The 57,671-nt window shown below is 72.2% G+C and carries 51 protein-coding genes and 1 tRNA gene (1 of these 52 running past the window's edge); 36 read left to right on the top strand and 16 right to left on the bottom strand.

Annotated elements, in window-relative coordinates:
- The 5 genes from QK442_RS08100 to gatB form a co-directional block, all read left to right on the top strand.
- On the top strand, positions 1-512 hold the 3' end of the coding sequence (locus tag QK442_RS08100; protein WP_282693183.1) for a bifunctional diguanylate cyclase/phosphodiesterase. 1,576 nt of this gene lie to the left of the window's left edge; the window shows 512 of its 2,088 coding nt (coding positions 1,577-2,088); its start codon lies beyond the left edge, outside the window; the stop codon is at positions 510-512.
- A 168-nt stretch (positions 513-680) separates the two neighbouring features.
- Complete coding sequence (gene gatC, locus QK442_RS08095; RefSeq protein WP_030492502.1) at positions 681-977, top strand: Asp-tRNA(Asn)/Glu-tRNA(Gln) amidotransferase subunit GatC; 297 nt, start codon at positions 681-683, stop codon at positions 975-977.
- Between the two features lie 2 nt (positions 978-979).
- Positions 980-2,473: an Asp-tRNA(Asn)/Glu-tRNA(Gln) amidotransferase subunit GatA gene (gene gatA / locus QK442_RS08090; protein WP_282693182.1), complete on the top strand. Its 1,494-nt coding sequence runs from the start codon at positions 980-982 to the stop codon at positions 2,471-2,473.
- Entirely contained in the window at positions 2,470-2,715 is a 246-nt protein-coding gene (locus tag QK442_RS08085; protein ID WP_282693181.1) for a hypothetical protein, read from the top strand. Before gatA ends, QK442_RS08085 begins: the two co-directional genes overlap by 4 nt.
- Before the next feature lie 16 nt (positions 2,716-2,731).
- Positions 2,732-4,243: an Asp-tRNA(Asn)/Glu-tRNA(Gln) amidotransferase subunit GatB gene (gatB, locus tag QK442_RS08080; RefSeq protein WP_282693180.1), complete on the top strand. Its 1,512-nt coding sequence runs from the start codon at positions 2,732-2,734 to the stop codon at positions 4,241-4,243.
- Between the two features lie 94 nt (positions 4,244-4,337).
- On the opposite strand, the gene QK442_RS08075 is transcribed toward gatB, so the two are convergent.
- Positions 4,338-6,275 carry a serine/threonine-protein kinase gene (locus QK442_RS08075; protein ID WP_282693179.1) on the bottom strand — a complete coding sequence of 646 codons (1,938 nt, stop codon included), beginning with the start codon at positions 6,273-6,275 and terminating at the stop codon, positions 4,338-4,340.
- A gap of 185 nt (positions 6,276-6,460) precedes the next feature.
- A complete protein-coding gene (locus tag QK442_RS08070; RefSeq protein WP_282693178.1) occupies positions 6,461-6,967 on the bottom strand; it encodes a peptidase inhibitor family I36 protein in 507 nt (168 codons plus the stop codon).
- A 232-nt stretch (positions 6,968-7,199) separates the two neighbouring features.
- On the opposite strand from QK442_RS08070, the gene QK442_RS08065 reads away from it, so the two are divergent.
- A complete protein-coding gene (locus tag QK442_RS08065) occupies positions 7,200-8,195 on the top strand; it encodes a helix-turn-helix domain-containing protein (protein ID WP_282693177.1) in 996 nt (331 codons plus the stop codon).
- Positions 8,196-8,214: 19 nt separating this feature from the next.
- Here QK442_RS08065 and QK442_RS08060 read toward each other — a convergent pair whose 3' ends face one another.
- Together QK442_RS08060 and QK442_RS08055 are read right to left on the bottom strand one after the other, a co-directional pair.
- The gene (locus QK442_RS08060; RefSeq protein ID WP_282693176.1) at positions 8,215-8,475 is read right to left on the bottom strand and encodes a DUF397 domain-containing protein; all 261 of its coding nucleotides are present in this window, start codon (positions 8,473-8,475) and stop codon (positions 8,215-8,217) included.
- Positions 8,472-9,299 (bottom strand): Scr1 family TA system antitoxin-like transcriptional regulator, encoded by an 828-nt coding sequence (locus QK442_RS08055; protein ID WP_282693175.1) that lies wholly within the window; start codon positions 9,297-9,299, stop codon positions 8,472-8,474. The genes QK442_RS08060 and QK442_RS08055 overlap by 4 nt, the downstream gene beginning before the upstream one ends.
- A 113-nt stretch (positions 9,300-9,412) precedes the next feature.
- Between QK442_RS08055 and QK442_RS08050 the strand changes: the two genes are divergently transcribed.
- Positions 9,413-9,799 carry an ATP-binding protein gene (locus QK442_RS08050; protein ID WP_282693174.1) on the top strand — a complete coding sequence of 129 codons (387 nt, stop codon included), beginning with the start codon at positions 9,413-9,415 and terminating at the stop codon, positions 9,797-9,799.
- Between the two features lie 98 nt (positions 9,800-9,897).
- Here QK442_RS08050 and QK442_RS08045 read toward each other — a convergent pair.
- Positions 9,898-9,971 (bottom strand) — tRNA-Met (locus QK442_RS08045).
- Positions 9,972-10,143: 172 nt separating this feature from the next.
- Entirely contained in the window at positions 10,144-10,758 is a 615-nt protein-coding gene (locus QK442_RS08040) for a hypothetical protein (protein ID WP_282693173.1), read from the bottom strand.
- A 215-nt stretch (positions 10,759-10,973) separates the two neighbouring features.
- Here QK442_RS08040 and QK442_RS08035 point away from each other — a divergent pair, with 215 nt between their 5' ends.
- The 8 genes from QK442_RS08035 to QK442_RS08000 all read left to right on the top strand — a co-directional run bounded on the left by QK442_RS08035 (position 10,974) and on the right by QK442_RS08000 (position 21,231).
- On the top strand, positions 10,974-11,414 hold the full coding sequence (locus tag QK442_RS08035) for a hypothetical protein (RefSeq protein WP_282693172.1): 441 nt from the start codon (positions 10,974-10,976) through the stop codon (positions 11,412-11,414).
- Positions 11,415-11,444: 30 nt separating this feature from the next.
- Positions 11,445-13,712: a DUF6571 family protein gene (locus QK442_RS08030; protein WP_282693171.1), complete on the top strand. Its 2,268-nt coding sequence runs from the start codon at positions 11,445-11,447 to the stop codon at positions 13,710-13,712.
- Positions 13,713-13,714: 2 nt separating this feature from the next.
- Positions 13,715-14,296, top strand: coding sequence for a hypothetical protein (locus QK442_RS08025; RefSeq protein WP_282693170.1), 582 nt, complete (start codon positions 13,715-13,717; stop codon positions 14,294-14,296).
- A 38-nt stretch (positions 14,297-14,334) separates the two neighbouring features.
- Entirely contained in the window at positions 14,335-14,856 is a 522-nt protein-coding gene (locus QK442_RS08020; protein ID WP_282693169.1) for a hypothetical protein, read from the top strand.
- Positions 14,857-14,965: 109 nt separating this feature from the next.
- Positions 14,966-17,275: an MMPL family transporter gene (locus tag QK442_RS08015; protein WP_282693168.1), complete on the top strand. Its 2,310-nt coding sequence runs from the start codon at positions 14,966-14,968 to the stop codon at positions 17,273-17,275.
- Positions 17,253-17,810 carry a GNAT family protein gene (locus QK442_RS08010; protein ID WP_282693167.1) on the top strand — a complete coding sequence of 186 codons (558 nt, stop codon included), beginning with the start codon at positions 17,253-17,255 and terminating at the stop codon, positions 17,808-17,810. Before QK442_RS08015 ends, QK442_RS08010 begins: the two co-directional genes overlap by 23 nt.
- A 180-nt stretch (positions 17,811-17,990) precedes the next feature.
- The gene (locus tag QK442_RS08005; protein ID WP_282693166.1) at positions 17,991-18,164 is read left to right on the top strand and encodes a hypothetical protein; all 174 of its coding nucleotides are present in this window, start codon (positions 17,991-17,993) and stop codon (positions 18,162-18,164) included.
- 7 nt (positions 18,165-18,171) lie between these two features.
- On the top strand, positions 18,172-21,231 hold the full coding sequence (locus QK442_RS08000; protein WP_282693165.1) for a helix-turn-helix transcriptional regulator: 3,060 nt from the start codon (positions 18,172-18,174) through the stop codon (positions 21,229-21,231).
- Here the strand turns inward: QK442_RS08000 and QK442_RS07995 are convergent.
- The 3 genes from QK442_RS07995 to QK442_RS07985 form a co-directional block, all read right to left on the bottom strand.
- A complete protein-coding gene (locus tag QK442_RS07995) occupies positions 21,115-21,408 on the bottom strand; it encodes a DUF6191 domain-containing protein (RefSeq protein WP_282693164.1) in 294 nt (97 codons plus the stop codon). The two genes, QK442_RS08000 and QK442_RS07995, sit on opposite strands and share 117 nt — an antisense overlap.
- Positions 21,409-21,411: 3 nt before the next feature.
- Complete coding sequence (locus QK442_RS07990; protein ID WP_282693163.1) at positions 21,412-22,497, bottom strand: PQQ-dependent sugar dehydrogenase; 1,086 nt, start codon at positions 22,495-22,497, stop codon at positions 21,412-21,414.
- A 142-nt stretch (positions 22,498-22,639) separates the two neighbouring features.
- Positions 22,640-23,641 carry an aldo/keto reductase gene (locus tag QK442_RS07985; protein ID WP_282693162.1) on the bottom strand — a complete coding sequence of 334 codons (1,002 nt, stop codon included), beginning with the start codon at positions 23,639-23,641 and terminating at the stop codon, positions 22,640-22,642.
- Between the two features lie 75 nt (positions 23,642-23,716).
- On the opposite strand from QK442_RS07985, the gene QK442_RS07980 reads away from it, so the two are divergent.
- The 6 genes from QK442_RS07980 (at position 23,717) to serA (ending at position 33,772) form a co-directional block, all read left to right on the top strand.
- Entirely contained in the window at positions 23,717-24,679 is a 963-nt protein-coding gene (locus QK442_RS07980; protein ID WP_282693161.1) for a 2-hydroxyacid dehydrogenase, read from the top strand.
- Positions 24,680-25,217: 538 nt separating this feature from the next.
- Positions 25,218-28,094 (top strand): EAL domain-containing protein, encoded by a 2,877-nt coding sequence (locus QK442_RS07975; protein ID WP_282693382.1) that lies wholly within the window; start codon positions 25,218-25,220, stop codon positions 28,092-28,094.
- 255 nt (positions 28,095-28,349) lie between these two features.
- A complete protein-coding gene (locus QK442_RS07970; RefSeq protein ID WP_282693160.1) occupies positions 28,350-30,203 on the top strand; it encodes an acetolactate synthase large subunit in 1,854 nt (617 codons plus the stop codon).
- Between the two features lie 32 nt (positions 30,204-30,235).
- Positions 30,236-30,760 carry an acetolactate synthase small subunit gene (gene ilvN / locus QK442_RS07965; protein ID WP_282693159.1) on the top strand — a complete coding sequence of 175 codons (525 nt, stop codon included), beginning with the start codon at positions 30,236-30,238 and terminating at the stop codon, positions 30,758-30,760.
- A 183-nt stretch (positions 30,761-30,943) separates the two neighbouring features.
- A complete protein-coding gene (gene ilvC / locus QK442_RS07960) occupies positions 30,944-31,945 on the top strand; it encodes a ketol-acid reductoisomerase (protein ID WP_282693158.1) in 1,002 nt (333 codons plus the stop codon).
- 237 nt (positions 31,946-32,182) lie between these two features.
- A complete protein-coding gene (gene serA / locus QK442_RS07955) occupies positions 32,183-33,772 on the top strand; it encodes a phosphoglycerate dehydrogenase (protein WP_282693157.1) in 1,590 nt (529 codons plus the stop codon).
- Positions 33,773-33,848: 76 nt separating this feature from the next.
- On the opposite strand, the gene QK442_RS07950 is transcribed toward serA, so the two are convergent.
- Positions 33,849-35,207, bottom strand: a complete 1,359-nt coding sequence (locus QK442_RS07950) for a helix-turn-helix domain-containing protein (RefSeq protein WP_282693156.1) — start codon at positions 35,205-35,207, stop codon at positions 33,849-33,851.
- Between the two features lie 197 nt (positions 35,208-35,404).
- Here QK442_RS07950 and QK442_RS07945 point away from each other — a divergent pair, with 197 nt between their 5' ends.
- From QK442_RS07945 to QK442_RS07935, 3 genes are all read left to right on the top strand, one after another.
- A complete protein-coding gene (locus QK442_RS07945; RefSeq protein ID WP_282693155.1) occupies positions 35,405-36,388 on the top strand; it encodes a proline dehydrogenase family protein in 984 nt (327 codons plus the stop codon).
- A gap of 246 nt (positions 36,389-36,634) precedes the next feature.
- Positions 36,635-38,266, top strand: a complete 1,632-nt coding sequence (gene pruA, locus QK442_RS07940) for an L-glutamate gamma-semialdehyde dehydrogenase (RefSeq protein ID WP_282693154.1) — start codon at positions 36,635-36,637, stop codon at positions 38,264-38,266.
- A gap of 121 nt (positions 38,267-38,387) precedes the next feature.
- The gene (locus QK442_RS07935; protein ID WP_282693153.1) at positions 38,388-38,924 is read left to right on the top strand and encodes a GNAT family N-acetyltransferase; all 537 of its coding nucleotides are present in this window, start codon (positions 38,388-38,390) and stop codon (positions 38,922-38,924) included.
- Positions 38,925-38,931: 7 nt separating this feature from the next.
- On the opposite strand, the gene QK442_RS07930 is transcribed toward QK442_RS07935, so the two are convergent.
- The 3 genes from QK442_RS07930 to QK442_RS07920 form a co-directional block, all read right to left on the bottom strand.
- Positions 38,932-39,678, bottom strand: coding sequence for a hypothetical protein (locus QK442_RS07930; RefSeq protein ID WP_282693152.1), 747 nt, complete (start codon positions 39,676-39,678; stop codon positions 38,932-38,934).
- The gene (locus QK442_RS07925) at positions 39,675-40,016 is read right to left on the bottom strand and encodes a PadR family transcriptional regulator (protein ID WP_282693151.1); all 342 of its coding nucleotides are present in this window, start codon (positions 40,014-40,016) and stop codon (positions 39,675-39,677) included. The genes QK442_RS07930 and QK442_RS07925 overlap by 4 nt, the downstream gene beginning before the upstream one ends.
- Before the next feature lie 87 nt (positions 40,017-40,103).
- Positions 40,104-41,108: an NADP-dependent oxidoreductase gene (locus QK442_RS07920; RefSeq protein WP_282693150.1), complete on the bottom strand. Its 1,005-nt coding sequence runs from the start codon at positions 41,106-41,108 to the stop codon at positions 40,104-40,106.
- 107 nt (positions 41,109-41,215) lie between these two features.
- Here QK442_RS07920 and QK442_RS07915 point away from each other — a divergent pair, with 107 nt between their 5' ends.
- The 4 genes from QK442_RS07915 (at position 41,216) to QK442_RS07900 (ending at position 45,026) form a co-directional block, all read left to right on the top strand.
- Complete coding sequence (locus tag QK442_RS07915; RefSeq protein ID WP_282693148.1) at positions 41,216-42,127, top strand: LysR family transcriptional regulator; 912 nt, start codon at positions 41,216-41,218, stop codon at positions 42,125-42,127.
- Positions 42,128-42,380: 253 nt separating this feature from the next.
- Positions 42,381-42,512, top strand: coding sequence for a hypothetical protein (locus QK442_RS07910; RefSeq protein ID WP_282693147.1), 132 nt, complete (start codon positions 42,381-42,383; stop codon positions 42,510-42,512).
- 107 nt (positions 42,513-42,619) lie between these two features.
- Positions 42,620-43,660 (top strand): 3-isopropylmalate dehydrogenase, encoded by a 1,041-nt coding sequence (locus QK442_RS07905; RefSeq protein WP_282693146.1) that lies wholly within the window; start codon positions 42,620-42,622, stop codon positions 43,658-43,660.
- Between the two features lie 274 nt (positions 43,661-43,934).
- Positions 43,935-45,026, top strand: coding sequence for a branched-chain amino acid aminotransferase (locus tag QK442_RS07900; protein WP_282693145.1), 1,092 nt, complete (start codon positions 43,935-43,937; stop codon positions 45,024-45,026).
- A 16-nt stretch (positions 45,027-45,042) separates the two neighbouring features.
- Here the strand turns inward: QK442_RS07900 and QK442_RS07895 are convergent, their stop codons facing one another.
- Positions 45,043-46,497, bottom strand: a complete 1,455-nt coding sequence (locus QK442_RS07895; RefSeq protein ID WP_282693144.1) for a cytosine permease — start codon at positions 46,495-46,497, stop codon at positions 45,043-45,045.
- 198 nt (positions 46,498-46,695) lie between these two features.
- Between QK442_RS07895 and ureA the strand changes: the two genes are divergently transcribed.
- From ureA to QK442_RS07860, 7 genes are all read left to right on the top strand, one after another.
- Entirely contained in the window at positions 46,696-47,394 is a 699-nt protein-coding gene (gene ureA / locus QK442_RS07890; RefSeq protein WP_282693143.1) for an urease subunit gamma, read from the top strand.
- The gene (locus QK442_RS07885) at positions 47,394-49,076 is read left to right on the top strand and encodes an urease subunit alpha (RefSeq protein WP_282693142.1); all 1,683 of its coding nucleotides are present in this window, start codon (positions 47,394-47,396) and stop codon (positions 49,074-49,076) included. Before ureA ends, QK442_RS07885 begins: the two co-directional genes overlap by 1 nt.
- Before the next feature lie 11 nt (positions 49,077-49,087).
- Entirely contained in the window at positions 49,088-50,107 is a 1,020-nt protein-coding gene (locus QK442_RS07880; protein ID WP_282693141.1) for an agmatine deiminase family protein, read from the top strand.
- A 99-nt stretch (positions 50,108-50,206) separates the two neighbouring features.
- Positions 50,207-50,746 carry a TetR/AcrR family transcriptional regulator gene (locus tag QK442_RS07875; protein WP_349239637.1) on the top strand — a complete coding sequence of 180 codons (540 nt, stop codon included), beginning with the start codon at positions 50,207-50,209 and terminating at the stop codon, positions 50,744-50,746.
- A complete protein-coding gene (locus QK442_RS07870; RefSeq protein WP_282693139.1) occupies positions 50,743-50,904 on the top strand; it encodes a hypothetical protein in 162 nt (53 codons plus the stop codon). Before QK442_RS07875 ends, QK442_RS07870 begins: the two co-directional genes overlap by 4 nt.
- Positions 50,905-51,088: 184 nt before the next feature.
- Entirely contained in the window at positions 51,089-52,720 is a 1,632-nt protein-coding gene (cimA, locus tag QK442_RS07865; RefSeq protein ID WP_282693138.1) for a citramalate synthase, read from the top strand.
- Between the two features lie 62 nt (positions 52,721-52,782).
- Positions 52,783-54,135: a hypothetical protein gene (locus QK442_RS07860; RefSeq protein ID WP_282693137.1), complete on the top strand. Its 1,353-nt coding sequence runs from the start codon at positions 52,783-52,785 to the stop codon at positions 54,133-54,135.
- A 16-nt stretch (positions 54,136-54,151) separates the two neighbouring features.
- On the opposite strand, the gene dnaN is transcribed toward QK442_RS07860, so the two are convergent.
- Positions 54,152-55,255 carry a DNA polymerase III subunit beta gene (dnaN, locus tag QK442_RS07855; protein WP_282693136.1) on the bottom strand — a complete coding sequence of 368 codons (1,104 nt, stop codon included), beginning with the start codon at positions 55,253-55,255 and terminating at the stop codon, positions 54,152-54,154.
- A 138-nt stretch (positions 55,256-55,393) separates the two neighbouring features.
- Between dnaN and QK442_RS07850 the strand changes: the two genes are divergently transcribed.
- Complete coding sequence (locus tag QK442_RS07850) at positions 55,394-56,545, top strand: serine hydrolase domain-containing protein (RefSeq protein WP_282693135.1); 1,152 nt, start codon at positions 55,394-55,396, stop codon at positions 56,543-56,545.
- 133 nt (positions 56,546-56,678) lie between these two features.
- Here the strand turns inward: QK442_RS07850 and QK442_RS07845 are convergent, their stop codons facing one another.
- Entirely contained in the window at positions 56,679-57,290 is a 612-nt protein-coding gene (locus QK442_RS07845; RefSeq protein WP_282693134.1) for a YceI family protein, read from the bottom strand.
- Positions 57,291-57,671 lie beyond the last annotated feature (381 nt).

Here is a 57,671-nt window from a genome sequence, read left to right as displayed (position 1 = left end):
CCCCCGGCTTCGCCGGCGCCGTCGCCGCCCGGCTCGCCCGCCACGGCGTCCCGGCCGGCTCCCTCCAGCTGGAGATAACGGAACACGTCCTCCTGGAGGACCCCCAGCGCGCCGCCGACACCCTCAACGGCCTCACCGGACACGGCGTCAAGATGTCCCTGGACGACTTCGGCACCGGCTACTCCTCCCTCGTCCACCTGCGTCGGCTCCCGGTCAGCGAACTGAAGATCGACCGCTCCTTCGTCGCCCGGCTCGCCGTCGACACCGAGGACGCCGAGATCGTCCGCTGCACCGTCGACCTCGCCCACTCCCTCGGCCTCCTCGTCGTCGCCGAGGGCGTCGAGGACGACGAGACCTGGGAACGGCTGCGCGACCTGGGCTGCGACGCCGTCCAGGGCTGGCTGGTCTCCGCCGCCATGCCGCCCGCCGAGACCACCGCCTGGCTGCTCGCCCGCGGCGAGCACGGCTGGCGCCGGGCCGCCGAGACGGCCCCCGGACACGTCGTGCAGTGAGAGACCCGAACGAGACCCGGGCGGACCCGGTGAGACCCGGGCGGGACCCTTCCGGGTCCGCCCGGCGCGTTCTCAGGGGCATCTCCGGGGCGACCGTTTCACGGGGAGCGGCGCCGTCCCCATAGGATTGGGGCCAACACCATCAGACTCACCCCAGAGGATCGCTGCATGCCTGGCATCACGCGCGAGGAGGTCGCACACCTCGCTCGGCTGGCGCGTCTGGAACTCGCCGACGAGGAACTCGACCACTTCGCCGGTCAGCTCGACGACATCATCGGCGCGGTCGCCCGCGTCTCCGAGGTCGCCGAGCAGGACGTACCGCCGACCTCCCACCCGCTTCCGCTGACCAACGTCATGCGGGCGGACGAGGTCCGTCCCTCGCTCACCCCCGCGCAGGCGCTCTCCGGCGCCCCCGCCCAGGAACAGCAGCGTTTCAAGGTGCCGCAGATCCTGGGGGAGGACTGACCATGACGGACATCATCAAGCTCACCGCCGCCGAGATCGCCGAGAAGATCGCCTCCGGCGAGCTCACCGCGGTCGAGGTCGCCGAGGCCCACCTGGCCCGCATCGAGGCCGTCGACGAGAAGGTCCACGCCTTCCTGCACGTCGACCGCGAGGGCGCCCTCGCGCAGGCCCGCGCCGTCGACGAGAAGCGCGCCCGCGGCGAGAAGCTCGGCCCGCTCGCCGGCGTGCCGCTCGCCCTCAAGGACATCTTCACCACCCGGGGCGTGCCCACCACGGTCGGTTCGAAGATGCTCGAAGGCTGGCTCCCGCCGTACGACGCGACCCTGGTCAAGCGCCTCAAGGCCGCCGACGTGGTCATCCTCGGCAAGACCAACATGGACGAGTTCGCGATGGGCTCCTCCACCGAGAACAGCGCCTACGGCCCGACCGGCAACCCCTGGGACCTCACCCGGATCCCCGGCGGCTCCGGCGGCGGCTCCTCGGCCGCCCTCGCCGCGTACCAGGCCCCGCTGGCCATCGGCACGGACACCGGCGGCTCCATCCGCCAGCCCGCCGCCGTCACCGGCACCGTCGGCGTCAAGCCCACCTACGGCGCGGTCTCCCGCTACGGCATGGTGGCCTTCTCCTCCTCCCTCGACCAGGGCGGCCCCTGTGCCCGCACGGTCCTGGACGCGGCCCTGCTGCACGAGGCGATCGCCGGCCACGACCCGCTCGACTCCACCTCCATCGACCTGCCGGTCCCGCCCGTGGTCGAGGCCGCGCGCAACGGCTCGGTGGCCGGGATGCGCGTCGGCGTCGTCAAGCAGTTCCGCGGCGAGGGCTACCAGCCCGGCGTCATGCAGCGCTTCGACGAGTCCGTCGAGCTGCTGAAGGAGCTGGGCGCCGAGATCGTCGAGGTGGACTGCCCGAGCTTCGACCTGGCCCTCTCGGCGTACTACCTGATCGCGCCGTCCGAGTGCTCGTCCAACCTGGCCCGCTTCGACGGCCTGCGCTACGGCCTGCGCACCGGCGACGACGGCACCCGGTCCGCCGAGGACGTCACCGCCCTGACCCGCGAGGCCGGTTTCGGCCCCGAGGTGAAGCGCCGCATCATCCTCGGCACCTACGCGCTCAGCTCCGGCTACTACGACGCGTGGTTCGGCTCGGCCCAGAAGGTCCGCACCCTCATCACCCGCGAGTTCGAGAAGGCTTTCGAGCAGGTCGACGTGATCGTCTCCCCGACGACCCCGACCACCGCCTTCCCGATCGGCGAGCGCGCCGACGACCCGATGGCCATGTACCTCGCGGACCTGTGCACCATCCCGACCAACCTGGCCGGAAACGCCGCCATGTCGCTGCCCTGCGGCCTGGCGCCGGAGGACGGCCTCCCGGTCGGGCTGCAGATCATCGCCCCCGCCATGCAGGACGACCGGCTCTACAAGGTCGGCGCCGCCGTCGAGGCTGCCTTCGTGGAAAAGTGGGGCCACCCGCTGCTCGAGGAGGCTCCGTCGCTGTGAGTACCAGCGCACTGCAGAAGGCCAAGGGCTTCAAGAAGTCCAAGACCGGCACGTACCTGTCCATGGGCACCACCGCGTTCGGCGCGATCAGCGTGCTGAAGCAGGTCAAGAAGGCCCGCTCCGAGCAGGACACGCTCCAGCTCGTCGACGCCGTCGTGTCCGCCGCCGCCATCGTCACCGGCCTCGCGATCCTGTACCGCGAGCTGAAGCGCCTCGGCGACGACGACGTCCTGCTGGGCTGAGAGGGAAAGTTCCACCGTGACTGTCACTGAACTGCTGTCGTACGAGGCCGCGCTGGCCGCGTTCGATCCCGTCATGGGCCTGGAGGTCCATGTCGAGCTCGGTACGAAGACGAAGATGTTCTGCGGCTGCTCGACCGAGCTGGGCGCCGAGCCCAACGCGCAGACCTGCCCCACCTGCCTCGGTCTGCCGGGCGCGCTGCCGGTCGTCAACGCGACCGGCGTCGAGTCCGCGATCAAGATCGGCCTCGCGCTGCACTGCGAGATCGCCGAGTGGTGCCGCTTCGCCCGGAAGAACTACTTCTATCCGGACATGCCGAAGAACTTCCAGACCTCCCAGTACGACGAGCCGATCGCCTTCAACGGCTACCTGGACGTCCAGCTGGAGGACGGCGAGGTCTTCCGCGTGGAGATCGAGCGCGCCCACATGGAGGAGGACACCGGCAAGTCCACCCACATCGGTGGCGCGACCGGCCGCATCCACGGCGCCTCGCACTCGCTGCTCGACTACAACCGGGCCGGCATCCCGCTCATCGAGATCGTCACCAAGCCGATCGTCGGCGCCGGAGACCGCGCCCCCGAGGTCGCCAAGGCGTACGTGGCCGAGCTGCGCGAGCTGATCCGCGCCCTGGGCGTCTCCGAGGCGCGCATGGACAAGGGCCAGATGCGCTGCGACGTCAACCTGTCGCTGATGCCCAAGGGTTCCGCCACCTTCGGCACCCGCTCGGAGACGAAGAACGTCAACTCGCTGCGCTCGGTGGAGCGGGCGGCGCGCTTCGAGATCCAGCGCCACGCCGCGATCCTGGAGTCCGGCGGCAAGGTCGTGCAGGAGACCCGTCACTTCCACGAGGACGACGGCTCCACCACCTCCGGCCGCATCAAGGACAACGCCGAGGACTACCGCTACTTCCCGGAGCCGGACCTCGTCCCGGTCGCCCCGGCCCGCGAGTGGGTCGAGGAGCTGCGCAAGGGCCTGCCCGAGCTGCCGCGCGTGCGCCGCAACCGGCTGCGCGAGGAGTGGGGCGTCTCCGAGCTGGAGATGCAGTCCATCCTCAACGCGGGCGCGGTCGACCCGATCGTCGCCACGATCGAGGCGGGCGCGGACGCGGCCTCGGCCCGCAAGTGGTGGATGGGCGAACTGGCCCGCAACGCCAACGAGAAGGGCGTCTCCCTGGAGGAGCTGCCCATCACCCCGGCGGACGTGGCCCGGGTCTCGGCCCTGGTGGCCTCCGGCGACCTCAACGACAAGCTGGCCCGCCAGGTCATCGAGGGCGTCCTCGCCGGCGAGGGCACCCCGGACGAGGTCGTCGAGAAGCGCGGCCTGAAGGTCGTCTCCGACGACAGCGCCCTCGGCGCGGCCGTCGACGAGGCCATCGCGGCCAACGCGGCCATCGCCGACAAGATCCGCGGCGGCAAGGTCGCGGCGGCCGGCGCGCTGGTCGGCGCGGTCATGAAGGCCACCCGTGGCCAGGCCGACGCGGCGAAGGTCAAGGACCTCATCCTGGAGAAGCTGGGCGTCAGCGAGGGCTGAGCCCCGTCTCGTACGGAATCTCCTAGGGGAACGAGAGCGGCCCCGCACCGGAACAACCGTCCGGCGCGGGGCCGCTTTTGCTTCCCCGCGGGGGCTACCGCTTGAGCACCGGCGCGGCGATGACGACGTACGCCTTCTGCGAGAAGGTGCACGTGTCCTCGACGCGGATCCGCAGACGCAGAGCGCCCTTGACCGAGATGCTCTTGGTGACCGGCTTGCCGAGCGACACCGCCTGGGCGAAGGGGGCGGGCTGGTCGTCCACGGAGATGGAGATCCGCGCCTCCTCGGTCGGGGAGTCGTCGTCGATGCCCGCGGTGAACTCCAGCGTCTCCCACGCCCGGCCGAGGTTGAACTCCATGTACGACTCGTCGGAGCACCCGGCCACGAAGGCGGTGCCGTAGCTCTTCGCGTTGAGCGTGGCGGAGGAGGTCACCTGGAACCCGTCGAGGCCGTCGACCGGCGTGAGACTGGTCAGGTCCGCCTCCTTGCTGTCGGGCACGGAGCCGGGGTCGAGCGAGGCGCTGTCGCTGGGATCGGCGGTCGGTTCCTCGGTCGGCTCCTCCGTGGTGGGCTCCTCGGTGGGCGCGTCCGCGGTCGGTTCCTCCGTCGGCTCCTCGGTGGTCGCCGAGGGCGAGGACGAGGCCGAGGTGGTGACGGACGGGGCGGCCTGGTTGTTCTTGCCCTCGTCGTTCCTCTTGTCGCCCAGCATCCGGATGCCGAGCACCGCCAGGACCGTGACCAGGACGACGCCGGCGACGGCGCCGATCACGAGCCCCTTGCGCCCCTTGCGCGGCGCGGGCCGCTCCGGCCCGGTCGGCCCACCGGGCGCGCCCACGGTGGGCATGCCGGCCGTCGGAGGCCCGAAGCCCTGACCGCCGTACGCGGGGACACCGGCGGCCGGCGGACCGTACGGGCCCGGCGCGGCCGGGGCCGGGGTGGGGGCCCCGAAGCCCGCCGGGGGAGTGTCGGCGGGAGCAGGCGCCGGGGCCGGGGGAGCCGCCACCGGAGGAGCCGCCACCGGAGGAGCCGCCACCGGAGGCTTCACCGGCGGAGGCGGAACGGCCGGGGCCGGAGCCGGGGCAGGCGCGGCGGCCGGGCGGGGCGGGGCGTCCTGGGGGACGGCCGGGCGGGAGGTCGTCGTGGTGGACACCACCCCGTGCCGGACCTCCTTGACCCACGCCGACAGCGACAGCGGACGCCGGTCCGGGTCGGCCGCCGCGATGGCCCGCACCCGCTCGCGCTGCTCCTCCGGCAGCCCGGCGATCTGAGGTACGGCTCCGAGGGCGGCGGCCAGCTGCTCGGGCGTGGCCGGCGGGGACTCGCCGCTCAGCAGGAAGTAGGCGATGGCCCCGAAGGCGTACCGGTCGGTGGCCGGGGTCCGCTTGCCCTCGAAGATCTCCGGCGCCGCGTACCCGGGGGTGAACCACACCTCGGCGGTCTGGTGGTCGGCGGTCAGCTTGCTGAGGCCGAAGTCCACGAGGGTGGCCTGGCCGTGCTCGTCGACCATCACGTTGCCTGGCGAGAGGTCGCCGTGCACCACGGTCCGCCCGGACGGCGTCGCCCTGCCGGAGTGCAGCCAGTCGAGGACGTCCGCGAGCTGCTCAAGGGTCCGCATGACCTCGCGCCGCTCGGCGGGGGTGGCCAGCGTCCGCTCGGCGCGCCAGTCGCGCAGGTCGAGGCCGTCCACGTGGTTCATGACGAGGACGAGGGCCCGCCCGCTGAGGGCGCCGGACTCGCCGGCCGCGTGGATGGGCGGCCCCTGGAAGTGCTCGCGCACGCCGACGACCCCGGGGCGGCTGACGAACCGCAGCAGCTCGGCCTGCTCGTTCCACTTGCGGCTGACCCGCTCGAAGACCTCGGGCGTGATCGTCGTCCTGGAGTCGAGGACCTTGACGACGACCGGCTCGGCACCGCCCGCGAGCTCGATCTCGGCGAGGTAGAGCACCGCCTCGCCGCCACGTCCGATGGACCGGAGCAGCCGGTACCGGTCCGGCGCGGAGTCGGGCCCGATGTGATGTGATGCGCTGCTCAATACTCCCCCATGCCCCATGAATTGACTGGCATTCAGCTTGCCGTCAGGAGAGAGGCGGGGTCAAACGAGGGGACGGGAAGATGAGCGGCCCGCACGGGAGGGTGAGACTCCCGTGCGGACCTCTCGGTCGCGGACCTCTCGGACAGGAGAAGTCAGGGCTTAGCTCGGACAGGAGAAGTCAGGGCTTAGTTGGGGCAGCCGCTGGCGTTGTGGCGGCACAGCGAGCCGATGTTGTAGGTGCCGGCGAGGTTGCCCTGGCCGCCCGAGAGCGTGCTGCCGATGCGGTCCTTGTAGTTGAAGGCCTTGTAGTAGTGGTAGCGGTAGGAGGTGCGGTTGTAGACGGACTTGGTGTACGTGCCGTTGTTCATCCACGAACACTCCTCGCGGGCCCGCGGGTTGAGCGAGGAGCTCCACTGGCACCTGGATCCCGTGCCGTTGGATCCGGACCAGAAGCAGATCCAGCCGCTCGGGCAGTCGGAGTACGCCTCGGTGCCCATTTCGCCGGGCGGCGTGCTGAAGCCGATGGCCTCACCCGCGCCCAGGGACACCGCGCCCGCCTGCGCCGAGGCGACGGCCTGTGCCGGAGCGGGAGCCGCGGACGCTTCCTGTGCCTGCGCGGTCGGGGCGACCGCGAGGGCGGCGCCCATGAGGGCTGTCGCCGCGAAAGTGGTGACGGTGGATCGCAGAGTCACGTTCGTTCCCTTCGGTGGGAGTGACGGGGGACGCGCACGTCGGCGCTTCACGGACACCGACACAGGGAGTGGAAACGCTCCCATTCGTCCGGACGCCGACCGTGCCGAGCGGGCGGCGAGATGAGGACATCGCCCTCGCGCCGCGTTGAACCCGAGCATCCCCGGCGCGAGCATGGGTGAGCCAGAGCTTGTGACGCTGACTGAAAAGCCCAGGCCACAAGGGGGGAACGGAATGCTCCGCATCCACTTCACCGATGCCGACCTGATGCGCACGCGCATCGCCGCAGCACCTGATCCGCTGTGGGAGATCTGTATGAGCCTGCACCGCCTCCAGACCCGGCAAGGACGCTGGGCCCACGCCGACTGGTACCGCACCACCCGTACCCGACTGCAGGCCAAGGGGTTCGGCCGCACGGTGAGGACGTTCCTCTTACCTCTGGTCCCGCGCGCCGTCTACTTCCCCGCCTTCCTCACCCCCGCCGAAGCCGCCGAAGGGCTCGACGCGGGACTCGAAGCCGTACGGAGCACCTCCGGGCGCCGGGTACGCCACGAGGTGGGCATCCTCGACCGCACCAGCGGCGCCCCCGCCTGGGCCCGCCGCCTGCACGAGCCGGACCTGCGCGAAGAACTGGTCCGGGCCCTGCGTACGTACCACGACCTCGCCCTCGCCCCCCACGGCGACCGTATCCAGGCCCGCATCGACGCCGAACGGGCCACCCGCGCCCGCTCCGTCCTCAGCACCGGCGCCGAAGGCATCCTCCAGAACCTGGGCCCCGCCCTGCGATGGCGCCCACCGGTCCTGTGCGCGGACTATCCCGAGAACCGCGACCTGCACCTGGGCGGCCGGGGCCTCCTCCTGATTCCGTCGCACTTCTGCTGGGGAACCCCGGTGGCCTTCCACAGCGCGACCCTCGATCCCGTACTGCTCTACCCGCTCCACCACGAACCCCACCGGTCCGAACTCCCGGAGGACCTGGACTCCGGCGCACCCCTGGCAGCACTCCTCGGCCGCACCCGGGCCTGCGTCCTGCGCGCCGTCGCCGTGGGCGCCACCACGGGCGAACTGGCCCGGGCGGCAGGCGTCTCCGCCTCCTCCGCGAGCCAGCACGCCGCGGCCCTGCGGCGCGCCGGCCTCCTCACCACCCACCGGCACGCCACATCGGTCTTGCACACCCTCACCCCGCTCGGGGCCACACTCCTGCGCGCCAACCCCCCGACGTCCGGCTGACCACGCCGGTACGCCCCTGCTACCGGGGCCCGTCCTCCACGCCGGCCTGCGTCACGAAGGCGCTCCAGGCGGCGGGGGAGACGGTGAAGACGGGGCTGGTCCCGCCGAGCTTGGAGTCCCGGACGTGCACGGCGGCGGGGTGGGCGGCCACCTCGACGCAGTTGCCGCCCTCGTCGCCGCTGTAGCTGGACTTGCGCCAGTCGTAGGCGACTTCGAGGCAGTTCCCGCCCTCGTCGCTGCTGTAGCTGGACTTGAACCACGAAAGTGCTGCTGCGCTCATGTCACTCCTGCCAGGTGTTCCAGCAGACCCATGGTCTCCTCGGGCGTCAGGGCCTGTGACCGCAGCATTCCATACTTGGCCTGGAGGATGCCGACCTCGTCGGGGTCGTCGATGAGGAAGCTCACGCGCTGCCCCTCGATGTAGGCGACGTGTTCGTGGTCAGGTGTTTCGATGAGCACCATGGGCCCGTTGAGTCCCGCGTGCTTCGTCCGCGACTTCGGGATGATCTGGAGGGCGAGGAAGGGGAGTTCGGCCATCTCGCGCAGATGGAGGATCTGCCCCCGCAGCACCTCGTGTCCCCCGATGGGCTGTTCCAGGATGGCTTCGTTCAGCAGGAAGGACATCATCGGAGGCCACGGCTTCTGCTCGAAGATCCGCTGGCGGTCGATCCGGTCGAGCATCCGGTCCTCGGCCTCCTGCGGGGTGAGCGGCGGATACAGGCAGTCGAAGACGGCGCGGGCGTACTCGGGGGTCTGGAGCAGCCCAGGCACCACCGCGTTCTCGTACGAGCACAGACTGAGCGCCTGCGCCTCCAGATCGATGAACTCCTGTACGAACGCCGGGTACCGCTCCTTCTTCGGTGCCTTCCCGACCGCCACCGCCAGCGCGCCGCCGGTGTTCAGGATCCCGTCCAGCTCACCCGCGAGTCCAAGGCGCAGCGCCCGCCGCCCCTGCTCGATCGACCCGAGCGTCTCCAGGCCCACGCACGCCTGCGCGGCCAACTGGGGCTGTGTCATGCCCGCTTGCTTCCGGTAAAGCGCCACCAGGGCGCCGACCACTTCCCATGAGGGGACCTTCTTCCTGGAGTTCGTGGTGCGTGCCATGAGCGGTGCCTTCCCCCTGCCGTACGTACTCGACGCGTTTCGGAGCCGTACAAAGAATTTGTACGGCTCCGGCCCCTGGGGCGCGTGGGACGCGAGGCGCCACCGTGATCGCCATGAACGACCAACTCCCGCTGTTCCGCGAGGCTTTCTACCGCCGCGAACGCCGTTCCGTCCCGCTCGCCCGCGACTTCACCCGCAAGGCGCTGGCCGACTGGGGGCTGGACGCCCGCACGGACGACGTACTGGTGTGCGTCAGCGAGCTCGCCACCAACGCCCTCCGCCACGGCGTCCCGCCCGGCCGCGGCTACCGCCTCCACCTCTACCTGGAGCGCCCCGGCCCCCTCCGTATCGAGGTCCACGACAGCGGCGACGGCACCCCCGCCCTTCGCGCCCCCTCCGACGAGTCCGGCAGGGGCCTCCACCTCGTCGCCGCGCTCGCGGACCGCTGGGGCGTGGGCCCACGGGACCCCGGCAAGGTCGTCTGGTGCGAGTTCCGGTGAACGAAGCGGGCGTGTCTTCTCGGCTGCGGGCGGTCACGAGAAGTTCGCCGTCGCTGACTGGTTCGCGGGTCGGGGCGACGCGGGTGAAGAGAACAGGATGGGGCCGGCCGGATTCGAACCGGCGTCCTCCCACATGAGGTGAAGGCGCGACCACCACTGCGCTACGAGCCCCATCCCGCCAGGGATCATACGAGCCCGAGCACTCCGCCGCTGCGAATATGCGAAGGGCGACGGGTCACCCGGCGTGAACCAGGCGTGCTGTCGGTGTACGACCGAAGCTCCTCGCGTATGTCACGGATACACGGCTTCAGCCATGTCGCGACAAGCAGCGTGGCAGAGGGTGGTCAGTCGACCGTCCAGCCGTGTTCCCTGTGTGCGGCATCGGCTTCCTCTTCGTCAAGCCAGGCGAGACCGTACCGTCGGCCCCGTAGCCGAAAGATCCCCGCTGCCCAGTCGGCGAGCTCCTCGTCGAGTTCCTGGGCGGAGACGATCCCCTCGTCGAAGTCGGGCAGTTGCTGTGCGGGGCCGACAAGAGACAGAGCCCACTCGGGAAGTTCCCGCGGGTTCCCCCACCGCCTTCGCCAGGAGGGGCCTTCCCTCCACCACCAGGTGACGACCCGGGTGACGAGCACGCCGATCTGTTCATCCTCGTCCAAGAGACGGGCGGCAGCACGGCGGTACGGGTCAAGCCGGGCATCGGGCGATGGCTCCGGCCGCTTATGTCTGAGCACGGCTTGATTCTTGCTGCCGCACTCCAGGACGGTCCGGCCTGGGGGCGCTTGACGGCCTCCACCGTGCCGGTACTCCCTTCCGGCCTCTGGCACCCGGCCTCTGGCACCCGGCCTCTGGCACCCGGCCTCCGAGTGCTCGCCGACGAAGCCCTCGCCCGCATCGCCGACGGCGAGGTCGGGGCGGTGAGGAGGCACCCGTGCGGGTGAACTCTCGCCGTCCAGGCTCAAGGGCCAGTTGTGGGAGGGGGGTTGGGCCGGGCGGTAGGGCTCGCCGCTGTGCGTTCACAAGTGTGCACCCTCCCTTCAGGGAAGGGAGGGCAAGCCCCGCGTGAACGGCTTTGGCTGGATGATGGCGTGATGTGATCACATTGCTGCTGTGAAGCGGTCGGCTTCCGGCCTCTAGAATGACGGGCCATTCATGGGCTGTACGGGGAGGGAGCCTGATGTCCTGGAGCGAGTGGGACCAGATCAAGGCCGACGCCGCTCAGCGGCAGTCGGCTCAGATGCGGCTGAACGGACTTGACGGAAATCCCGGAGCTTCCGGAGCTTCCGGCGGGTCGGGGGATCTGGTGGTGAACAAGGACGACCTCGGGGCGATCGGCCACGAGGCGTACCTGCTGCACGGCCGGCTCTCCCGAGACGGTGACCACGCCCGCCCGTCGACCTTCTCGGCGTCGATCGCCCTCACGAACGGCAACTTCACCAGCGGCTCGGAGCTGCTGAAGGTGCACGACCGGTGGAACAAGCAGCTGCGGACGCTCCTGGACGCCTGCGCCCGGATCTCCAACCACCTCGACTACAGCAAGTCCACCCATGCCAAGGACGACGCGGACATCAGGGGCGCCCTGCTCTCCGTGTCCAAGATCAACGAATACTTCAAGTAGGACTGAGGACGAGGACGTGGGGGAAGCGCCGTGCTGACATTCGACGACGTCGTCAACGCACCCGTCGACAAGCTGAAGCAGGCCGTGGACGACTGGGCCGAGATGGCGACCAAGCTGAAGACGCTCGCCACCGACGCCCGCGACGGCATGAAGGCCAAGACGGACAAGGCCCAGTGGCAGGGCGTCAACTCCGACGTCACCCGGCCCTTCATCACCAAGACGGCCAAGGAGTTCGAGGACGCCGAGGCGGAGGCGCGGGGCATCAAGCTGCTCCTCGCCGACGCGCACACGTCGTTCAAGATCGCCAGGGACGCGCTCATCAGGATCAGGGACGAGGAGGGCCCGGCCGCGGGCGTGCATGTCGACGCCAAGGGCAAGGTCAGGCCACGGTACGACCTGGAGAGCGACACGGAGGCACGCAACGACCCGGACTACCCGGAAGCCCTGCGGAGGCAGAAGGAGGCCGTGGCCTCCTGGCAACGCAAGATCGACCGGATCGTCGAGGACTGCGCCGACGCCGACGACTCGCTGAGGCGTGCGCTCGCGGCGAACGTGAAGGACGACCATAACTTCAGCGCCCCCAAGTACAAGAGCCTCGACGCCGAGCAGGTGGACCGGGCGGCGGAGCTGCTGAAGAAGGTCACGGGCGAAGGCGGTACGGCGCGCAACGTGGACGCGCTGAGGGAACTCGAAGACCTCATGGACGACAACCGCGACGACCCCGAGTTCGCGACGGCCTTCTTCCGTAAGGTGGGCGCCGAAGGGACCCTGGACGCCTACGCGGAGATGGCTCTGAATTCGACCTCCCTCGGCCCGGCCGGCCAGGGCCGGGTGGACATGGTCCGCAACATCCAGAGCGACATGAGCGCCATGCTCGGCCTCGCCACCCAGTCGTCGACGCCGAACCACCTCGACATCACGTGGACCAAGGAACTCCTGAAAGCCGGCCGCAAGCCGCTCGACATCCAGGGCGTCGGCTTCTCGCAGATCTACGGCTACCAGGCCCTGAGCGGACTCCTCCGGGAGGGGACGTACGACAAGGACTTCCTGGTGTCCGTCGGCCGGGACATGGTCGCCATGGACAGGGAGAACCCGGGCCGCTGGTCCGAGGCCCTGCCTATGAACATGGACCAGCGCATCAACCTCGGCGAGACCGGCGGCAAGGGATTCAACCCCCTCACCGGCCTCATGGAGGCGATGGCCAACCACCCCGAGGCGTCCGTGGCGTTCTTCGACGATCCGCTCCGCGAGGACACCAACGGGGACGGCATCGTGACCATCGAGGACGACGCGATCAAGGGCGACGGCGCGCGGAGCATCGTCGACTACATGCTCGACAAGAAGCCCACGGACGACTGGTACGACACGGTCGCCTACGGAGAGCAGAGCCCCGGCCAGGCGGCCATGGGCAACGCCCTGGAGGCGGCGGTCACGGGCCGCGTGCCGGGCGACGAGGACGCCCCGTCGGTGTCGCACACCAAGGACATGGCCGGAGTGATGGAGAAGGTCGTCGCGAAGATCGGGGAGTCACCGGAGCTTGTCGTCGGTGACGGCCCGCTCAGCGGCATCGCTCCGAACTTCGGCAACATGGCCGCCGAGTACATGCCGGACCTCCAGGCCACCGCCGAGAACGGCGGGGATCGGATCCAGCCCTTCGGTGAGAGGGCGGAGTTCGAGAAGGGCAATATGGCCCAGTTCCTCGGCGCGGTCGGCCAGGACCCCGACGCGTACGGCGCGATCACCAACGCCCAGCAGGCGTTCACCACGGCGCTCGTGTCCGACGTCTTCCAGAACCCGGAGAAGTACGCCGACATGGGCGAGGCCGTGAGGAACGCCGTCCATCCGGGCGGGGAGATTGCGGGCATGATGAGCGAGGCGAGGGCCCAGGCGACTGTCGATGCCGCAGCCCGTGAGGACAAGGAATACAACGAGGGCGTCGCGGAGAACGCGAAGTGGGCGAACCGCATGATCGACCTTGTGGGGGGCAAGTACGTCGAGATGCTGCCTGTGGGCGGCGACATCGTCGACTGGATCAAGGAAGACGTCACCGAGTCGATCGTGGAGAACGCGGAGCACGACACGTCGACAGACGCCCGTCGTGAAGCCGCGTCGGGCTATACGAAATCCGAGGGCTTCGCCAAGGAATCCGCTGTGGCCGCCGTGGAACGGGCTGGGAAGGCAGCCGGGCTCACGGAACAACAGATCAATGACTACAGAGGTTCCGCCTCGACCGAGACGGCAACGGCACACTCTATCGGTCGTGATTTCGCCGTACCTCGAACCCCCAAGGAGAAGTGATCGTGCGCCGCTTCACCCGTACTGTCGCATCGGTGTCGACAGCCGTGGCCACGGCAGGTCTTCTGGCGAGCTGCGCAGCGAGCGAGGAGAAAGCCTTCCCGGAACTGCCCGAGCGCGTCTGCTGGGACGGAGCGTTCGCCGGCAGCGAAGTGACCCCCCTCCTGCCACCCGGTGCCAAGGTGGAATTCTCACGCATGGCCGGCCGGCGCTTCGCCCTGACCAAGGAACTCGACTCCGCGACCTGCACCCTCTACATCGACGGGCAGACGAGGTTCCAGGCCGTTGCCGATCTCCGGAAGTTCGAGGATGCCGTCGATTGGACATCATGGGACTCGTCAGATCCCAAGCCGCTCGACGTGGGGGAGAAGGGCATCATCTGGGACACAGGTGCTGCCGCATACTTCATCTGTGAACCCGCCAAGGATTCCAATTCGCCGGGGAAGTACATTGAGCTGGAACTCTATGTGCCCTACGCCCCCGACAAATCCAAGCTGCAGACTGTCCTGCCATCGCTGATGAAGAAGTTCATGGCCTTCGCCCAGAGCAAGATCCAGTGCCCCGGGAAAGCGGCGGGCGGCGCGTGAGCGGCGGACGCGTCGCGCGGGCGTGCGCGACTGTCCTGGTGGCCGGCTCCCTGCTCGCGGGCTGCGGCGGTGACGCGCCTCCGGATGTTCCTGAGGCGGCCTGCTGGGGCGCGTTCAAGCAGAGCGACATGAAGGTTCTGATCGCATCGGGCTCGGAGGTGCGGTACGGCGGTCTCCGAACGATCCGGCAGGTCTACCCGGATGGCATAGGGAGTTCTTCGGGCTGCCATATCTTGGTTCGTGGCGGACACAACATTCTGGTGCTGGTCGAGCGCAGGCACGACCGCTGGTCCTTCAACGGCAGGACGTGGGAGGGCCCCGGTCCCGACGCGGCGAAGGTGACCGGTGTGGCCGAGTTCTCGAAGGCGAGTATCGAGAAGTACGTCTCCTGCGACCGGTCCGCGTTCCACGTGGATCGCATACGGGATTCGAACAAGGAGAAGACCGTCCGCCTCAGGATCAGCACCAACGCTCCCGAAACGGAGGAGAACCGGGCGGCTCTCGCCTCGATGATGCGCGATCTTGAGGCGTACTTCCGCAGCGAGCTCGCCTGCGCGTGACGCGGCCCCGCCCTCGCGCGATCTGTGAGTATCGCCACGAAACGGACAAACGATCACGTTTGGCTGCGACAGTGGGCAGCGACCACCGATCCAGCAGGGAGCACGTCCTTTGGCAGCCATCGCACGGTGGTGCATCCGGCACCGACTCGTCGCCGTCCTCCTGTGGGTCCTCGCCCTCGTCGGCGTGGGCGGCGCGGCCGTCCTCGCCGGCAGCGCGTACTCCAACGACTACGAGGTCCCCGGCACCGAGTCCGGGCGGGCCACCGCCCTCCTCGACCGCGGGTTCCAGGGGCTCGGTGGCGACAGCGACACCATCGTCTGGCACACCGAGCGCGGCAGCGTCCGGGCCGATGCCGTCCAGGAACGCGTCGCGCCCATGCTGGAGAAGGTCGCCGGACTGCCCGGTGTGGCCGCCGTCACCTCTCCGTACGGGGGCGACGGCGGGGCGGCGCGCGGTCAGGTCAGTGAGGACGGGCGTACCGCTTACGCCACCGTCACCTTCCGCGAGCAGGCCGACGACATCCCCGTCGCCCAGGCGCAGGCCCTCGTCGACACCGCGAAGGCCGCCGAGACCGACGGGCTCCAGGTGGAGCTCGGCGGCAGCGCCGTCGCCCTCACCGAGGCGCCCGGCGGGCACATCGCCGAGGTCGTCGGGGTGGCCGTCGCCGCCGTGGTGCTGCTCCTCGCCTTCGGCTCCCTCGCCGCCTCCCTGCTGCCCATCGCCACCGCCCTGGTCAGCGTCGGCATCGCCTACTCGGGGATCGTGCTCCTCGGGCACCTGATGACGGTCGCCGACTTCGCCCCCATGCTCGGCATGCTCATCGGCCTCGGCGTCGGCATCGACTACGCGCTCTTCATCGTCACCCGGCACCGCAAGGGGCTGAAACGCGGCCTGAGCGTCGCCGAGGCCGCCGAGACCGCCGTCGCGACCACCGGGCGGGCCGTCGTCTTCGCCGGCGCCACCGTCTGCATCGCCCTCCTCGGCATGCTCATCCTGCGGCTGAGCTTCCTCAACGGCGTCGCGATCGCCGCCTCGCTCACCGTCGTCCTCACCGTCGCCGCCTCCGTCACCCTGCTGCCCGCGCTGCTCTCCCTCATCGGCATGCGCGCCCTCTCCCGGCGCGAGCGGCGCGCCCTCGCCGAGCACGGGCCGCAGCCCGAGGTGCCCACCGGACTCGCCGCCCGCTGGTCCGCCTTCGTCGAGCGCCACCCCAAGCTCCTCGGGGCCGTCGCCGCCGTCGTCATGACCGTCCTCGCGCTGCCGACCCTCTCGCTCCACCTCGGCACCTCCGACCAGGGCAACAACCCGGCCACCGCCACCACCCGGCAGGCGTACGACCTCCTCGCCGAGGGCTTCGGGCCCGGTGTCAACGGCCCGCTGACCCTGGTCGCCGGGCTCGACGGCGCCGACGACCGGGTCGCCCTCGACCGGCTGCCGGAGGAGCTCGCCGCCACCAAGGGCGTCGCCTCCGTCTCCCCGGTCACCTACAACGGCTCCGGCGACACCGCCGTCCTCACCGTCGTCCCCGACTCCTCGCCCCAGTCGAAGGCCACCAGCGAGCTCGTCGACCGGCTCCGCGACGACGTGATCCCGACCGCCGAGGCCGGCACCTCGCTGGAGGTCCACGTCGGCGGCATCACCGCCTCGTACGACGACTTCGCCGAGATCATCGTCGGCAAGCTGCCGCTCTTCGTCGGCGCCGTCGTCGCCCTCGGCTGCCTGCTCCTGCTGCTCGCCTTCCGGTCCATCGGCATCCCGCTCAAGGCCGCCGCCATGAACGTCGCCGCCGTCGCCGCCGCCTTCGGCATCGTCGTCGCGATCTTCCAGTGGGGCTGGGGCTCCGAACTCCTCGGCCTCGGCAGCGCGGGACCGATCGAACCCTTCCTCCCCGTGATCATGGTCTCGGTCCTCTTCGGCCTCTCCATGGACTACCAGGTCTTCCTGGTCAGCCGGATGTACGAGGAGTGGCTGGAGACCGGCGACAACCGGCGGGCCGTCCGGGTCGGCCTCGCCGAGACCAGCCGGGTGATCAACTCCGCCGCGGTCATCATGATCTCGGTCTTCCTCGCCTTCGTCCTCTCCGGCGACCGGGTCATCGCGATGTTCGGCATCGCGCTGGCCGCCGCCGTCGCCCTCGACGCCTTCGTCCTGCGCACCCTCCTCGTCCCCGCCCTCATGCACATGCTCGGCGGCGCCAACTGGTGGCTGCCCCGGAGCCTCGACCGGATCCTGCCCCGGATCAGCATCGAGCCGCCCGAGTGCAGGGTCGCCGCCGACGCCCGCGCGAAGGACGCCCGCGCGAAGGCCCCCCGTGCGGAGGACCCCCGCGCGCAGGACCCCCATGCGAAGATCCCCGGGCAGCGCACGCTCGCGCCGACCACGGAGGAGAACGAGGATGTTCGCGATATCGCTGGGTGACGACGGTGCCGAACTGAGGCCCCTGGAGCCCTGGCAGGCCGAGGAGTTCCTCGCCCACATGGACCGGGGCCGGGAGTTCATCGGCGAGCACATTCCCCTCGCCGACGCCGCCCGCGACCTCGACTCCGCCCGCGCCTTCCTCCGCGGCTACGCCGAGAAGACCGCGCAGGACGCCGGACGCATCTACGGCATCTGGACCGACGGCACCCTTGTCGGCGGCGTCCTCTTCCGCACCATGGACGTGGTCGCCGGCACCGCCGAGGCCGGCTGCTGGCTGGAGCCCTCCGCCGTCGGCCGCGGCCTGATCACCCGCGCCTGCCGGGTCATCATCGACTGGGCCGTCGAGACCCGCGGCCTCCACCGCGTCGAATGGCGCGTCTCCTCGAAGAACCTGCCCAGCATCGCCGTCGCCCGCCGCCTCGGCATGACCAGGGAAGGCGTCCTGCGCGCGCACCACCCCTACCGCGGCACCCGCACCGACCTGGAGGTCTGGTCCGTCCTCGCCCCCGAATGGCGCGCCGCGAAGACTGCCTGAGGTACTCGGCCCAAGCCGTACGGGCGGGTCCTCAGACGTCCTAAGGCACCCCCGGGCCCGCCCTAAGGACCTCCGCGCCCCGAACATGCGGCACTCGCCCGATGCCCCGGCATCCCCTGGGCGACGAAGGTAGAGGCATCGCAAGGAGCGATACCGACACCACAGCCCAGGGAGCACCCCATGTTCGAGTACGAGATCCACCGCGCCGCCCACGCCGAGCTCGTCCGCGAGGCCGCCGCCCAGCGCCTCGGCCGCGAGGCCGCCCGCGTCGCCAAGGCCGTCCGCCGGACCGTACGGCGGGAACCGGAAGGGCGGGTGAGCGCCGGCAAGGACCGCTACGCCCAGGTCGCGTGACCCCCGTATGAGCGACCAGCGGGGCGCCTGTGCGATGCTCGGCGCCGTGGAGACCAGGTCCGTCAGCCCCGTCTTCGTCGGCCGCGCCGGCGAACTCACCGCCCTCACCGAGGCGCTCTCCCGCGCGACCGCGGGAGAGCCCCAGGCGCTGCTCGTCTCCGGCGAGGCCGGCGTCGGCAAGACCCGGCTCGTCGAGGAGTTCCTTGACGCCGCCCGCGAGGCCGGCGCCGTCGTCGCCCTCGGCGGCTGCGTCGAACTCGGCGCCGACGGACTGCCCTTCGCCCCCTTCTCCACCGCCCTGCGCGCCCTCCGCCGCCGCCTCCCCGAGGAACTCACCGCCGCCGCCGACGGCCACGAGGGCGAACTCGCCCGCCTCCTGCCCGAGCTCGGCGAACCCGGCGGCCCCGACCCCAACGACGAGGACGCCACCGCCCGCCTCTTCGAGCTCACCGTCCGCCTCCTGGAACGGCTCGCCACCGACCGCACGCTCGTCCTCGTCCTCGAAGACCTCCACTGGGCCGACACCTCCACCCGCCACCTCCTCACCTACCTGCTGCGCACCCTGCGCCGCGGCCGGATCGTGGTCGTCGCCACCTACCGCGCCGACGACATCCACCGCCGCCACCCCCTGCGCCCCCTCCTCGCCGAACTCGACCGGATGCGCACCCTGCGCCGCATCGAGCTGTCCCGCTTCACCCGCACCGAGGTCCGCCGCCAGCTCACCGGCATCCTCGCCGCCGAGCCCGCTCCCGGCCTCGTCGACGAGATCTTCGACCGCTCCGACGGCAACGCCTTCTTCGTCGAGGAACTCGTCGCCTCCCGCACCTGCGGCGACGGCACAGGACCCCTCAGCGACTCCCTCCGCGACCTCCTCCTGGTCCGCGTCGAGGCCCTCCCCGAGGACGCCCAGCGCGTCGTCCGGATCGTCGCCGAGGGCGGCTCCACCGTCGAGCACGGCCTGCTCGCCGCCGTCTCCCGGCTCTCCGAGGACGAGCTCATCGAGGCCCTGCGCGCCGCCGTCGGCGCCAACATCCTCCTCGCCGTCCCCGACGGCGACGGCTACCGCTTCCGCCACTCCCTGGTCCGCGAGGCCGTCAGCGACGACCTGCTGCCCGGCGAGCGCTCCCGCCTCAACCGCCGCTACGCCGAGGCCCTGGAGACCGACCCCGGCCTCGTCCGCCCCGACGAGCGGGCCACCCGCCTCGCCACGTACTGGTACCACGCCCACGACCCGGCCAAGGCCCTCCCCGCCGTCCTCGACGCCTCCGTCGCCACCCGCAAGCGCCACGCCTACGCCGAACAGCTCCGCCTCCTCGAACGGGCCATGGAACTCTGGGAGGAGGCCCCCGCCGAGGTCCGCGCGGGACTGCGCCCCATGGACTACGCCGAGGCCTACCCGCCCTGCGGCTGCGACCCCGAGACCACCCCGCTGCGCCACCTCGACCTGCTCGCCGAGGCCGCCGTCGCCGCCCGTCTCTGCGGCGAACGCGAACGCGCCCTCAAGATCGGCAAGATGGCGCTCCGCCTCCTCGACGGAGAGGGGGAGAACGACCCCCTGCGCGCCGCCTGGTTCTGGACCGAGCAGGCCCGGCTCCAGTCCAACCTCGGCCGCGGCGACGGCTGGGCCGAGATCTCCCGCGCCCAGGAACTCGTCAAGGGCCTGCCTCCGTCCGCCGTCCACGCGGTCGTCCTCGCCGGCGCCGCCGGCTGGGGCATGCTCCGCAAGCCAGGACCCGACTCCCTCGTCGCCGCCGAACGCGCCGTGGAGTACGCCCGCCTCGTCAAGGCCGAGGCCACCGAACTCAACGCCCGCCTCACCCTCGGCACCATCATGGCGGCCGCCGGCGACCCCGACGCCGGCCTCGCCGAGATGCACGCCGTCCGCGAACGGACCACCGCCCTCGGGCAGTTCTCCGAAGCCGCCCGTGCCCACACCAACCTCACCTCCTCCCTCGAATCCCTCGGCCGCTCCGCCGAGGCCGTCGAACTCGCCGCCGCCGGCATCGAACTCGCCCGCACCCGCGGCCTGGTCGACGCCGCCGCCTGGATCCGCGGCAACAAGGCCGAATCCCTCTACTCCCTCGGCCGCTGGGACGAGGCCCGCGCCGAGGCCGAACTCCTCCTCTCCTCCGCCACCAGCACCAAGCCCCGGGGCTCCGCCCACCTCCGGCTCGCCCAAGTGGCCCTCGCCCGGGGCGAGACCGCCACGGGCATCCGCCACCTCGACGAGGCCCGCGCCGTCTACGGCACCCGCGACCCCGTCCCGCAGTACACCCTCCCTCTCACCGGCATCGACATGGTCGCGGCCGTCGCCGAGGGCCGGCTCGCCGACATCCGCGCCCAGGCGGCCTCCGTGGCCGACGCCGGCTTCCCGCCCGGCACCCACCGCTACGGCTGGCCCCTCGTCCTCACCGCCGTCACCGCCGAAGCCGACAGTCGCGGCCTGCCCGCCGCGGAGGAAGGCCGCCCCGAGGCGCTGGCCGTCATCCGCCGCTGCGTCCGGTCCCTGGCCACCCCCGCCCCCGTCTGGGCCGCCCACGCGCTCCAGGTCGCCGAGGAACTGGCCCGCGCCGAAGGCCGCGAGACGGCCGCCCGCTGGGCCGAGGTCGTCGAGGCCTGGACCCCCCTCGACCGGCCCTACCCACTGGCCAGGGCCCGTCACCGGCTCGCCGACGCCCTCCTCGTCGAAGGCGGCCGCCGCGAGGAGGCCGCGGCCCTGCTCCGGCAGGCCCACGCCACCGCCGCCGCCCTCGGCGCCCGTCCGCTCCGCGAGGACGTCGAACTGCTCGCCGCCCGCGCCCGGATCACCCTCGCCGCCGACCCCGCCCCCGGGACCCCGGAGCCGGAACCCGAGGCCGACGCCTTCGGCCTGACCCCCCGCGAACAGGACGTCCTGCGCCTGGTCGCGGCCGGCCGCACCAACCGGCAGATCGCCGAGGAGCTGTTCATCTCACCGAAGACCGCCAGCGTCCACGTCTCCAACATCCTCGCCAAGCTCGGCGTCTCCGGCCGGGGCGAGGCCGCCGCCCTCGCCCACCGCCTCCACCTCCTCGACACCCCCCGCTGACCCCGCGCCCTGGCCGGGGACCCGTATCGTCACCCGGCCCGAGGCCAGGTCTATCGGCCCCTGCCCGGGATCGGCGTCACCGGGGTCCTCGCGGGTCAGCGCGAGGCGCCGCCGCTCCTCCTCGGCGTGCCGGCGCCCCGGGGCGAAGAACTCGTCGAGCCCGCCGAAGCCGGACATCCCTCACCTCACCTCCAGACGGAGGATCCGGTCGTCACCGGAGTCGGGCGTGCCGCGGCCGTCGGTCTCGCTCGTCACCAGCCACAGCCGGTCGTCCCCGTCCGCGAGGACCGTCCGCAGCCGTCCGTACTCCCCGCTCAGAAAGGCCTCCGGCTCCCCGGACCGCCGCTCGCCGTCCAGCGGGATCCGCCACAGCCGCGCGCCCCGCAGCCCCGCCATCCAGATCGCGCCCCGGGCGTACGCGATCCCGCTCGGCGAGGCCTCCGAGGTCGGCCACTGGGCCACCGGGTCCACGAACCCCGACCGCCCGGCCTTGCCCTCGGCCTCCGGCCAGCCGTAGTTCTTTCCCGGCTCGATCAGGTTCAGCTCGTCCCAGGTGTTCTGCCCGAACTCGGCCGCCCACAGCCGCCCTTCGGCGTCCCAGGCGAGCCCCTGCACATTGCGGTGGCCGTACGAGTAGACCACCGAGTCCCCGAAGGGGTTGCCCGGCGCCGGTCTCCCCTCCGGGGTCATCCGCAGGATCTTCCCGCCCAGCGACTTCCGGTCCTGGGACAGCCCCGTCCGCCCGGTCTCTCCCGTCCCCGCGTACAGCATCCCGTCGGGGCCGAAGGCGATCCGCCCGCCGTCGTGCACCACGCCCTTGGGGATGCCGGTGAGCACCGGCTGCGGCTCCCCGAGCCGGTCGCCGTCGCCGCCGCCGTACCGCATCCGCACGATCCGGTTGTCCGACGCGGCGGTCAGGTACGCGTACACCCAGCCGTCGCGCACGGTCAGGCCCATCAGCCCGCCCTCGCCGCCCGGCACCACGCCCGGCACCTCGCCCAGCGAGGTCTTCGCCCCGCTCCGTCCGTCCACCCGGGTGATCGTCCGCTCGTCCCGCGAGGAGACCAGCAGATCGCCGTCCGGCAGCTCGGCGAGCCCCCAGGGCGAGCGCAGCCCCTCGGTGAGCGTCCCCGCCACCTTCACCCGCTCCTCCCCGGCCGCGGACGGGGGAGGACCGGACGCGGAGGGGGCCGAGGAGCACCCCGCCGCGAACACCAGCGCGGCGACGACGCCCCCCAGGGCCTTCAGCACAGCAGGACGGCTCATGGCACAGGCCCCTTCAGCGGTTCGACGGTTCGAGCAGCGTTACTTCACTATCTGAAATACGTCGATCACGCTGCGTGTGTTCCCGCCGTGGCCACTTTTCTTGGATTTTCTCGAATCCTTCCGAGAAGTGCAGGTCAGAGGGTCAGTCCCAGGACTCCCGCGCCGCCGGCAACGCCGCGAGCTCCGCCAGGTCCCCGGGCGTGAGCCGCACCCCCGCCGCCCCGGCGTTCTCCACCGCCCACCGCTCCCGCTTCGTCCCCGGCACCGGCACCACGTGCCGCCCCTGCCCCAGCACCCATGCCAGCGCGACCTGCGCCGCCGTCACCCCGTCCCCGTGCCGGGCGGCCACCCGCCGCAGCCCGGCCACCAGCGGCTGGTTCGCCGCCATCATCTCGGCCGTGAAACGGGGGTGCCGGGCCCGGGGGTCGTCCGGCTCGAAGCCGCCGCCCGGCGTCAGCGTCCCGGTCAGGAAACCGCTGCCCAGCGGCATCGCCGCGAGGAACCCGATCCCGCGCGCCGCACACCACGGCAGCAGCCGCGCCAGCGCCTCCGGAGCCCACACCGACAGCTCGGCCTGGACCGCCGCCACCGGGAACACCTGCTGCACCCGCGCCAGCTGACGGATCGTTCCCTCGTACCGGTCGCCGGTGCGCGAGCGCCTGGTCCCGCGCACCCCGACCGCGCTCAGCCCGAGCGCCCGCACCTTGCCCGCCGCCACCAGCTCCGCCAGCGCGCCCCAGGTCTCCTCCACCGGCACCTCCGGGTCCACCCGGTGCAGGAGGTAGAGGTCGATGACGTCCGTCTGGAGCCGCCGCAGCGAGGAGTCGCAGGCCCGGCGCACGTACTCCGGACGGCCGTTGGCCACCACGTGCCCGTCCCCGACGAGCAGCCCGCACTTCGTCGACACGAAGACGTCCGCCCGACGCTCCTTCAGCACCCGGCCGAGCAACAGCTCGTTGGTGAAAGGTCCGTACATGTCGGCGGTGTCGAGCAGGCTCACCCCGGCGTCGAGGGCCGCGTGCACGGCCCGCAGCGAGCGGTCACCCCGCTGCTCCGAACGGCTGTACGCCCAGTTCATCGGCATGCAACCGAGGCCGACCGCCCCCACGTCGAGCGCCGTCGCCCCGATAGTCCTGCGCTCCACGTGCCGCTACCCCTCCTTGTGCCGCCCCCCAAAGTAACCAATGACGTGCCGGATTCTTCGCATAGCCTCCCGGTCATGACACTCGCATCCACCCCTGCCGACGTGTGGCTCCCGATCCCCGCCGACGAGATCGACGGACTGCCGGACCCGGGCGCCTCCGGCCTGAACTACCGCTTCTGGGACGGCGGAGCCGACTTCCCGGCCGACCCCGCCGACTGCGCCTTCTACGTCGTCCCGTACATGAAGGGCTCCGAGATCGCGGTCCGGCCGCTCGCCGCGATGACCTCGCTGCGCGTCGTCCAGACCCTCTCCGCCGGCATCGACCACGTCGTCCCCGGCCTCGGCGCGCTCGGCCCCGGTGTCTCGGTCTGCAACGCCAAGGGCGTGCACGAGGCCAGCACCGCCGAACTCACCCTCGCCCTGATCCTCGCCTCGCTGCGCGGCATCCCCCGCTTCGTGCGCGGCCAGGACGCCGAGGAGTGGCGGGACGGCTTCTACCCGGCGCTCGCCGACAAGTCCGTCCTGATCGTCGGGTACGGATCGATCGGCTCGGCCATCGAGGACCGGCTCGCGCCCTTCGAGTGCGCGGAGGTGGTACGCGTCGCCCGCTCCGCCCGCACCACGGCCCGCGGCCCCGTGCACGCCCTGGCCGAGCTGCCCGCGCTGCTGCCCGCGGCCGACGTGGTCGTGCTCTCCACCCCGCTCACGCCGGAGACCCGGCACCTGGCCGACGCGGGCTTCCTCGCCCGGATGAAGGACGGGGCGCTGCTCGTCAACGTCGCACGCGGCCCGGTGGTCGACACGAACGCCCTGCTCAAGGAGGCGGAGAGCGGACGGATCACGGCGGCCCTGGACGTGACGGACCCGGAGCCGCTGCCGGCCGGGCATCCGCTGTGGCACGCTCCCGGTGTCCTCGTCACCCCCCACGTCGGAGGTTCCACCTCGGCCTTCATGCCGAGGGCGAAGCGGCTGATCGCGGCGCAGGTCGGACGGTTCGCGGCGGGAGAGGAGCTCGCGAACGTCCTCCGTACCACCTGAAGCCGATCCGTCCGCCCCGCCTGAGGCCGGTCCGGCGGCGCGCGCCCCGTCGCGCGCCGCCCGCAAGCCCCCAAGTCGGTCACGGAGAGTACTTCACCCCTGTCCCTGAGTGACGGTCCTGGTGTATCGTCCCGGATCGGGGGACTGCGTCGTGTACGGGCGGACGCCGGGGAGCGAAGTGACGGGACATCAGATTCCGAGGGGGGTGACGGGTGGAGCACGGCCGACGGACCAGCGGCCCCGCGCGGCGACGCCGCCGGCGAACCTCCCGCGCCTCGCTGCCGGTCTCTCGCGTTCGGTGCCGGACCAGGCCGCGCCGCACCGCGCGGAGCGCCTGGACGGGACGCCGTCGCACGGCGACGCCACGGGTCCGCCCCGCGACCGCACCGCGCCCGAGCCGCCCCGGCCCCACGGGCCCCTCCCGGAGTCCCACACCCCCGATCCGCACGGCTTCGGCGGTGCGGACGGCGAGGCGGGGGGCTTCGGGCACGACGCCGGGCGGGAGGACCCCGTGAGCGGTACCGGCTCCACCGCCGTGATGCGGCGCGGGCCCGCACCGGCCGGTCCCGGCCGCCCCGCGCCCGAGCGGCCCGCCCCACGGCCGGACCACCGGCCCTCCTGGGCCGGTTCGCTCCTCGCCCAGATCGCCCTCGGCCTCGTCTGCGCCGCCTACACCACCGGCGCGGCCCTCGGCTGGGGCTCCCCCCGACTCGCCCTCTTCATGGGCGACTTCGGGCTGAGCGCCGCCGCCTTCACCGCCGCCGTCTCCTGCTTCCTGTACGCCAGGGCCGAGCGCGGCGGCACCCGCCCCGCCTGGCTCCTCTTCGCCGGCTCGTCCTTCATGGCCGGCGCCGGGAACGCCGTCTGGGGCTGGTACGAGGTCGTGCTCGGCCGGCAGGTCCCCGAGTCCTCCGTCGCCGACCTGTTCTTCCTGCTCTTCGCCCCACCCGCCATCGTCGGTCTCCTCGTCCTCGCCAAGAAGCCCGTCACCCGGGCCGGCTGGGTCTGCCTGGGGCTCGACGCCTGGCTCATCGCGGGGTCGCTGCTGACCCTCTCCTGGAGCCTCGCCCTCGCCCACACCACCCACTTCCAGGGCGAGTCCGTGGCGCAGGCCGCGCTGTCGCTCGCGTACCCGCTGCTCGACATCGTGCTCGTCAGCATGGTCCTCGCGCTCCACTTCCGGCGCTCCCAGGCGAACCGCTCGGCGGTCAACACCGCCATCGCGGCCCTCGCCCTCACTGTGCTCTGCGACGCCCTCTTCACCTCGCCGCTGCTGCGCGCCCACTACGTCTCGGGCCAGCTGCTCGACGCCGGCTGGTTCGCCGGCTCCCTGCTGCTCGCCTACGCGCCCTGGGGCGTCCGCCGGCCGTCGGGGAGCGACGCCGTCAGCGGCCCCGGGCTGCCCAGCAGGCCCGTCGCCGGGTCGCTCGCCGCCCTCACCCCGTACCTCGCCGCCGCCGTCTGCACCCTCGGCATCCTGTACAACGTGGTCGAGGGCCGCCGGATCGACCGCGTCGTCGTCCTCACCGGCTGCGCCGTCGTCCTCGCCCTCGTCGTCCGCCAGGGCATCATGCTCATCGACAACATCGCCCTCACCCACGAACTGGCCCAGAAGGAGAACTACTTCAGGTCGCTCGTGCAGGGCTCCAGCGACGTCATCATGATCGCCGCGCCCAGCGGCGTCCTGCGGTACGTCAGCCCCGCCGCCGCCGGGGTGTACGGGCGCGACGCCGAGGAGCTGATCGGCTCCGAGCTGGCCGCGCACATCCACCCCGAGGACCTCGGCGCCGTCGTCCACGAGGTGCGCCGCTTCCTCGCCGCCTCGCCTGCAGAGGAGCCCACCACCCGCATCGAGTACCGCTTCCGATCCGGCCGCGCGGGCACCTCCCGGCCGGAGGCCGGGGGAGAAGCCGAGAGCGGGGGAGAGTGGCTCAACGTCGAGTCCACCGTCAACCGGCACCAGGGCGGCCTGATCCTCAACAGCCGTGACGTGACCGAACGGGTCCGGCTCCAGGCCCAGTTGCAGCACAACGCCGAGCACGACCCGCTCACCGACCTGCCCAACCGCGCGCTCTTCACCCACCGTGTCGGACAGGCGCTCGGCGGCCGCCGCTCCTCCGACCCCGGCACCGCCGTCCTCTTCATCGACCTCGACGGCTTCAAGGCGGTCAACGACCGGCTCGGCCACCAGGCCGGCGACGACCTCCTCGTCCAGGTCGCCCGCCGCCTCCAGGAGGCCGTACGGGCCGGGGACACCGCCGCCCGGCTCGGCGGCGACGAGTTCGCCGCCCTCATCCTCGGCGACGGCCTGCGCGACCGCGCCGCCCGCGAGACCCAGGTCAGGGAGATCGCCGAGCGGCTCCGGCTCACCCTCTCCCGCCCCTACCGCCTCGACGGCGGCACCGAGGTCCGGGTCGCCGCCTCCATCGGCGTCGCCTTCGCCGAGCCCGGCACCGGCGTCGGCGCCCTGCTGCGCAACGCCGACCTCGCCATGTACCGCGCCAAGGCCGGCGGCAAGGACCGCGTGGAGCTGTACGCGCCCCAGATGCAGGCCGAGGTCGTCCGCCGCACCGAACTCGCCGCCCGGCTGCGCACCGCGCTCCACGACGGCGAGTTCGCCCTCCTCCACCAGCCCGTCGTGGACCTCGCCACCGGCCGGATCTCCGCCGTCAGCGCGCAGGCCCGCTGGCGCTCCGCCCAGGGCATCCTCTTCACCCCCGCCGAGTACCTGCGGGCCACCGACGACGGCGAGCGCACCGCCGAGCTGGGCCGCTGGCTCCTGGCGGAGGCCGTCGAGCAGGCCGCCGAGCGGGCCGGCAGCGGCCACCGCACCCCGGTCGCCGTCCGGGTCCCCGCCCGCCGCCTCCTCGACCGCTCGGTCCCTCCCGGCTCCGTCGAGGCCCTGCTCGCCCGGCACGGGCTGCCGTCCGGCTCCCTCGTCATCGAGCTGGCCGACACCGGCCACGACACCCCCCTCGACGAGCTGGAGCAGCGCCTGGTCTCCCTGCGCCGACTCGGCGTGCGGATCGCGCTCGACGGCTTCGGCAGCGGCCATGTGGCGGTTCACGCCCTCAGACGGCTCCCGGTCGACATACTGAAACTGGACAGGGACCTCGTCGAAGGCGTGGTCGAATCCGCCCGGCTCCGCAAGATCACAAGTGGAGTGCTCCGCCTCGCGGGCGAGCTCGGCCTGCAGACCGTCGCCGAGGGCGTCGACGTGCCCGAGCAGGCGCTGGCCCTGCGGGCCATGGGCTGCGGACACGCGCAGGGCATGGCCTTCTCGGGCCCGCTCGACGAGTACCGGCTCCGCCGGACCCTCGTACGGGGCGACTATCCGCTGCCCGGAGCCGTCTCCGTACCGGCCGGGACGGGCCCGGAGACGGTCCGGAAACCGTCACCCGATCCGCTCACATGATGAGACGCCCGTCCCACCCACTTGACAGTGGCCTGGCCGGAGAGGGAGGGTCAGTGCCATGCGCACCCGAATTCTCGTACTTGGACAGCGCGTCGGCTGAAGCAGGGCCCCCGATGAAGGCCCGCTGAGAACCAACCGACGCGCTCCCCTCGCTTGCCTTCCGGCACGAGGGGTTTTTTGTTGCACTGGTTACCTCAGAAGTCGACGCAAAACCCCGCAAAACACCTCGCAAAAAACCCTCTGCTTCGAGAAGAGATGCTGATGACCGAGCAGGCCACCGGGCACCATCCGCAGCCGCGGCCCCGCAGCGGCGCGACGCCCGCCACCACCGTCGAGCACGTCACGGGTGCGCAGTCCCTCATCCGTTCTCTCGAAGAGGTGGGCGCGGACACCGTCTTCGGCATTCCGGGCGGCGCGATCCTCCCGGCGTACGACCCGATGATGGACTCGACCCGGGTCCGTCACGTCCTGGTCCGCCACGAGCAGGGCGCCGGCCACGCGGCCACCGGCTACGCCCAGGCCACCGGCAAGGTCGGCGTCTGCATGGCGACCTCGGGACCCGGCGCGACCAACCTGGTCACCCCGATCGCCGACGCCCACATGGACTCCGTCCCGCTGGTCGCGATCACCGGCCAGGTCGCCTCGAAGGCGATCGGCACGGACGCCTTCCAGGAGGCGGACATCTGCGGCATCACCATGCCGATCACCAAGCACAACTTCCTGGTCACCAAGGCCGAGGACATCCCGCGGACCATCGCCGAGGCCTTCCACATCGCCTCCACCGGCCGCCCCGGCCCGGTCCTGGTCGACATCGCCAAGGACGCCCTCCAGGCGAAGACCACCTTCTCCTGGCCGCCGCAGACCGACCTGCCCGGCTACCGCCCGGTGACCAAGCCGCACGCCAAGCAGATCCGCGAGGCCGCGAAGCTCATCACCGCCGCCAAGCGCCCCGTCCTCTACGTCGGCGGCGGCGTCATCAAGTCGGGCGCCACGGCCGAGCTGAAGGTCCTGGCCGAGCTGACCGGCGCCCCGGTCACCACCACCCTGATGGCGCTCGGCGCCTTCCCCGACAGCCACCCGCTGCACGTCGGCATGCCCGGCATGCACGGCGCCGTCACCGCCGTCACCGCCCTGCAGAAGGCCGACCTGATCGTCGCCCTCGGCGCCCGCTTCGACGACCGCGTCACCGGCAGGCTGGACAGCTTCGCCCCGTACGCCAAGATCGTCCACGCGGACATCGACCCGGCCGAGATCGGCAAGAACCGCGCCGCCGACGTCCCGATCGTCGGCGACGCCCGCGAGGTCATCGCCGACCTGGTCCAGGCCGTCCAGGCCGAGTACACCGAGGGCAACCGGGGCGACTACAGCGCCTGGTGGTCCGACCTGAACCGCTGGCGCGAGACCTACCCGCTCGGCTACGACCTGCCGGAGGACGGCAGCCTCTCCCCGCAGCAGGTCATCCAGCGGATCGGCCAGCTCGCCCCCGAGGGCACGATCTTCGCGGCCGGCGTCGGCCAGCACCAGATGTGGGCCGCCCACTTCATCGACTACGAGCAGCCCGCCACCTGGCTGAACTCCGGCGGCGCCGGGACCATGGGCTACGCCGTCCCGGCCGCCATGGGCGCCAAGGCCGGCATGCCCGAGCGCACGGTCTGGGCGATCGACGGCGACGGCTGCTTCCAGATGACAAATCAGGAGCTCACCACCTGCGCCCTGAACAACATCCCGATCAAGGTCGCCATCATCAACAACGGCGCCCTCGGGATGGTCCGCCAGTGGCAGACCCTCTTCTACAACCAGCGCTACTCCAACACCGTCCTGCACTCCGGCCCGGACGACATCAACCCCGAGGCCAAGGGCACCCGCGTCCCGGACTTCGTGAAGCTGTCCGAGGCCATGGGCTGTGTCGCCCTGCGCTGCGAGGACCCGGCCGACCTCGACAAGGTCATCGCCGAGGCCAACGCGATCAACGACCGGCCGGTCGTCATCGACTTCATCGTCCACGAGGACGCCCAGGTCTGGCCCATGGTCGCCGCCGGAACCTCCAACGACGAGGTCATGGCCGCCCGGGGCGTCCGCCCCGACTTCGGCGACGGCGAAGACGACTGAGCAGCGACGAGCCACAGGAAGAGACCCACACCATGTCCAAGCACACGCTCTCCGTCCTCGTCGAGAACACGCCCGGCATCCTCGCCCGGATCGCCGCCCTGTTCTCCCGTCGCGGCTTCAACATCGACTCCCTCGCCGTCGGCGTCACCGAGCACCCCGACATCAGCCGCATCACCATCGTGGTCAACGTCGAGGACCTGCCCCTGGAGCAGGTGACCAAGCAGCTCAACAAGCTGGTCAACGTCCTGAAGATCGTCGAACTCGAGCCCAGCGCCGCGATCCAGCGCGAGCTCGTCCTGGTGAAGGTCCGCGCCGACAACGAGACCCGCTCCCAGATCGTCGAGATCGTCAAGCTCTTCCGCGCCAAGACCGTCGACGTGTCGCCCGAGGCCGTCACCATCGAGGCCACCGGTTCGGGTGACAAGCTGGACGCCATGCTCAAGATGCTGGAGCAGTTCGGCATCAAGGAGCTCGTCCAGTCGGGCACCATCGCCATAGGGCGTGGCGCCCGGTCCATCACGGACCGGTCCCTGCGGGCGCTCGACCGCAGCGCCTGAGAACCGCAGCGCCTGAGAACCGCAGCGCCTGAGAACCGCAGCGCCTGAGAACCGCGGCGCCCGAGAAACACCGGAAGTCAACCGCCGGTCCGGCCGGCGGTCCGACTGACGAGACCCGAAAACTTTCCTTCCGTCTCCCGCCGTACGGTGGGACGCAACACCAGCACCTCAAGGAGAATTCCAGTGGCCGAGCTGTTCTACGACGCCGACGCCGACCTCTCGATCATCCAGGGCCGCAAGGTCGCGGTGATCGGTTACGGCAGCCAGGGCCACGCCCACGCGCTGTCGCTCCGCGACTCGGGTGTCGACGTCCGCGTCGGTCTGCACGAGGGCTCCAAGTCCAAGGCCAAGGCCGAGGAGCAGGGCCTGCGCGTGGTCACCCCCGCCGAGGCGGCGGCCGAGGCCGACCTCATCATGATCCTGATCCCGGACCCGATCCAGGCCAAGGTCTACGAGGAGGCCATCGCCCCGAACCTGAAGGACGGCGACGCGCTGTTCTTCGCCCACGGCTTCAACGTCCGCTTCGGCTTCATCAAGCCCCCGGCCGGCGTCGACGTCGCCCTGGTCGCCCCGAAGGGCCCGGGCCACCTGGTCCGCCGCCAGTACGAGGAGGGCCGCGGCGTCCCCGCGATCGCCGCCGTCGAGCAGGACGCCACCGGCAACGCCTTCGCCCTGGCCCTGTCGTACGCCAAGGCCATCGGCGGCACCCGCGCCGGCGTCATCAAGACCACCTTCACCGAGGAGACCGAGACCGACCTCTTCGGCGAGCAGGCCGTTCTGTGCGGTGGAGCGTCCGCGCTCGTCAAGGCGGGCTTCGAGACCCTGGTCGAGGCCGGTTACCAGCCGGAGATCGCCTACTTCGAGTGCCTCCACGAGCTGAAGCTGATCGTCGACCTCATGTACGAGGGCGGCCTGGAGAAGATGCGCTGGTCCGTCTCCGAGACCGCCGAGTGGGGCGACTACATCACCGGCCCGCGCGTCATCACCGACGCCACCAAGGCGGAGATGAAGAAGGTCCTCGCCGAGATCCAGGACGGCACCTTCGCCAAGAACTGGATGGACGAGTACCACGGCGGTCTGAAGAAGTACAACGAGTACAAGACCCAGGACGAGAAGCACCTCCTGGAGACCACCGGCAAGGAGCTGCGCAAGCTCATGAGCTGGGTGAACGACGAGGAGGCGTAAGCCCCCTCGGCAGGGGGCCGGACGGAGTGTCCGGCCCCCTGCCGTCTCCTTGGACACCCCGTCCAACCACGGACGGGTGATCCTTCCAACGAGGCGTACGACGTGCGCCGACGCAGCACTACACTGCTCAACAACATCGCGTCTGGCCCACAGCGTCGTGCGCTTTCACGCGGCAAGCCCCCTCCACCGCCTGCGGCCGTCGGGACGGCCGTCCGCACTGCCTCTGTGAGGACTCACGTGAGCTCGAAACCTGTCGTACTCATCGCTGAAGAGCTGTCGCCCGCCACCGTCGACGCGCTGGGCCCGGACTTCGAGATCCGGCACTGCAACGGCGCCGACCGCGCCGAGCTGCTCCCCGCGATCGCCGACGTCGACGCCATCCTCATCCGCTCGGCCACCAAGGTCGACGCGGAGGCCATCGCCGCCGCCAGGAAGCTGCGGGTCGTCGCCCGCGCCGGCGTCGGCCTGGACAACGTGGACGTCTCCGCCGCCACCAAGGCCGGCGTGATGGTCGTGAACGCCCCGACCTCCAACATCGTCACCGCCGCCGAGCTCGCCTGCGGTCTGCTCGTCGCCACCGCGCGCAACATCCCGCAGGCCAACACCGCGCTGAAGAACGGCGAGTGGAAGCGCTCCAAGTACACCGGCGTCGAGCTCAGCGAGAAGACCCTCGGCGTCGTCGGCCTCGGCCGCATCGGCGTCCTGGTCGCCCAGCGCATGTCCGCCTTCGGCATGAAGATCGTCGCTTACGACCCCTACGTGCAGCCGGCCCGCGCCGCCCAGATGGGGGTGAAGCTGCTCTCCCTGGACGAGCTCCTGGAGGTCGCCGACTTCATCACCGTCCACCTGCCGAAGACCCCCGAGACCCTCGGACTCATCGGCGACGAGGCGCTGCACAAGGTCAAGCCGAGCGTCCGCATCGTCAACGCCGCCCGCGGCGGGATCGTCGACGAGGCCGCGCTGTACTCCGCCCTCAAGGAGGGCCGGGTCGCCGGCGCCGGCCTCGACGTGTACGCGAAGGAGCCCTGCACGGACTCCCCGCTCTTCGAGCTCGACCAGGTCGTCTGCACCCCGCACCTCGGCGCCTCCACCGACGAGGCCCAGGAGAAGGCCGGCATCGCCGTCGCCAGGTCGGTGCGCCTCGCGCTCGCCGGCGAGCTGGTCCCGGACGCGGTCAACGTCCAGGGCGGCGTCATCGCCGAGGACGTGAAGCCGGGCCTGCCGCTCGCCGAGAAGCTCGGCCGGATCTTCACCGCCCTCGCGGGCGAGGTCGCGGCCCGCCTCGACGTCGAGGTGTACGGCGAGATCACCCAGCACGACGTCAAGGTGCTCGAACTCTCCGCGCTCAAGGGCGTGTTCGAGGACGTGGTCGACGAGACCGTGTCGTACGTGAACGCCCCGCTCTTCGCGCAGGAGCGCGGTGTCGAGGTCCGCCTCACCACCAGCTCCGAGTCGCCCGACCACCGCAACATGGTCACCGTGCGCGGCACGCTCTCCAGCGGCGAGGAGGTCGCCGTCTCCGGCACCCTGGCCGGCCCCAAGCACCTCCAGAAGATCGTCGCCGTCGGCGACTACGACGTGGACCTCGCGCTCGCCGACCACATGGTCGTGCTGCGCTACGAGGACCGTCCCGGCGTCGTCGGCACCGTCGGCCGGATCCTCGGCGAGGCCGGCCTGAACATCGCGGGCATGCAGGTCTCCCGTACGGAGGAGGGCGGCGAGGCGCTCGTCGTGCTCACCGTGGACGACACCGTCCCGGCCGCCGTGATCGCGGAGATCGCCGCGGAGATCGGCGCCACCTCGGCCCGCTCGGTCAACCTGGTCTGAGCCCCCGCGGCCCCGCTCGTAACCGGCCGTCGGCCGACCGTCTCGGACGGTCGGCCGACGGCCGGTTCGTGTCGGGTCACAGCCGGGCCGCCTTCAGCGCCATGTGCAGCAGGAGGCGGTCCTCCCCGGCGTCCAGGTCGAGGCCGGTGAGCTGTTCGACCCGGGAGAGCCGGTAGTAGAGGGTCTGCCGGTGGATGCCGAGCGCCGCCGCCGTGCGGCCCGCCTGGCCCGCGTGATCGAGGAACACCTCGGCCGTGCGGGCCAGTTCCGTGTGCGCCGGGGCGAGCAGCGCCCGTACCGCCGGGTCGGGCTCGCCCTCGGGGAGGGCGGTGAGCAGCCGGTACGGTCCGAGCTCGGACCACCGGGCGAGCGGACCGAGCCGGGGCTGGGCGTGCGCGGCGCGCGCGGCGGCGGTCGCCTCGCGCCGGCCGAGGTCGAGCTCCCCGAGCCCCCGCCGGGGCGCGGCGATCCCGGCCACGGCCGCGGGACCGGCCCCACCCCGCAGCCGCTCGGCCGCGGTCGTGGCGGGGGAGAGGTTGTCGGCCGACCGCAGCCGCACAAGGACGGCGAGCGCCCGCTGCGGGCCGGGCCCGGGGACGTACCCGCCGTCGGGCTCCGGGCTGGGGCCCTGCGCGGGATCCGCCGGGGCGCCGGCGGGCGGACGGCGGTGGCCCGCGCCGCCGGATGCCGGGGCGGCGCCGGGGCCGGACGCCGGGACCGTACGGTTCCCGGCCGGGGCGCCGGTCTCCGCGGGGCGCCTCGACGCGCCGGTACGGGCCGGACCGGCGGCGTACGGGCCGGCCGGGCCGTGCCACGGGAGGGTGCAGAGCGCGGCCGCGCCGGGGACCGTACGGGGGGAGGGGGCGTCCTCGCCGGTCCAGGGGGCCACGCAGACCAGGGTGTGCAGGCCCTCCGCGTCCGGGCCCAGGGCCGTACGGAGGGTGGCGACGGCCATGTCGTACTGCCAGCCGCGCTCCGCCGTGAGGACCGCCCGCAGCTCGCGGGAGAGGTCGGCGCCGGCCCGCTCCTCGTCGGCGAGCAGCTCGCCGATCCGGGCCGCTACCTCCATCGCCGCGGTGAGCCGGGCGTGCGAGGGGCCCGGCTCGGCGTCCAGGAGCCAGACGTAGCCGAGGACGACACCCCGATGGCGTACGGGGAGGCAGATCCGGTCGCGGAAGACGCCCGCGTCCGGCGCGGCCGGGATGCGGACCGGGCCGGTGGCCCGGGCGATGCCGAAGCCCTCGAACCAGGCGCGGACCGCCGGGGTCGACTTCCGGGTCAGGATCGAGCGGGTGCGGACCGGGTCCATCGCGCTGTCGTCGTCGCTGTCGTGGGCCCCGAAGGCGATCAGCCCGAAGTCCCGGTTCTCCAGGGTCGCCGGGGTGCCGAGCAGCGTCGAGATCTCGTCCACCAGCTCCTGGTAATCGCCCTTCACGGGCCCCATTCTCGCACCGTCGGCGGGTCGCTTCAGACAGATGTCTGAGGGCGTGCTCACGGATGCGTGACAGCTGTAGATGGCGCAGGATCGGAGCGATCCTTAGGTTTCACGGTGGTTCTCCGTGCTGTTCCCGGTTCGTACCCCTGTCACCGGTAATGGCCCCCGTTCTACCTTTGGCCCTGTGGAGGTGCCCCGTGCTGGGTCCCGTGATCCTCGCCGCGTCGCGCAGCGACAAGATGCGCCGTCTGGTGTCGGCCGCGCCCGGGACCAAGCAGGTCGTGGCGCGCTTCATCGCCGGCGAGACCGTGGACGACGTCGTCCCGATCGTCCGGGACCTGAGCGCCCGCGGCCTGGAGGTCACCCTCGACGTCGTCGGTGAGGACATCACCACCGTCGAGCAGTCCTACGCCGCCCGTGACGCCTACCTGGAGCTGATCGGCCGCCTCAAGGAGCTGGGCCTCGGCGAGCGCGCCGAGATGTCCGTCAAGCTGTCGATGTTCGGGCAGTCCCTGAAGATCGAGGGGAGCGAGGCCGAAGGCCTCTCCGCTGAGGGTGGTGGCGGGCGACGGGAGGGCGGCCACGAGCTGGCCCTCTCCAACGTGCGTCCGGTCGTCGTGGCCGCCGCCGAGATCGGCACCACGGTCACCCTGGACGCCGAGGACCACACCACCCTCGACTCGATGTTCGCCATCCACGAGGAGCTGCGGAAGGACTTCCCGCAGACCGGCTGCGTCATCCAGGCGTACCTCTTCCGCACCGAGGAGGACGCCCGCCGCCTCGCCGCCAACGGCTCCCGCGTGCGGATCGTGAAGGGCGCCTACAAGGAGCCCGCCTCCGTCGCGATCCAGGACAAGGCCGAGATCGACAAGGCGTACGTCCGGATCATGAAGATCCTGATGGACGGCGAGGGCTACCCGATGATCGGCTCGCACGACCCGCGCCTGATCGCCATCGGCCAGGAACTGGCCCGCCGCGCCGGGCGCAAACTGGACGAGTACGAGTTCCAGATGCTGTACGGCATCCGCAGCGAGGAGCAGAACCGTCTCGCCGCCGAGGGCCACCGCATGCGCGTCTACACCGCGTACGGCACCGACTGGTACGGCTACTTCATGCGGCGCCTGGCGGAGAAGCCGGCGAACCTGCTCTTCTTCGTCCGGTCGATCCTGACGAAGGGCTGAATCGCGTGAGCGACGTTGCCCGGCGCCCAGGAGCACCCTTGGTGTCAGGCAACGCCGCTCGCCCGGCTGAGCCAGGCCGTGTCCCCGCGAAGGAGTTAAGAGACTCGTGACTCCGCCCCTGCTGGGGCTTCTCACTCGCCCGCCGTAACGGACTCATGACGGTCAAGCCCTGACCGTTGCCCAACCTATGTCAGCGCTTCGGTTCCCCTCGGCTGAAGCCAAGGAATCACCCGGAAGAGGTACGTCATGGACGCCGTGACCCAGGTCCCCACTCCCGTCAACGAGCCGGTGCACGGCTATGCCCCCGGCTCTCCCGAGCGCGCCCGCCTGGAGGCCAAGCTCAAGGAGCTCGCCGACAACCCGCGCGAGCTGCCGATGACCATCGGCGGCGTGAAGCGCATGGGCGGCGGCGAGGAGTTCAAGGTCGTCCAGCCGCACAACCACAAGGCCGTCCTCGGCACCTTCCGCGCCGCCACCCAGCAGGACGCCCAGGACGCCATCGACGCCGCCCTGGCCGCCGCCCCGGCCTGGCGCGCGATGTCCTTCGACGACCGCGCCGCGATCATCCTGCGCGCCGCCGAGCTGCTCGCCGGCCCGTGGCGCGAGACGCTGGCCGCCTCCACCATGCTCGGCCAGTCGAAGACCGCCCAGCAGGCCGAGATCGACACCCCGTGCGAGCTCGTCGACTTCTGGCGCTTCAACGTGGCGTACGCCCGCCAGATCCTGGCCGAGCAGCCGCCGGCGAACTCCCCGGGCGTGTGGAACCGCCTCGACCACCGCCCCCTTGAGGGCTTCGTCTACGCGATCACGCCGTTCAACTTCACGGCCATCGCCGGCAACCTGCCCACCGCCCCCGCCCTCATGGGCAACGTGGTGGTCTGGAAGCCGTCCCCGACCCAGACCCACTCCGCCGTGCTCCTCATGGAGCTCCTGGAGGAGGCCGGTCTGCCGAAGGGCGTCATCAACCTGGTGACCGGCGACGGCATCGCCGTCTCCGAGGTGGCCCTGCACCACCGCGACCTGGCCGGCATCCACTTCACCGGCTCGACCCGGACCTTCCAGCACCTGTGGAAGACGGTCGGCACCAACATCGAGAAGTACCGCTCGTACCCGCGGATCGTCGGCGAGACCGGCGGCAAGGACTTCGTCGTCGCCCACCCCAGCGCCGACCGCGCCGTCCTGAAGACCGCGCTGACCCGCGGCTCCTTCGAGTTCCAGGGCCAGAAGTGCTCCGCGTCCTCGCGGGCGTACATCCCGGCCTCCATCTGGAACGACGGCTTCAAGGAGGAGTTCGCGGCCGAGGTCGACGGCATCAAGATGGGTGACGTCACCGACCTGTCGAACTTCATCGGTGCCGTCATCGACGACCGCGCGTTCGCGAAGAACAAGGCGGCGATCGACCGTGCGTCCTCCGACCCGAGCTGCACGATCGTCGCCGGCGGCACCTACGACGACTCCGAGGGCTGGTTCGTCCGCCCGACGGTCATCGAGTGCTCCGACCCGGAGAACGAGGTCTTCACGACCGAGTACTTCGGCCCGATCCTCGCCGTGCACGTGTACGACGACGAGAAGTACGACGAGATGCTGACCCAGATGGAGTCGGTCTCGGACTACGCCCTCACCGGCGCGGTCATCGCGAACGACCGCGCCGCCGCCGCGTACACGATGGAGAAGCTCCGCTTCGCCGCGGGCAACTTCTACATCAACGACAAGTCGACCGGCGCCGTCGTCGGCCAGCAGCCCTTCGGCGGCGGCCGCGCCTCGGGCACCAACGACAAGGCCGGCGCCCCGCAGAACCTGATGCGCTGGACGCTGACCCGCGCCATCAAGGAGACGCTGGTCCCGCCGACCGAGTACGGCTACCCGCACATGGGCTGACGCCCGCCCGCCGCGCGAGCGGCCCCTGATCACCGCCCCCCTCCCCGGTCCCCCCAGGCCGGGGACGGGGGCGGTTCCCATTCCCCCGAGTTCCCCACCGCGGGTGTGGAAGGGTGGGCGCATGATCGTGCGCACCGCGCCCACCCATGAACTCGGAGCCGCCCGGCTCCGCTCCGTACGCGAGCTGCTCGACGCCGCCTTCGAGGGCGACTTCGGCGACGAGGACTGGGACCACGGCCTCGGCGGCGTCCACGCCTGGATCGAGGACGAGGAGGGGATCGCCGCCCATGGCGCCGTCGTCATGCGCCGGGTGCTCCACGGGGGCCGCTCGCACCGGGTCGGGTACGTGGAAGGGGTCGCCGTCCGGGCCGGGCTGCGCCGCAGGGGGCTCGGCGGGGCGGTCATGGGCGAGCTGGAGCGGGTGATCGACGGGGCGTACGCCTTCGGGGCGCTCTCCGCCTCGGACGAGGGCGCCGCGCTCTACCGGGCGCGCGGCTGGCGGGTCTGGGAGGGGCGCGTCGAGGTGCTCTCGCCGGACGGGATCGTCCGGCTCCCGGACGAGGAGGGCTCCGTCTTCCTGCGGCCTGCGGGGGCGCGGCCCCTGCCGGACCCCGCCGGGCCGCTGGTCTTCGACTGGCGGGACGGCGACGTGGTGTGAGGTGACGTCACTCCTGGTCGGGGGCCTTCTGGCGGGCGCGGCCCGTGGCCGTCTCCAGGTGGGAGGTGTACAGGGCGGAGAACATCGACGTGAGGGCGATGGCGATCGCGAGGCCGGAGGTCCCGAGCGCCCCGACGAAGAACGCCGTCAGCGCGCCTCCGACCAGGACGCACCAGACCGCGAGCACCGCCTTGCCCCGGCGGCTCAGGAACAGCCACCGGTGCGGGGCGGCCGGCGGGGCCTCCAGGGCGCCCGCCGGTCCCGCGGTCGCCGCGCGCGGCCGCTTGAAGTAGCCGTACACCAGCCACTCGCCGCACAGCTCCCAGCCCTCGGGCGTCAGCTCGTCGAGTACGCGGCTCCGCCTGCGGCCCGCGATCACCTCGCGGCGGTACTCCCAGGCGAGCGCGGTCCCGGGCGTCCGGCGGCAGACGAAGCGGCCGACGGGGTCCAGGCCCTCCACCTCCCAGCCCTGGGCGCCGTGGACGTCCAGCATCCGGCGGTCGTTGAAGAGGTCGGCGGTCCACGTCCAGCGCTCGGCCGCCTCGTCCGGCTCGCCGGGGGCCGGGGCGGGACCGCCGAGCCGGGCCGCGAAGTCCTCGGCGGGACCGAACTCCTCCTCCGGCGCGGTCCCCGTCTCCGCGAGGTGCCCGCGCAGCTCGTCGGTGGTCCGGGCGATCTGCTCCTCGGGCACTCCGGCGGCGCGCAGCGCGCCGGTCAGTGCGGCGAAGTAGGCGTCGGTGGTCTCGGTGGTCATGGCGCGGTTCCCCCTGTGTGCAGTTGCGTCCGTACGGCCCGGTGGAACTCCGACCAGGCCTCGCTCTCGGCCGCCAGGTACGCCCGGCCCGGGCCGGTGAGCCGGTAGTAGCGGCGTCCGGGCCCCCGCTCGGCGGCGCGGAACTCGGCCTCGACCAGTCCGGCCTCCTCCAGGCGGTTCAGGACGGGGTAGAGCGTCCCGCCCTTGATCTCGCCGAGACCGGCTCCGGCGAGCGCCTTCGCGATCTCGTACCCGTAGCTCTCGCCGTCGGTCAGGCAGGAGAGGACGAGCAGGTCGAGGACTCCCTTGAGCCAGCTGGATCTGCGGTCTGCGGCCATGCGTCCATCTCATCACTACCTAGGTAGGAAAGCAATCTAGGTAGGGGGGCGAACAGGGGGCGGTCCGGGCGGCGCTCGGGCGGCGGCTCAGACGGCGACGAGCATCTTCCCGAGGTTCTCGCCGCGCAGCATCCCCAGGAACGCGTCCACGATGTGCTCGAAGCCCTCCCGCACCGTCACGTCGGGCGTCAGCGACCCGTCGCGCAGGCGGGGGGCGACGAGGTCGTACAGCTCCTCCTGGGCGTCCGCGTGGTTGCTGACCAGGAAGCCTTCGAGCCGGATGCTCTTCGCGACCAGGTCGAAGAGGTTGCGCGGGGCCGCCGGGGGAGCGGAGAGAGAGTGGTACTGGCCCACCGCGCCCACCCAGGCGATCCGGCCGTGCTCGCGCAGCGCGCCGATCGCGGCCTCCAGGTGCTCGCCGCCCACCCCTTCGAGCGCCGCGTCGATCCCCTCGGGCGCGGCCTTCGCGAGCAGCTCCGCGACCGGCCCCTCGTGGTGGTCGAAGGCCGCGTCGAAGCCGATCTCCTCCGTCAGGTACGCCGCCTTGCGCGCCGAACCCGTGCTGCCCACCAGCCGTCCCGCGCCGAGCAGCCGGGCGAGCCGTCCCGCCGCCGTGCCCACCCCGCCGGCCGCCGCCGAGACGAACAGGTCCTCGCCCGGCTGGAGCCTCGCGATCCGGGTCAGGCCCACGTAGGCCGACAGGCCCGTACCGCCGAGCAGGCTCAGGTGCGCGGCGAGCGGGACGCCGGGGCCGAGGTCCGGGACCCGACGGGCCCCGTCCGGCGCGACCACGGCGTGGGTGCGCCAGCCCTCGCGGTGCAGGACGAGGTCGCCCGGGCGCAGCGACGGGTCGCGCGAGTCGAGCACCCGGCCCAGGGTGCGGCCCTCCATCGGGGAGCCCAGGGCCCACAGCTCGTCCGTGTCCATCGCCTCGCGGTGGTAGGGGTCGACCGACAGGAGGAGGTTCTCGACGAGCGCGGTGCCCGGCCGGGGCTCCGGCAGCGGGGACTCCGTGAAGGAGAACAGGTCGGGGGTGGGGAAGCCGACGGGACGGGCGGTCTGCCGGACGGTGATCATGGTGTCGTTCGTCATGCCGCCGACGGTAGGAGGCGGTCGGCGGGCCGGGCAGGGGGTAGCGTCGATGGCTACGGGGGATCCATGAAAGTTCCTCATGGACGCAGGTGGGAGTGGGGTTTCGGATGAACGAGGAGCGGGGGGCCGCGGCACGCGCGGACGCCGGCCTTGGCCCGCACGAGCTGCGGGTGCTCGTCGCCGTCGGGCGCGAGGGCGGGTTCTCGGCCGCCGCCGTCGCCCTCGGCATGACCCAGTCCGCCGTCTCGCACTCGGTGCGCGGCAGCGAGCGCAAGCTGGGCGCCGTCCTCTTCGAGCGCGGCCGGACCGGCGCCACCCCGACCCCGGCGGGGGAGCGGGCCCTCGCGTACGCCCGGCGGGTGCTGCGGCTCCTGGAGGTGATGGCCGCCGAGGTGCGCGGCGCGGAGGCGGGCGGACCGGCCGCCCCCGCCGGACCGTTGCGGATCGCGGCCTTCCGCAGCGCCGCCCTGCACCTGCTGCCCCGGGCCCTGGGGCGGCTCACGGCGCGGCACCCGGAGCTCGTGCCCGAGGTGCGGATCGTACGGGAGGTGGGGCGCGGCACGGCCGGTGAGGTCCTCGACGGGCGGGCCGACCTGGGGATCGCGACGCTCGGCACCAGCTCGCCGGTGCCGCCGGAGCTGGTCGGCGGCGTCCTCCTGGAGGAGGGGTACGCCCTGGTGCACCCCGCCGGGCATCCGGCGCCGCGCACGCTCCCGCTGATCGACTGGACGGAGAACTGCACCTCGTACACCCGCGAGTGGTGGGCCCGGCAGGAGTGGCTGCCGCCCGCGACCGTGGAGGCCGAGGACGACGGAGCGGTGCTCTCGATGGTGAGCACCGGTTTCGGGATGGCCGTGATGCCGGAGCTCTCCCTGGTCGGAGCGCCGCCCTCGGTGCGGATCACCGATCTCGGACCGGAGCGCCCGACGCGCTCGGTGGGCTACGTCACCACGCCGGAGCTGGCCTCTTCCCCCGCCGTGCGGGCCCTGATCCGGGCGCTGCGGGCCGTCGCCGGGTGACCTCCGGCGGCCCCGCCTTCCCGGAGCCGTCTCAGATAGTAGGAAGTCCGAGTAATTGTGGAGACAGACACGGGTCCCTGACCTAGCTTTGTAGAAGCCGAACGTCTCGCTTCATCAGCGAATGGCGGCCGAGAGCGCGACGCCCCTGCGCAGGCAACCCCTGCGGCGGCGCTCCCCGCCCCTTCCGGCGCCTTCGATCACCACTGATCTCCGCACGCCCGGATCACCACTGATCTCAAGGAGTCGATCCCTCATGGCCGCTCAGACCGCCCCCCGCGTCCGCCACTCCGTCGCCCGTCCCAGCGACGAGGCCCGGCAGAACGCCGCCGCCGCCCTCCAGCGCGCCCTCGACCGCCGTGACAACGGCGGCGCCACCGGCCACTGACCCCCAGGGGCCTCCCAGGGTCTCCCCGGAACCCCCGCACGCCTGTCCGTTCGTCCACATGGTGGACGAAGCGTGTCAGACGATGGGACGAAGAGTAGGGTGCCGCCATGTCTCACAGCATCAATCTCGCAGTCATCCCCGGCGACGGCATCGGTCAGGAGGTCGTGGCCCAGGGCCTCAAGGTCCTCACGGCCGTGCTTCCGCAGGACGTGAAGCTGGAGACCGAGGAGTACGACTTCGGCGCCCGGCGCTACCACGCCACCGGTGAGACCCTCACCGACGCCGACCTCGACTCCCTCAAGAAGCACGACGCCATCCTGCTCGGCGCGATCGGCGACCCGTCGGTCCCGTCCGGCGTCCTGGAGCGCGGTTTCCTGCTGAAGCTGCGCTTCGCCTTCGACCACCACGTGAACCTGCGTCCCTCGAAGCTGCTCCCCGGCGTCGCGACCCCGCTCGCCGGCCAGCCCGCGATCGACTTCGTCGTGGTCCGCGAGGGCACCGAGGGCCCGTACACGGGCAACGGCGGCACCATCCGCAAGGGCACCGAGCACGAGGTCGCCACCGAGGTCTCCGTCAACACCGCCTTCGGTGTCGAGCGCGTGGTCCGGGACGCCTTCGCCCGCGCCCAGGCCCGCCCGCGCAAGAAGCTCACGCTGGTCCACAAGAACAACGTGCTGACCTTCGCCGGCCACCTCTGGACGAACATCTTCCACAAGGTGGCCGCCGAGTTCCCCGAGGTCACCACCGACTACCTGCACGTCGACGCCGCGACGATCTTCCTCGTCACCGACCCGGCCCGCTTCGACGTCATCGTCACCGACAACCTCTTCGGCGACATCATCACCGACCTCGCCGCGGCCGTCTCCGGCGGCATCGGGGTCGCCGCCTCGGGCAACATCAACCCGAGCCGCGAGTTCCCGTCCATGTTCGAGCCGGTGCACGGCTCCGCCCCGGACATCGCGGGCCAGGGCAAGGCCGACCCCACGGCCACCGTCCTCTCCGTCGCCCTCCTGCTGCGCCACCTCGGCTACGAGGCCGAGGCCGCCCGGGTCGAGGAGGCCGTCTCGGCCGACCTCACCGAGCGCGGCGACACCGTCCGCACCACGGACGAGATCGGCGACGCGCTCGCCGCGCGAGTAGCGAGCTGACCCGCGCGCCACTGACACCACACAGCAGCCGCCGGGTCGTCCAGACGCCCGGCGGCTGCTTCGTCGTACACGGCCTTCGTCGTACCTGTCCTCGTCGTACGCGGCCGCCGGGCGCCGGACCCCCTACCCTCCGTATCACCGGACCGCGCGCACCCGCGCCGCGTACACCCGTTTCCTCCGCCGCTCCCCCCGGGCGATAATCGAACGTGGGGCCGCGGCATGCGGGCACGCCGTGGGCGCGGTCCGACCCACACAACCGGTGAAGGACACGCACATGACCAAGCCCACGATCGAGCTCAAGCCCTCCTCCAGCCCGCTGTCCACGGCGGAGCGCGAGGCGATCCTGGCCAACCCGGGATTCGGCCGCCACTTCACCGACCACATGGTCACCATCCGCTGGACCGAGGGGCGTGGGTGGCACGACGGTCAGCTCGTGCCGTACGGCCCGCTCTCCCTGGACCCGGCGACCAACGTCCTCCACTACGCCCAGGAGATCTTCGAGGGCCTGAAGGCCTACCGCCGCCCCGACGGCTCGGTCGCCACCTTCCGCCCCGACGCCAACGCCCGCCGCTTCCAGCGCTCCGCGCACCGCCTCGGCATGCCCGAGCTGCCGGTCGAGACCTTCATCGAGGCCTGTGACGTCCTGGTCCGCCAGGACGCGGCGTGGGTCCCGGCGCACGGCGGTGAGTCCTCGCTCTACCTGCGCCCGTTCATGATCGCGACCGAGGTCGGCCTGGGCGTCCGCCCGGCCAACGAGTACCTGTTCGTCGTCATCGCCTCCCCGGCGGGACCGTACTTCCCCGGCGGCGTGAAGCCGGTCTCCATCTGGGCCTCCGAGGACCGCGTCCGCGCCGTCCCCGGCGGCATGGGCGACGCCAAGACCGGCGGCAACTACGCGGCCTCCCTGCTCGCCCAGGCCGAGGCGGCGGCCAAGGGCTGCGACCAGGTCTGCTACCTCGACGCGGTCGAGCACAAGTGGGTCGAGGAACTCGGCGGCATGAACCTGTACTTCGTGTACGGCGACAGGATCGTCACCCCGACCCTCACCGGCTCCATCCTGGAGGGCATCACCCGCGACTCCCTCCTCACCCTCGCCGCCGGCCTCGGCCACGAGGTGGAGGAGGCCCGCGTCTCCATCGACCAGTGGCAGGAGGACACCGCGAACGGCACCCTCACCGAGGTCTTCGCCTGCGGCACCGCCGCCGTCATCACCCCGGTCGGCACGGTCAAGTCCGCCCGCGGCGAGTGGCAGCAGTCGGGCGGCGAGCCCGGCGCGGTCACCATGAAGCTGCGCGAGGCCCTGCTCGCCATCCAGACCGGGAAGGCCGAGGACGTCCACGGCTGGATGCACGAGCTGGGCCGGTAGTCGCTCAGTCGGACGGTCAGTCCATCAGGGCGCCCGGGGCGGTCACCGTCCCGGGCGCTTCCGCGTCCGGGGCCGGGTCCGCCGCGGGCGCGCTCTTCTCCGCCGGGGTGAGCACCGCGTACAGCACGCCGCCCACGAGCCCGGAGAGCACGAAGCTGCAGTCGATCCCGCCGGTCAGGGCGAGCAGCGGGCCCTCGTAGAGCGGGGTCGAGACGGCGGCCAGGCCGACCGCCGCGCCGATCGCCCAGGAGGCGGTGGCGCGCGCGTGCCAGCCGGCCGTGAACCAGTAGATCCCGCCGCGCGAGCGCCGGTTGTAGACCTGGAGCGCCTCGGCGTCGTACGTGCCCCGGCAGCGCCGGTGCCCGATCAGGGTGACCACGGCCCACGGCGTGCCGATCGCGGTGAGCAGCAGCACGAAGGAGGTCATCGCGGTCTGCGCGTCCGAGGCGAAGTGGCCGAGGAAGACGAACGCGGTGGCGACGGCCGCCACGACGAGGGTGGCGCGGGCGCGGGTCGCCCTCGGCAGGATCGCGTCGAGGTCGAGGCCCATCGAGTACAGCATCAGACCGGCGTTGCCGACCGAACCCGCGGTGGCCGCGAGCAGCAGCGGCACCAGGTACCAGGCGGGCGAGGCCGCGACGAGCGGTCCGGCGTAGTCGAGGCCGCCGCGGGCGGCGAGCGCCGTGTACGTGCCGAAGAGCTGCGGGACGAGCAGGCCGACCGTCAGCCCCAGGCAGGTGGCCCGCCACACCTTCTTCGGGCTGTGCTTCGCGGGCGAGATGTAGCGGGTGTAGTCGCCGAGCAGGGTGATGAAGGCGACCGGGCCGCTGAGTCCGGCGGCGACCGCGGAGAGCAGCCAGGTCGGCCAGAACGAGCCGAGCAGGTACGGGGTGTCCGGCACGGCGGCGGTGGTGAAGTCCCCGGCGTAGGCGACGAGCCCGATCGCGAGCAGCACGGTCATGCCGATCGCCAGGGCCTGGCTCAGCCTGAGCAGCAGCCGGTAGCCGTAGACGGCGCCGACCACGGTGAGGGCGGCGAGCAGCGCGTAGACGAGGGCGTGCGCCGTGCCGCCGGTGGGCAGCCCGACCAGCCGCTCCAGGGTGCCGACCATCACGTCGCCGCCGATCCACAGGGTCAGCGCGGTGTAGCCGAGGGAGAGCAGCAGGCCGACCACCGAGCCGACGAGCCGGCCGCGGACGCCGAAGAAGGCGCCGGAGGAGGTGGAGAGGTTGGTGGCGGTACGCAGCGAGACCAGCGCGAGCGGGGCGGTGACGGCGACGCCGACGAGGGTGCCGGCGACGACGGAGGTCACCGAGGCCCACAGGTCGAGGCCGAAGGAGACCGGCAGCCAGCCGAAGACGATCACGCCCAGGCAGAGGTTGGAGCCGAGCAGGATCGAGACGAGGTCGCGGGGGCCGCTGGTGCGTTCCGCCTCGGGGATGGTGTCGACTCCGCGCTGTTCTATCGCCATGGGGACTCCCGGGGGATGGGGGACGGGGGTGCGGGGGCACTGAGGTGGCGTGGGGGGATTTAGAGTGACGCTCAACTACATTCAATGTGACCCACGCCAGATGGTGGCGTCAATGCTTGGAAGTCCAGGTCTCACCATTTAGAGTGTCGCTCAAACATGTCGTCCGGGCATGTCGTTCACGCAGGAGGTGATGGGGTCGTGCGACTGACCCCCACGGAACGCGACCGGTTGCTGCTCTTCGGCGCCGCCGAGCTCGCCCGCGCCCGCCGGGCCCGCGGTCTCAGGCTCAACGTCCCCGAGGCGACCGCGCTCGTCGCGGACACCGTCTGCGAGGCGGCCCGCGACGGCAGGCGGCTCGCCGAGGCCATCGAGGCGGCCCGCTCCGTCCTCGGCCCCGAGGACGTGCTGCCCGGCGTCGCCGACGTCGTGACCGAGGTCCACGTCGAGGCCGTCTTCGACGACGGCTCCCGGCTCGCCGTCGTCACCGACCCGATCGGCGGGGGCTCGCTCGGCGCCGGCGCGCCCGGTGCCCTGCTGCCCGGGCCCGACCACCCCGAGCGGGAGCCCGCGCTCACCCTGACCGTGCGGAACACCGCTATCGTCCCGGTCAGCGTCACCTCCCACTTCCACTTCTTCGAGGCCAACCCGCGCCTCGACTTCGACCGCGCCGCCGCCTACGGCATGCGGCTCGCCATCCCCGCCGGCGCCTCCTTCCGCTTCGACCCGGGCGGCTCCGCCGAGGTCGGGCTCGTCCCGATCGGCGGCGCCCGCGTCGCCATCGGCTTCGCCGGTCTCGTCGACGGGCCGCTGGACGCGCCCGGCGCGAAGGAGGAGGCGCTGCGCCGCGCGGCCGCCTGCGGCTACCTGGGAACCCCGTCCGACGAGGAGGGCCACTGATGGATCCGTACGAGTACGCCTCCGTGCACGGCCCCCGGGCCGGCGACCGCGTCGTCCTCGGCGACTCCGGGCTCGTCGTCCGCGTCGAGTCCGACTCCCAGCGGCCCGGCGACGAGTTCCTGGCCGGCTTCGGCAAGACCGCCCGTGACGGCCTCCACCTCAAGGCCGCCGCCGTCCGCGAGACCTGCGACGTCGTCATCAGCAACGTCCTGCTCATCGACGCCGTCCAGGGCATCCGCAAGGTCTCCGTCGGCATCCGCGAGGGCCGCATCCACGCCATCGGCCGGGCCGGCAACCCCGACACCCTCGACGGCGTCGACGTCGTCGTCGGCACCGGCACCTCGATCGTCTCCGGCGAGGGCCTCATCGCCACCGCCGGAGCCGTCGACACCCACGTCCACCTGCTCTCGCCCCGGATCATGGAGGCCTCGCTCGCCAGCGGCGTCACCACGATCATCGGCCAGGAGTTCGGTCCCGTCTGGGGCGTCGGCGTCAACTCGCCCTGGGCGCTGAAGCACGCCTTCAACGCCTTCGACGCCTGGCCGGTCAACATCGGCTTCCTGGCGCGCGGCTCGTCCTCGGACCCGGCCCCGCTGGTCGAGGCGCTCGCCGAGGGAGGGGCCTCCGGCTTCAAGGTCCACGAGGACATGGGCGCCCACACCCGCGCCCTGGACACCGCCCTGCGGGTCGCCGAGGAGCACGACGTCCAGGTCGCCCTCCACAGCGACGGCCTCAACGAGTGCCTCTCCGTGGAGGACACCCTCGCCGTCCTGGAAGGCCGTACGATCCACGCCTTCCACATCGAGGGCTGCGGCGGCGGACACGTCCCCAACGTCCTCAAGATGGCGGGCGTGCCGAACGTCATCGGCTCCTCCACCAACCCCACCCTGCCCTTCGGCCGCGACGCGGTCGCCGAGCACTACGGGATGATCGTCTCCGTCCACGACCTCAAGACCGACCTCCCCGGCGACGCCGCCATGGCGCGCGACCGGATCCGGGCCGGGACGATGGGCGCGGAGGACGTCCTGCACGACCTCGGCGCGATCGGGATCACCTCCTCCGACGCGCAGGGGATGGGAAGGGCCGGCGAGACCGTACGCCGGACCTTCGCCATGGCCGGGAAGATGAAGGCCGAGCTGGGTCCCCTGGAGGGCGACGGCGCGCACGACGACAACGCGCGCGTGCTGCGCTACCTGGCCAAGCTCACCATCAACCCGGCGATCGCCCACGGCCTCGCCCACGAGATCGGCTCGGTCGAGGTCGGCAAGCTGGCCGACATCGTGCTGTGGCGGCCCGAGTTCTTCGGCGCCAAGCCCCAGCTCGTCCTGAAGGCCGGCTTCCCCGCGTGGGGGGTCGTGGGCGATCCGAACGCCGCCACCGACACCTGCGAACCGCTCGTCCTCGGCCCGCTGTTCGGCGCCCACGGCGCCACCGCCGCGGACCTCTCCGTCGCCTTCGTCGCGCAGGCCGCCGTCGACCTCGGCGGGGACCGGATGCCGACCCGGCGCCGCCGCGTCCCCGTGCGCGGCACCCGCGGGATCGGCCCCGCCGACCTCCTCCTCAACTCCCGCACCGGCGACGTCCAGGTGGACGGCCGCACCGGCCTCGTCTCGCTCGACGGCTCCCCGATCCGCTCCGAGGCGGCCGAGTCCGTCTCCCTCAACCGCCTCTACTTCCTCTAGGACTCCCTGCCATGACGTACCGCATGCCCGCCGAGTGGACCCCGCACGAGCGCACCTGGATGGCCTGGCCCAGCCCCAACGCCACCTTCACCGACGAGGAGGAGCTGGCCGCGGCCCGTACCGCCTGGGCCTCGGTGGCCCGCGCCGTCCGCGCCTTCGAGCCGGTCACGATGGTGGTGGCCCCCGGCGACGCCGACTCGGCCCGCGCGCTCCTCGGCGACGACGTCGACCTCGTCGAGCGCGAGCTCGACGACGCCTGGATGCGTGACATCGGCCCCACCTTCGTCAAGGACGAGCAGGGCCGACTGGCCGCCGTGGACTGGGTGTTCAACGGCTGGGGCGCCCAGGACTGGGCCAGCTGGGAACACGACTCCAAGATCGCCCGCCACGTCGCGGACGCGGCCGGCGTACCGGTGCTGAGCAGCGCACTCGTCAACGAGGGCGGCGGCATCCACGTCGACGGCGAGGGCACCGTCCTCCTCACCGACACCGTCCAGCTCGGCTCGGGCCGCAACCCGGAGTGGACCCGCGAACAGGTCGAGCAGGAGATCCACGCCAAGCTCGGCACCACCAAGGCGATCTGGCTCCCGCACGGCCTCGCCGGCGACTACGGCATGTACGGCACCCAGGGCCACGTCGACATCGTCGCCGCCTTCGCCCGCCCCGGCACCGTCCTCGTCCACAGCCAGCAGGACCCGGCGCACCCCGACTACGTCCGCTCGAAGATGTACGTGGGACTCCTCCGCGCCCAGACCGACGCCCAGGGCCGCCCCCTGGAGGTCATCGAGGTCCCGGCCCCCACGGTCCTGAAGGACGAGGAGGGCGACTGGGTCGACTACTCGTACATCAACCACTACCTGTGCAACGGCGGCGTGGTCCTGTGCTCCTTCGACGACCCGAACGACGAGGTCGCCGCGGAGATCTTCCGCCGCCTCTTCCCCGAGCGCACGGTGACCCTGGTCGACGCCCGCCCGATCTTCGCGAACGGCGGCGGCATCCACTGCATCACCCAGCAGCAGCCGGCGGTGTAGAACATACGAGTGAGTCAGAGCAACGACCCGGTCCCGGCCCCCGCGCCCCGTCGGCGCAACCACCCCGCCCCGCCCCGCGAGGACGTCTTCGCGGCGGCCATGGACACCGTGGCCGAGCGGGGACTCGACGGGCTGACCATGGCCGGGCTCGGCCGGCAGGTCGGGATGAGCAGCGGCCACCTGCTCTACTACTTCCGCACCAAGGACGAACTGCTGCTCCAGACGCTGGAGTGGAGCGAGGGGCGGCTCGGGGCCGAGCGGGGAGCGCTGCTCTCCCGGCCGGGGACCGTGCGCGAGCGGCTCGACGGATACGTCGAGGTGTACGTGCCGGACGGGCCGCGCGACCCGCACTGGACGCTCTGGCTGGAGGTCTGGAACCGCTCGCAGAACGCCGCCGAGGACGCCCGCGCCCGCCAGGCCGCCATCGAGGGGGCCTGGCACCGGGACCTCGTCGCGATCCTCGCCGAGGGCGTCTCGCGCGGCGAGTTCCGGCGCGTGGACCCGGACCGCTTCGCCACCCGGATGCGCGCCCTCCTGGACGGCTACAGCGTGCACGTCGCCGTCGGACTGCCCGGTACGGGACGGAGCCAGGTCCTCGCGCAGGTGCGGGAGTTCATCGACGAGACCCTCATGCCGTGACCGTGACCGTCACCATGTTCCGCCTCGGGGCGCCCGCGTCCCGGATTCCGCATCGTGAGATCCGGGTCCGGGGCCGCGCGGGCCTGTGGCAGACTGCGAGCGTGCTTGCTACCACGATGATTATCGGCAGCGGCGCGCCGGTCCGCAGTGACCGCTGAACCCCGGGACCCCACCCCCGCGGCAGCGGCCACCGTGCCCCAGACCCGCGCGCAGACCTCTCGCACCCGCGAGGGGTTTTTTCGTTTTCCGGCCCCACCCACGCCGGAGACGGACGGCGCGTGAGAATGGGGGCAAGTGGATCCAGACCTTCCGGAGCCACATCCGACAGGAGCCAACACAGTCATGACCACCGAGAACGGCGAGAACCCCCGCCCGGGCGCCGGCCCGGCCGACGACAGCTTCCACGTCTTCGACACGACGCTCCGCGACGGAGCCCAGCGTGAGGGCATCAACCTCACCGTCGCGGACAAGCTGACCATCGCCCGGTACCTCGACGAGTTCGGCGTCGGCTTCATCGAGGGCGGCTGGCCCGGAGCCAACCCGCGCGACACCGAGTTCTTCGCCCGCGCCCGGCAGGAGATCGCGTTCAGGAACGCGCAGCTCGTCGCCTTCGGCGCCACCCGCAGGGCCGGCGGCACCGCCGCCGACGACCCGCAGGTCAGGGCGCTGCTCGACTCCGGCGCCCCGGTGATCACCCTGGTGGCCAAGTCCCACGACCGGCACGTCGAACTGGCCCTGCGCACCACCCTCGACGAGAACCTGGAGATGGTCCGCGACACCGTCTCCCACCTGCGCGCCCAAGGCCGCCGGGTCTTCGTCGACTGCGAGCACTTCTTCGACGGCTACAAGGCGAACCCCGACTACGCCAAGGCCGTCGTCCGCACCGCGCACGAGGCCGGCGCCGACGTCGTCATCCTCTGCGACACCAACGGCGGCATGCTGCCCGCCCAGATCCAGGCCGTCGTCGCCACCGTCCTCGCCGACACCGGCGCCCGGCTCGGCATCCACGCCCAGGACGACACCGGCTGCGCCGTCGCCAACACCCTCGCCGCCGTCGACGCGGGCGCCACCCACGTGCAGTGCACCGCCAACGGCTACGGCGAGCGGGTCGGCAACGCCAACCTCTTCCCCGTCGTCGCGGCCCTGGAGCTCAAGTACGGCAAGAAGGTGCTGCCCGAGGGCGCCCTCGCCGAGATGACCCGGATCTCGCACGCCATCGCCGAGGTCGTCAACCTCACCCCCACCACCCACCAGCCGTACGTGGGCGTCTCCGCCTTCGCCCACAAGGCCGGCCTGCACGCCTCCGCCATCAAGGTCGACCCCGACCTCTACCAGCACATCGACCCCGAGCTGGTCGGCAACACCATGCGGATGCTCGTCTCCGACATGGCGGGCCGCGCCTCCATCGAGCTCAAGGGCAAGGAGCTCGGCGTCGACCTCGGCGGCGACCGCGCGCTGATCGCCCGGGTCGTCGAGCGGGTCAAGGAGCGCGAGCTCCAGGGCTACACGTACGAGGCCGCCGACGCCTCCTTCGAGCTGCTGCTCAGGGCCGAGGCCGAGGGCCGGGCCCGGCGCTACTTCCGTACCGAGTCCTGGCGGGCGATCACCGAGAACCGCCCCGACGGCACCCACGCCAACGAGGCCACCGTCAAGCTGTGGGCCAAGGGCGAGCGGATGCTCGCCACCGCCGAGGGCAACGGCCCGGTCAACGCGCTCGACCGCGCCCTGCGGGTCGCCCTGGAGAGGATCTACCCGCAGCTCGCCAAGTTCGAGCTGGTCGACTACAAGGTCCGCATCCTCGAAGGCCGGCACGGCACCGAGTCCACCACCCGCGTCCTCATCACCACGAGCGACGGCAACGCCGAGTGGTCGACCGTCGGCGTCGGCGAGAACGTGATCGCGGCCTCCTGGCAGGCCATCGAGGACGCCTTCACCTACGGCCTGCTGCGGGCCGGGGTGGACCCCGCCGAATGACGACTCCCCGATGACCTTCGCCCAATATGTCTAGTTCTAGCCCATTCGGGTAATTTTGAACCATGAGGATCAGGGCGATAGCGCTGTGGCCGGCCCTCGCCGGCCTTGTCCTCCTGCTGCTCCTGGCCCTGGCCCCCGCATCGGCGGGAGCCAGGGCCGCGGGCATACCCGACGCGGCCGCCGCCCTGCGACAGGGCCCCGTCTACGTGGACCCCGGCGCCGCCGACCAGCTCTCGCAGGCCGAGGCGGACGCCCTCGCGCAGAGGATCGAGGACGCGGACAAGCCCCTCTTCGTGGCGGTGCTGCCGGAGGGCGCGCAGTACCCGCCGCAGGGGCTCATCGACAACCTGCGGGAGCAGACCGGCATCGCCGGGGTGTACGCGGTGCGGCTCGGCGACCGGTTCGACGCGAAGAGCGACAGCCGGGTGCTGTCACCGGCCGCGGTGACCAACATGGTCGCCACCGTCGACCGGCCCGGCGCCGACGCCGCCACCGAACTGAACGCCTTCGCCGACCAGGCCCTGCCCGCCATGCGCGGCTCCGCGCCCGCCGCCTGGGCCGGAGGCGCCCAGGACCCCGGCGCCCCGGTGGCCGGTCTCGTCACCCTCGGCGCGGTCGCGGCGGTCGGCGGCGCGAGCGCCTACGCGGTGGTGCGCGGCAAGCGGAAGCGCAAGGAGGCGGAGGAGCGGGCCGCCCTGGAGCGGCTCCGGGTCGTCGTCGACGAGGACATCACCGCCTTCGGCGAGGAGCTGGAACGGCTCGACTTCCACCCCGCCGAGGCCGGCGCCGACGAGGCGATGCGCGCCGACTACGAGCGGGCCCTCGACTCCTACGACCGGGCGAAGTCCCTGATGGGCTCGGCGACCCGGCCGCACGACGTACGCGGGGTGACCCAGGCCCTGGACGACGGCCGGTACGCCCTGGCGGTGCTCGACGCCCGCCGCGACTCCCGCCCGCTGCCCGAGCGCAGGCCCCCGTGCTTCTTCGACCCGCGCCACGGCCCGTCCACCGAGGACCGCACCTGGGCCCCGGCCGCCGGGGCGGCCCGCGAGGTCCCGGTCTGCGCGGCCGACGCGGCCCGCCTGGACGACGGCGAGGACCCGCAGGCCCGCACGGTCGAGACCGACACCGGCCGCCGCCCCTACTGGGAGGCGGGCCCCGCCTACGGCCCCTGGGCGGGCGGCTACTTCGGCGGCGGCCTCCTCCCCGGCCTCCTCATGGGCACCCTCCTCGGCTCCGCCCTCTCCACCCCCGCCTACGCCACCGAGTACGGCGGCCCCGACTTCCAGGGCGACGACTTCGGCGGCGGAGGAGATTTCGGCGGCGGAGGGGACTTCGGAGGCGGCGGCGATTTCGGCGGGGGCGGCGACTTCGGCGGCTTCGGAGGCGGCGACTTCGGCGGCGGAGGCTTCTGAGACCTCCGCGGGCGGTTCAGACCAGCGGCTTCACCGACATCAGCAGGTGCCGGTGGCGGCCGTCCTCGCCGTCGGTCAGGAGGGCGCGCTGGCCGGGCCCGAGCAGGTGGAGCCGTACCTCAGGGGCGGTGAACCGGGTGAGGGCGTCGAGCAGATAGCCCGGGTTGAAGGCGACCGTCATCGCCTCGGCGCCGTCGAGTGCGGCGGGCAGCCGCTGGGAGGCCACGTCGTCCTCGTATCCCGCCCGGAGCCGGAGGGCCGTCCCGTCGAAGGCGAGCTGGACCGGGCTGTCGCCCTCGGCGACCACCGCGACCCGCTGCACGGCCTCGACGAGCGCGGCCCGGCCGGTGGCCGCGACCGCGTGGTCACCGAGGGCGAACAGCTTGTCGTGGCGGGGGAGCCGGCCGTCGAGCAGCCGGGTGGTGGTGCGCAGCCCGTCCCGCTCGAAGCCGATGGAGCCCGCGTCGAGCCCGATCCGGGCCCGGCCCCCGGCCGCGAAGGCGCGGGCGGTCTCGGTGAGGCGGCGGGCCGGGACGACCACGTCGGCCGGTTCCGCGGAGGCCGCGGCGGGGTGCCACTCCAGGGCGCGGACCGCGTAGCGGTAGCGGTCCGTGGCGGCCAGGGTCATCACGGGGCCGTCCAGCGCGATCCGTATCCCGGTGAGGACCGGCAGCGAGTCGTCCCGCCCGGCCGCCGCCGCGACCTGGCCGACCGCCTCCGCGAAGGCGGCCCCGTCGACCTCGCCGAGGACCGGCGGCAGCGGCGGAGCGGCCGGATAGGCGTCGAGCGGCAGCAGCGAGAGGCCGAAGCGGACCTCGCCCGAGGTGACCGACAGCCGGCCGCTCTCCACGACCACCTCGGTCCGCCCGCGCGGCAGCACCTTGCAGATGTCGAGCAGCCGCCGCCCGAGCACAAGCGCCCGCCCGGCGACCACCGTCTCGGCCTCGACCTCCACCCGGGCGGAGGCCTCGTGGTCGAGCCCGGACACGCTCAGCCCACCGCCCTCGGACGCCTCAAGGAGCAGCCCCCCGAGGACGGGCATCGGCGAGCGGGCGGGCAGCACGCGCGCGGCCCACGCGACGGCATCGGTCAACACGCCGCTGTCGATACGGATTTCCATACGGCCGACGCTAACGGCCGCCACTGACAACGCCCCGGCGGGCGAGGCCCGGTGAGCGGTCCGGCCCGGGGGAATGGGACGGCGCTCCCGGCGGTTCAGGTGAGCGTCACATGATCACGGACAGAGGGGGAGGACGCGATGAGCGAGGTCCACGGCACGGTGGAGCCGGGGTTCGAGGCCGTACGGGAGGTGTTCGCGGGGATCGCCGCGGACGAGGCGCGGGACGGCGGCGCGCAGCTCGTCGTCCACCACCGCGGCCGGCCGGTCGTGGACCTCTGGGGCGGGGACGGCGTGGACGGGGACTCCCTGCTCGCCCTCTACTCCTCCGCCAAGGGGGTCACCTCCCTGGTCGTCGCCCTCCTCGTGCAGGAGGGGGCGCTCGACCTCGACCGGACGGTGGCCTCCTGGTGGCCGGAGTACGCGGCCGAGGGGAAGGGGGAGATCACCCTGCGGGCCCTGCTCGCGCACCGGTCCGGGTCGATCGGGGTCGACGGCGGCTTCACCCTCGACGAGCTGGCCGACGACCGGGTGGTCGCCGCCCGGCTCGCCGCCCACCGCCCGTACTGGGAGCCGGACACCGGCCACGGCTACCACGGCCTCACCTTCGGCGCCCTGGTCGGCGAGGTGGTCCTGCGGGCCACCGGCCGCACGGTCCAGGAGCACTACGAGGAGCGGCTGCGCGTGCCGTACGACCTCGACTACCACCTCGGCCTCCCCGAGAAGCTCGAAGCCCGCTTCGCCCCCGCGCTGCCGATGGCGCCCACCCCCGTGCAGCGGGCCTTCCTGGAGGAGAACCCGATCGCCGCCGACAGCCTCATGGCCGTCGCCTTCGGACTGACCTCCGAACCCCCGATCGACCTCGTGGAGTACGGGAACTCCCGTGCCGTGCACGTCGGCTCGCCGCTCTCCGGCGGCGGCGTCGGCACCGCGCGGGGCCTCTCCCGGCTGTACGCGGCGGTGGCGGCCGGACTCGACGGCCGGCCCCCGCTGCTCACCGCCGGGACGCTGGCCGAGTCCGCCCGGATCCACTCCCGGGGCACCGACCTCGTGACGGGCGAGGAGAACGCCTTCGGGCTCGGCCTCGTCCCGCTCGCCACCGTCTACCCCTCCCTGAGCCCGCTCGCCGTCGGCCACAGCGGCGCCCCCGGCACACAGTCCTTCGCCGACCCGGAGACGGGCCTCTCCTACAGCTACACCCGCCGCCGCTTCGCCTTCATGGGCGGCCCGGGCGCGCCGGAGAACGTCCGGCTGATCGAGGCCGTGGTCGCCGCGGCCCGGGCCCGGGACTGAGCCGGGGGCCGACCCGGGACCCGGGGCCCGGGTCGGCGCCGCCCCGGAACGCCGAGCGCCCGCCGTCCGCTGTGATCGCGGAGGGCGGGCGCGCTCGTGCGTCCGGGGTCCTGCGGGGAGACGCGGGGAGGGGTCAGGCGGCGACCTTGACGGCGGAGATGTCGAAGTTCAGCTTGACCTTGTCGCTGACCATGACGCCGCCGGCCTCCAGGGCCGCGTTCCAGGTCAGGCCCCAGTCGGAGCGGAGGATCTCGGCGGAGCCCTCGAAGCCGACGCGCTCGTTGCCGTACACGTCCGTCGCGGCGCCGTTGAACTCCAGGTCGATGGAGAGCGGACGGGTGACGTCCTTGATGGTCAGGTCGCCGGTGATCCGGTACGTGTCGCCGCCCAGGCGCTCCGCCTCGGTGGAACGGAAGGTCATCAGCGGGAACCGCTCGGCGTCGAAGAAGTCGCTGCCCCGCAGGTGGTCGTCGCGGTCGCCGATGCCGGTGTCGACGGAGGCGATCCGGACGTCGAGGGAGGCGCTGGAGGCGGACGGGTCGGTGCCGTCCAGCTTCAGCGTGCCCTCGTGCTCGGCGAAGGAACCGCGGACGTTGGTGACCATCGCGTGACGGACGGTGAAGCCGATGCTGCTGTGCGCCGGGTCGATGGTGTACTCGCCGGTCAGGGCGGCGAGGGCCGGGTCCACGGGGAGGGTGGCGGTGGCGACGGCGGACTCGGTGTTCTTGCGGCCGAAGAGACCCATGGTGTGACACTCCTTGCCGGGATGTTGTTGAACCTTCAACGAGAATGACGGTAACCCCATTCCCTTCAAGTTTCAACTTTCCTTGGCGAGGTTCCCCCGGATGGCGCAGCGGCGGCGCGGCGGGGCCTGACTTTTATGGGGTCTCCACAATCAAAGGGGGTTCCGGGCTGTGGACTCGCTCCGTGCTCCCCCCGGTTCTGTCCGGCCCCACCAGGAATCGACACGCGAGACTGTACGGAGTCGACGGCGGGGTTTCCTTGGTCGACTTCGTAGGGTCGGTACATGACCCTTGTCGACGAGATCCCGAGCGAGCCCACCGACGCACGTGGCCGCGTCGCCGAACTGCACGTCCTGCGCGAGCAGGCGCTGGCCGGTCCGAGC

The organism is Streptomyces sp. CC208A (assembly GCF_030010625.1).
Classification (GTDB): Bacteria; Actinomycetota; Actinomycetes; order Streptomycetales; family Streptomycetaceae; genus Streptomyces.
This window is presented reverse-complemented; position numbering and strand designations above follow the sequence as displayed.

Coding starts and splice junctions, on each gene's coding strand:
- QK442_RS07850 (WP_282693135.1), top strand. CDS start 55,394: ATGAGCGAGGTCCACGGCACGGTGGAGCCGGGGTTCGAGGCCGTACGG.
- QK442_RS07895 (WP_282693144.1), bottom strand. CDS start 46,497: ATGGCGATAGAACAGCGCGGAGTCGACACCATCCCCGAGGCGGAACGC.
- QK442_RS08065 (WP_282693177.1), top strand. CDS start 7,200: ATGCTCCGCATCCACTTCACCGATGCCGACCTGATGCGCACGCGCATC.
- pruA (WP_282693154.1), top strand. CDS start 36,635: ATGGACGCCGTGACCCAGGTCCCCACTCCCGTCAACGAGCCGGTGCAC.
- QK442_RS07920 (WP_282693150.1), bottom strand. CDS start 41,108: ATGACGAACGACACCATGATCACCGTCCGGCAGACCGCCCGTCCCGTC.
- QK442_RS08005 (WP_282693166.1), top strand. CDS start 17,991: ATGTTCGAGTACGAGATCCACCGCGCCGCCCACGCCGAGCTCGTCCGC.
- QK442_RS07930 (WP_282693152.1), bottom strand. CDS start 39,678: ATGACCACCGAGACCACCGACGCCTACTTCGCCGCACTGACCGGCGCG.
- QK442_RS07995 (WP_282693164.1), bottom strand. CDS start 21,408: ATGTCCGGCTTCGGCGGGCTCGACGAGTTCTTCGCCCCGGGGCGCCGG.
- QK442_RS07860 (WP_282693137.1), top strand. CDS start 52,783: ATGAGGATCAGGGCGATAGCGCTGTGGCCGGCCCTCGCCGGCCTTGTC.
- ilvN (WP_282693159.1), top strand. CDS start 30,236: ATGTCCAAGCACACGCTCTCCGTCCTCGTCGAGAACACGCCCGGCATC.
- QK442_RS07925 (WP_282693151.1), bottom strand. CDS start 40,016: ATGGCCGCAGACCGCAGATCCAGCTGGCTCAAGGGAGTCCTCGACCTG.
- QK442_RS07875 (WP_349239637.1), top strand. CDS start 50,207: ATGGACACCGTGGCCGAGCGGGGACTCGACGGGCTGACCATGGCCGGG.
- QK442_RS07885 (WP_282693142.1), top strand. CDS start 47,394: ATGGATCCGTACGAGTACGCCTCCGTGCACGGCCCCCGGGCCGGCGAC.
- dnaN (WP_282693136.1), bottom strand. CDS start 55,255: ATGGAAATCCGTATCGACAGCGGCGTGTTGACCGATGCCGTCGCGTGG.
- QK442_RS07935 (WP_282693153.1), top strand. CDS start 38,388: ATGATCGTGCGCACCGCGCCCACCCATGAACTCGGAGCCGCCCGGCTC.
- QK442_RS07980 (WP_282693161.1), top strand. CDS start 23,717: ATGACACTCGCATCCACCCCTGCCGACGTGTGGCTCCCGATCCCCGCC.
- QK442_RS08050 (WP_282693174.1), top strand. CDS start 9,413: ATGAACGACCAACTCCCGCTGTTCCGCGAGGCTTTCTACCGCCGCGAA.
- QK442_RS07845 (WP_282693134.1), bottom strand. CDS start 57,290: ATGGGTCTCTTCGGCCGCAAGAACACCGAGTCCGCCGTCGCCACCGCC.
- QK442_RS07975 (WP_282693382.1), top strand. CDS start 25,218: ATGCGGCGCGGGCCCGCACCGGCCGGTCCCGGCCGCCCCGCGCCCGAG.
- QK442_RS08010 (WP_282693167.1), top strand. CDS start 17,253: ATGTTCGCGATATCGCTGGGTGACGACGGTGCCGAACTGAGGCCCCTG.
- QK442_RS07905 (WP_282693146.1), top strand. CDS start 42,620: ATGTCTCACAGCATCAATCTCGCAGTCATCCCCGGCGACGGCATCGGT.
- QK442_RS07970 (WP_282693160.1), top strand. CDS start 28,350: ATGCTGATGACCGAGCAGGCCACCGGGCACCATCCGCAGCCGCGGCCC.
- cimA (WP_282693138.1), top strand. CDS start 51,089: ATGACCACCGAGAACGGCGAGAACCCCCGCCCGGGCGCCGGCCCGGCC.
- QK442_RS08000 (WP_282693165.1), top strand. CDS start 18,172: ATGAGCGACCAGCGGGGCGCCTGTGCGATGCTCGGCGCCGTGGAGACC.
- QK442_RS08055 (WP_282693175.1), bottom strand. CDS start 9,299: ATGGCACGCACCACGAACTCCAGGAAGAAGGTCCCCTCATGGGAAGTG.
- gatC (WP_030492502.1), top strand. CDS start 681: ATGCCTGGCATCACGCGCGAGGAGGTCGCACACCTCGCTCGGCTGGCG.
- QK442_RS07880 (WP_282693141.1), top strand. CDS start 49,088: ATGACGTACCGCATGCCCGCCGAGTGGACCCCGCACGAGCGCACCTGG.
- QK442_RS07910 (WP_282693147.1), top strand. CDS start 42,381: ATGGCCGCTCAGACCGCCCCCCGCGTCCGCCACTCCGTCGCCCGTCCC.
- QK442_RS07990 (WP_282693163.1), bottom strand. CDS start 22,497: ATGAGCCGTCCTGCTGTGCTGAAGGCCCTGGGGGGCGTCGTCGCCGCG.
- gatA (WP_282693182.1), top strand. CDS start 980: ATGACGGACATCATCAAGCTCACCGCCGCCGAGATCGCCGAGAAGATC.
- QK442_RS08060 (WP_282693176.1), bottom strand. CDS start 8,475: ATGAGCGCAGCAGCACTTTCGTGGTTCAAGTCCAGCTACAGCAGCGAC.
- QK442_RS07900 (WP_282693145.1), top strand. CDS start 43,935: ATGACCAAGCCCACGATCGAGCTCAAGCCCTCCTCCAGCCCGCTGTCC.
- QK442_RS07915 (WP_282693148.1), top strand. CDS start 41,216: ATGAACGAGGAGCGGGGGGCCGCGGCACGCGCGGACGCCGGCCTTGGC.
- QK442_RS08035 (WP_282693172.1), top strand. CDS start 10,974: ATGTCCTGGAGCGAGTGGGACCAGATCAAGGCCGACGCCGCTCAGCGG.